The organism is Spiroplasma endosymbiont of Cantharis rufa (genome assembly GCF_964019665.1).
Lineage (GTDB): Bacteria > Bacillota_I > Bacilli_A > Mycoplasmatales > Mycoplasmataceae > Spiroplasma_A.
Window position 1 is genome coordinate 1,153,432 of the sequence record NZ_OZ026459.1, and the last position, 57,671, is coordinate 1,211,102.

The window sequence follows — 57,671 nt, forward strand, 5'->3', positions numbered from 1 at the left end:
TATAACCAATTGATTGGTCCATATATTTTGAAAATCCATCCGTTGTATTATTTGCATTAAATGGTGATAATAAAATTCTTTGCATTTGATCAGCATTTTGTATATTTGAACTCATTTTAGCATTACTTCAAATATTTACTGAATAACCATTCTCAAATTCTCTTCTAGTATCAAAACCTTCTTTTACACCCATTAGTTCATTTGCATATAATTGATCCATATATATTTTACTTCCATCATACAATTCCTCTACTCCTACTACTTTTGCTTTCCTTGGTGTAGAGTCTACAATTTTATTTACTAATAAACCTTTTTTTAATGCAATATTTAGTCAACTGTTTGTTCCACCTAATAATGTCTCTATTCCTATTTCAGTTGGAACACCATTTTCATATTTATAGATATCAAAAGGATTAACTACATAACTATCTGACTCTTCTCTATAAATTGAGTTTAGTTCTTTATTTGAATATTCTTGATACTCTTTATTAACCTCATCAAATAATTCTTGATTAAGTAATTTTTTTGGAAGTGACAATTGAACATCCGCCATATTATAATATGGCTCGTAAGTACTACCTTTCTTAAAATAAAAATCATGATTAATTGAATAAGTAAACTTATCCAAATCCATTTCAAATAAGTTTTTATCTTTAAATTTTCATAAATTATAATCCAATTGATTTATTGAATCATTTTCACCAACCATTGCCAATAAATTCTGTGAGATTTTTAGATTAAACTCACTTCCAATTTTTAACCCCTCTAGCTCACCTTTTTTATTGATTAATACTGGAATATAGTCTAGAGAACTCTTATATTTAATTTTATTTTCATTTTTTATTAATAAATTCTTTGAGTTTTCTTCTAATAAATCCAAACCATAAATGATGTACCTTGCCTGTTTATTATTATCAATAACTGATTCAACTCTTGTATACATTTGGTCTAAATCTTTATCAACTGAAACAGTTGAAAAATTAAATGAGAAATTTTTAAACTCTTTATCATCTTTATCTCAAAGTTCTTTTATAGTAGATGGAAGGATATTATTAGAAACACTTTTTATACAATCATTATAATTACTTCCCTCACTAATACTTGCCTGACCAAATAATTGTGGAATAACTTCACAAGAAATAGTTTTAAAATTATTATTTACAATTGTTCCACCTAATAATTTGGGTTCAACCTCTACTAATTTATCCATGATGCCTGTTGATAAAACCCCACCTTTAAAGGTAAGAAGATTATTAATTAATATCTCTTGAAAATATGTTCTAAATTTTTGAGCTGTACCAATCGATGTATTTCAATAATCTTTTTCAAACAATGTTTTATAATCATTATCCTCAGTTTTTACTAATGTATTAAATAAGGAAGCTTCTATATTACTTTGGCTCTTATTGCTTTCATCCATTTGATAAAATGAATATCTTGTTAATGGATTGTTTATAATAACATTTGAATAACTAAAGTCATTATTATATTTAATATTCTTATAGTATTCATAGGACATGTTTTTCATAGTATTTGGTGCAACAGATGCTAATGTTATTACAGAACTTGAAAACAGTAAGATTGAAAAGAACACAACTAAATCCCGTATTGCACTTGATAATATTACAAGTCTTAATTTTGAAGTAAAACTAATTCTTTTCATTTTTGAGAATGTTTTAGATAAAAAAATATTTGGCTTATGACTTTTACTTGGTGATAATAATATTAGTGGTGATTGCTTTACAGTAAAGTAGCTAGTCAAAAATACAATCAAACTAACAATCGCTAAAAAAACAAATAATTCTACTAATAAAAGTCTTCAGTTAATTGAGAAAATGGAAGGAATATTAAAGTATCTTTCAAAAATTCCCATTAAAGAACCTTGTAAAAATAAACTAATAAATCAACCTATTGGAACTAATACAAAAATTGGAAGTGCCATATATAAAATGTAGTTAAATATTATTTTACTATTTGAAACTCCAAGAGACTTTAAGTTTCCTATTTGACTTCTTTGAGAAACCAAAGTCTTTTTAAAAATAGTATAAACAACAAAAGCTAAGGCACTTGCAAAAATTAAACAAAATATTATTGCTAAAGAAAAAAAACCTTTTACAACTCCTGGAAATAAGCTACTTCTCATATTTAATAGCTTTGTATCTTTGTATGCTTCAATATTTGCTCTTGATAAATTCTCAGAATAATTTTCATTATTAATATTTTCCTCAATTTTACCGAGATTCAAAATATTATCTGCAAAATAAGTTCTAAATAAATTTATATCCTTTTCAATGGAGCTTTTATCAGATTTTTGATATGTTAAATAAGTTCTACTTACATCTTGATAACTTTTCTCTTCTCCCTCTTTATTAAATTGACTATTAAATAAGGAATTACTTATATAAAAAATAGCCTCGTTTTCTTGATTTGTTAATAAGTCTTCTTCGTATATCGTTGGATAAACATTAAGTGAATCAACACCTACTCCATCCATCACATAATTTCCTTTTGAATTAGCAGGATTAAAAATATCATAACTTTTTCCTAATTGCATTTTATTATATTTTGAATATCCACTAGATGTTACAAATGAATTTCCAGTAAAGCTATTTTTATTATATGTTCTTTTATATAGTTTAAATATATCTTCATTATAAAAGTGTACATCAAAAAGCTCACTTCCTAGCTTTTTATTATTATAAAAAGCTGAGATATATCTAAATTTTTTACCACTTGAATCTCACTTTACTACTTCATTAGTTAATCTGACTTTAAAGTTAGTTAAATTTCCTAATAAGCTAAAATAATTTGCAAATCAATTTCTTTGAGTTATTTTATTATCTAAAATTTCATACCCATTTTGATTTAGGTTTGTATTAAATATTAATGTAGAATCAAATTTTTTTATAAAAAAACTTGCTCTTTCTTTAAAAAGATTATTTTCCTCAACAGTAACTTTGCCTTTAAGTTTAGGTTCAATAATTGAGAACTTATATTTTCCATTATCATCTATTTCTCCTAATACAGTTTCACTAAAATGATTATCTATATCATTTTTTTTATTTTTACTTTTATTATAAATCTCAATAATATCTTTTTTAATTACTTCTGTTAACACAGAATTATTTAAATAGAACATAAAATCAAAAATATCTAGAGCAGCTTTTTGAGCATCCTGAGATAATTCTTTGTCCTCAAAATTATTATATTTTGAGTATAATTTTCCAATTAAAGATTTTTTAAAATCCTCAGAGTTTAAATTAAATCTATAAAGATCTCCAAACTCTCCACTTTTGACTATTTCAATTTTTTTAGATTTCTTATAATTTGTAATTGCTTGATCACTTGTTGGCAAAATACTACTATTTTCACTTTCAACTCCATAATTTGATTCCAAATCTCCAAAATGAAAATTTATATAATCCTCATTATTAATTTGTACTATGGAAGATTCATAACATTCTTTTTCACTAGTTTTGCAACCATCTATAAAAATATAATTTTTCAACACACCATCTCTTCCAAAACTAAGTGTTGGAAAAAAATTACCTTCTTCATCACCTATTATTTTTTTATTAAATGCAAATCATGGAGTAAAAGTTTGAGTATCATTAGATTTATAAGCACTTGAAGTGTATCTAAAGGAATAGTCATACTTTTCAAAATTTCTATTTATTTCATTATTAGTTCTAATTAAATTTGAAGAAACTATTCCAAAAGTTGAAGTAAATATAATAGCAATTGTGATAAGAACTAAATATATTCCAAATTGGACATAATCTTTTAATAGTTTTCTTAAGCCATTTTTAAATAAAAGCATTTTTATTAATAAATATTATAGAATTCTTGTCCATTTGCATTAAATGATCTTATTGAGGTAATTATTCAGTATGGTGAGTTTTCATTATTTGAAATATTTTCTCAAACAATTTTATATGAATTTTTAACAGGTTCATAATCTTGATAATTACCAAGTCCATCATAATTAACTAGGTTTTCCTCTTTTATTACACCTTGTTGCAAGCCTAAAATTTTACCTGAATTTTTTATTTTTTCAGGGTCCAAAATATCTCCTAATTCATTTATAATATCTGATTGATAATTTGCAATAGTTTGGTATGGATTAAATTTATTCCCTACTTCAACCTTTTTAGTTTGTTGTGAAGCATTAGAAGTAACATCTCCATTACCTGTATAATCAAGTGTAAATTCCATTTTACCTGCTTTTTGAGTATTACTTGTTGTATTAATTGTAAAATCATTAACTTTTCAGTATTTATCATCTACTAAATACTTTAATACTGGCTCATGAACTTTTCCCATTGCATTTGAAACATAATCTTTGAAACCAGCAAAAAAATCTGAAAAATCTTTTTGTCCTATTACTTCCTTATTTGTAAAAGCATTATACATTCTTGCTCCTAATTCTCCTTTTTTATATCCATCTTCTGATCATCCTATTAAATCTAAATATCTATTTTTTTGAACATTTGTAAGATCTCTAAAACTTTTTTCATTTTTAAATTCTTCTATAATAGTTTCAAATTTATAAATAGTTTCTCTGTCAATCATCATTGAATAGGCTCCCTTTGCAAAATTTAATAAATTAATACCACCATCATTATTTTCACCTATTATTGATTTATTTCAATTATCTGTTCCAATATATTGCATTATTGATTCGTATGCCTTATAAAAAGGAGAATTTTGTTTAATAAAGAATTTTTCATTGAAATCTACTTTATTTTCTGATTTTTCATACAATTTAATTAATTCTTCTATTATATAAATAATATCTTTTGCATTTGTCCCTTGTTCATCTTTATCTCTCTTTGCAACAGCATAAAAATTACTTAATTTAACTGTATCAAGAATACCAGATCCTGGAACTTTATCTAATTCGCTAATTTTATTTAGTAAATCTTCATCATCGTATATTAAAGAGTTGTCTATTTTTTTAATTCCATCTCAAACCCCTGTAATAAGTGACATTCCAACTTTTTGCATTATTGACTGAGTGGACATAAAAGAACCATCAGTAATTAAGGGAAATAAAATATTCATGAACTCTGATAAAATTAAGGCTCCATTTTTTGTATCTGATATATTTTCTAACATGGAAGCAAATAAGCTAATGAAACCATTTATATTTTGCTCTCCTGCAACTTTTGTAATTAATGCTCCAGTAGAATTAAAATAAATACCTTTTATACTTGACTTAAGTTCATTATCTGCCTTTTTAAAGTCTGTACCTTGTAACTTTCCTTTTGTAAGTGGAATTCCTGTTTTTATAATACTTCCTTCATTATAGTCTGTACTTTTCTTAGCACCATTATTCATTAAAATAGAATTATATCATGCATATCCACCTCCATTTGTTCCAGTTTTTTCCTTTGCACTTGTTTTAGGAGAAGTTGTGCCATTTGTGTCCGTAGGATTAGCTCCATCAAATCCTAAATTTAATAAGTAATTTGATAAGGCTCCCGTATCCTGAATACCTCATGCTAAATTTTTTCTTTGCTCATCTTTTGATAAATTAATATTTTTCCCCAATCCTGCTGCATAACCCATAGCATTATTATCGCTTTTGTTATATCCCTGATTACCAGATTTTGAGAATGTATCTTTAAAATAATTTATATCATTATCATCGCCATTTATCATAGTATTATAAAAGCTATTTTCATACATTCCCATAATATAACTTGCATACATTCCTGCATAGTTATCTCCATTGTAATAATTTAAAGAAGGCGCCAAGTAGTTTTTAAATCTACTTATATTTGTTGACATATTTATACTCTGATTATTATATTTATAAGAGGTAGGCATATTTAATGCTGTTGGGGTTGGTGTTAAAAATATTGATAATATTTCATTAATATTATAATTTAAGTTTTCGTGCCTTCCTCCAACTATAAGTCTTGAAATAAATTCTGCTCCCCTTAACATTTCTTCTTGCAAATTATTTTTTTCTGGATCAACAGGAATTTCTGGATCAACAGGAGGCTTAGGACCCCCACCATTTCCGCAGGCTATCGCTGATGTAGCAGTTGAACCAATTAAGGTTGCAGATGCTAATATATTTAGTAATTTTTTCATAATTAAAAATCTCCTTTTTCTTTTATTCAATAAGTACTCAGTTTTTAATTTTCATTAAGTATTATTTTCTTTTTATACTCATTTATTTAAAACTCCATAGTTTATCTTCCTTATTATTTACCCTTTAATTTTTAAATTATTGTGTTATTTAAAATAATTTTATTTCCTTTTATACTCTGTATTTTTCTATACTTAAATTTTTGCCCATTTTAATAAATCTAAGTTATTGTTTTAAAGAACGCCAAAAAATTTTAATTAAAAAAAGCGGAGGGGTTGTTGCCTTTTTAAAATTTTTCAATTCATCTGATTTAATATTACTAATTAAAATTATTATTTCTTTTCAACTATTTTTAATTTTTTTATCTTGTAATTTAATATTATTTAAATATTTGATAAACACCTTCAAAAATAAATTCAGTTTAGTTGATTTCTTATAAATAAGATGATTTAAATCTTCATTTGATTTTGAAACAGTTTTTATTACAAAATAAATGAAAAGAAAAAATATAATATAAAAAAATGAATATAATAAAAGAAAAATTATTAAAACAAATTGAGCAAAAAATAATATATTTATATAATCTAAATTAATTATTTTATCTAATTTGTAATTTGTCCATCAATATATTTCCATTGACATTAATGTTGTTCTTTCAATTGAAATATAAGTTTGAGTTATTGAAAAAACAAAAAATAGAAATGTAACTGAAATTGTTATATAAAATTTAAAATTATTATTTAGCAAACTTAACCTTATCAAGTTTTTTTTTGATATTTCATGATTATATTTTTCAATAAATTTTAATAAATCTGAAATAAATTTAGAGATAAAATACAAAGAAATCATGATTAAAGTTATATTAACTAATAGTGACAATATAATTATATTAGTTTTTTGATTTAAAATATTTTGAATAGGAAATGTTAAAAAAAGAAGAATAAAAATAATTATTAAGTTTATATTACTTCTAACTTTTTTCATTATATTTTCACCTTTTTTTAATTATAGTTGATAAAAAAAAAAAAAAAACACTAATTTTAAAAAATGTTTTTATAAAAAATGTTTTTCATATGTAAAATTAATGTTTATATACAAAGTAATTAAATTATCTTACCCTGAGCAAATGTATCATTTCCTCCACCTTTAACTTTAAATTTATTATTGTTATTAAATAGATCAATTGCTCGATTATCTTTTGCAATTTTATAGTTCACTGATACAATAAAAATCTTTTCATTTGTATTTCAAAGCATAATAATTAAGTTATCAAACTTATTTTGTAATTTGTCTGAAAGAAATTTCATTTCCTTCATCTCTAGATTATTAGTTTCTAATTCGATTAGATTTTTATGTTCTTTTTTAACTGGAATAACATCAGAATATTTTAATAATTTCTCTTCAATTAATAACTCTTCTATTTCTTTTTGATATATCTTAAATGAGTTTTTTAAATTATTTACTTTTTGTTTTATAATTACTAAATTTTCCTTACTTGCCTTTAGAGACATTATTTTATTAATTTCTTTTTCAATTAAATCATTTTTAACTTTTAATTTAAATTTATTAAATTTATCTATTAAAATTTGGATTTCTAATTTTTGTTTATTAAATAACTGTTCTAAATAACTGCTTACTTCCTTATGACTAGTTACTGCGTGATATCTAAATACTCCACTACCCTTTGACTCAACATTGGTAATTAGTAAGTCTTCAATATCTTTTGTGTTAGCAACATGGGTTCCCCCACAAAGCTCACAAGAGAATGACCCAAATTTAATTACTCTAACGTTTTTATCATACTTTTCTGTAAATAATGCTAATGCATTATGTTTTTCAATAGCCTCTTTTAATGAACAGTGAATAATTTCTCTAGGAATTTCTCTTTTGATTTCTCTTGCTATAATTGAGTGAATTTTTACTACCTCTTCTGGAGTTGCTAATCTATTATATGAAATATCAATTCTTAAACCATTTTCATCGTTATAACTACCATTTTGTAAAGCTTCTTTTCCAAGAATCTCTTGAAGAGCTGCTTGTAAAATATGTGTACCTGAATGATTTTTCATAGTATAGAAGCGTTTTTCACTATCAATTATTGCTCTAACAATATCACCATTTTTTAAAGTTCCATTAACTTGAACTTTATGAATGTGTTGTCCATTTGGACCCATTTTAACATCCATTACTAAATGGCGATTATCTTGTGAATCAATTAAATAACCATTATCAGCAGCTTGTCCCCCTTTTTCAGCATAAAAAGGTGTTTTAGTTAAAGTTATAAATACTACTTTATTTGTTACAGATTCTAATTTTTTTTCATCTTCAAAAATAAAGTTAACTTTTGAGTCACATTCTTCTAAATCATAGCCAACAAATTCGCTTTCAACTTTTAAACTTGTAAGAATCGCTGATTGTTTATTTCAAGCCTTGTCATCTTTTCTTGAGTTTCTTGCTAATTGTTTTGCCTCTTCCAAAAGTTTTTCATAACTTTTTAAATCAATTTTTACATTGGCTTCATTTGCTATTTCTGTAGTTAATTCAATTGGAAATCCAAAAGATTCAAAAAGCAATAATGCATTTTTACCACTTACTTCATTTTCTGCTTTGATAATAGATTCTAAGTGTTCATAACCCTTTGAAAGTGTTTTTAAGAATCGTAATTCTTCTTGTTTAATAACTTCCTTAACCATATCTTCTTTTTCAATTAAATATGGATAGAAGTCTTTCATTGCCTGTATTACTTTATCTACTAGTTTATATAAAAATGATTCTTTAATTCCTAATTTTCTTCCATAGACAGAACTTCTTCTAATAAGTCTTCTTATAATATATCCTCTATCTTTATTTCCAGGAAATACTCCGTCACTTATAGCAAAAACAGCTGCTCTAACATGATCAGCGATTACTTTAAAAGCTGTATTAATTTTAGTTTGTTCTTTATTTTCATTATAATAATTTTCAATTGAATATCTAAATTCTTTATTACACATTTTTTCAACTTCTTGTATTGTTGGGAAGAATATATCAGTTTCAAAGTTAGTTGGAACTTCTTGAAAAATTGAAACTAATCTTTCAAAACCAGCCCCCGTATCAATATTTTTTCTTGGTAAATCTGTATAATTATTATTCCCATCATTATTAAATTGTGAAAAAACAATATTTCAAATTTCAATATATCGATCATTTTCAATATCTTCTTTTAAAAGTTTTGATCCAACCTTTTTAGGATCTCATTTTTCACCACGATCAAAAAATATCTCTGTATTAGGTCCACATGGCCCTTGTCCTACATCTCAAAAGTTAGTATCTCTTGTTCCTTTAAAAATATGATCTTCTTTAATTCTAATAATTTTAGTTCAAACATCATAGGCTTCTTGATCTTCATTAAAGACAGTTATGTATAAAAGATTTGGATTAATATCAAATCACTTTGGAGAAGTTAAAAGTTCTCAAGCAAATTCTATTGCTTCTTTCTTAAAGTAATCCCCAATTGAAAAATTGCCTAACATTTCAAACATTGTTTGATGTCGTGCTGTAACTCCTACGTTCTCAATATCATTTGTTCTAATAGATTTTTGTGAATTTGTTAACCTAGGTGATGGAGGGTTCATTCTTCCATCAAAATATGGTTTTAAAGTAGCAACTCCGGAATTTATTCATAATAAGCTCGGATCTTCTACTGGCACTAAACTAACAGGTTCTAAAAAATAGTGATCTTTTGATTTAAAAAAATCTAGTCACATTTTTCTAATTTCATTTGCAGAAAGTTTCTTCATTTTTTTTCTCCTTAAAGATAACAAAATAATTTTAGCATATAAGTACTTATATTTATTTTATAAAGCACTCCTTGTGAACTGCCATTGTGATACCACTAAATTCAACTAAATTATAATTATCATTATTGTAAAATTTAATGTTTCAAGGTTTTTTTACATTTATTTGTGAATAATGTTCATTGTAGTCCATAATTTTTAAACAAACTAAACAAATTCTGTGGATATCAAAATTGTCTTTTTCATCTCCACATTGACAAAGTAAAGCATTACTTCAAGCATTTTTTGCAATATCATCTAAATTAATTTTTTTCATAACTATCCTTTCATTTCTATTTTGCTTGCAAAACAAAAGGTTCATACACTGAACCCCAATTTATTTATTATAGTTTGGAGCTTCCTTTGTAAGTTCCACATCATGAGGGTGACTTTCTTTTAAACTAGCATTTGTGATTTTCACAAATTTAGTCTCTAAACGTAATTTCTCAATACTTTCACTTCCAGTATAGCCCATTCCACTTTTTAAACCGCCCATTAATTGGAAAACTACTTCTCTCATTTTTCCTTTAAATGGAACTCTTGCTTCAATACCTTCTGGTACTAATTTTTTAGCACCTTTTTGGAAATAACGATCACTGCTTCCTCTTTTCATAGCAACAAGTGAACCCATTCCAACATAAGTTTTATACTTTTTGCCATTGGCAATTATTTCTTCTCCAGGTGATTCTTCAGTTCCTGCAAAAATACTTCCCATCATAACACTATGAGCACCTGCTGCAAGGGCTTTAACAATATCACCTGAATATTTTATTCCCCCATCAGCAATAATAGTTATTTCTTTATCTTTAGCTCAGTTAAAAACATCATTAATTGCAGTTATTTGAGGAACTCCAACTCCAGCAACAACTCTTGTTGTACAAATACTTCCAGGACCAACTCCAACTTTTACTCCGTTAGCACCAGCTTTATATAAAGCCTCTGCTCCTTGCGCAGTACAAATATTTCCTGCAATTATTTCTAAGTTCTTATGTTTACTTCTAATTGCTTTAATTACATCAATAATACCTTTACTGTGACCATGAGCTGAATCAATAACAATAACATCTGCTTGAGCTTTTACAAGTTCATCAACTCTTTGCATAAAGTCGTCACCTACTCCAACAGCAGCACCAACTCTTAATCTTCCTTTTTCATCTTTACACGCATTTGGATGATCAATTGCCTTATCAATATCTTTTGTTGTGATTAAACCAACTAAAGTATTATCAGCATCAACAATTGGTAATTTTTCAATTCTATTTTTTAATAGAATTGCCTTTGCTTGTTCTAGCGTTGTTGAAGGATTACCTGTAATTAAATTATCCTTAGTCATAATTACTTCTACTTTTGCTTGAAAATCTTCAAAATATTTTAGATCTCTATTTGTAAGAATTCCAATTAATTTACCACTATTATCTACAACAGGTAATCCTGATATTTTATAGGTCGCCATAATTTCATTTGCTTGTTCAACAATTGTTTCTTTTGTAATTGTAATAGGATCTGTTATAAATCCTGATTCATTTCTTTTAACTTTTTGAACTTCTAAAGATTGTTCTTCAATTGATAAGTTTTTATGAATAATTCCAATTCCACCACATCTTGCCATTTCAATAGCTAGTTTAGATTCAGTTACAGTATCCATAGCTGAACTTATTATTGGAATATTAAGTTCTATATTTTTTGTCAATTTCGTTTTTAAAGAAACATCATTGGGCAATATTTCAGAATATCTTGGTACTAATAAAACATCATCAAAAGTAATACCTTCACTAATTATTTTTCCATTTAAATCATTTTTATTCATACAAGTTCTCCTCTATTCTCATTCTATTGTTCCTGGTGGTTTTGAAGTTATATCATAAACTACTCTATTAACTCCATCTACCTTATTAATAATTTCATTAACAACTTTATCTAAAAACTCTCAAGGTAAGTGTGTACTTGAAGCTGTCATAAAATCAATTGTATTTACACTTCGCAAAGCAACCACATAATCATAAGTTCTATTATCTCCCATAACACCAACTGTTTTTACAGGCAATAGTGTAACAAAGGCTTGAGATACTTCATTATATAAATTTGTTTCAATTAAATTACTAATAAAAATATCATCAGCTTCTCTTAAAATTTCACATTTTTCTTTTGTAACTTCACCGATAACTCTCACTCCAAGACCAGGCCCTGGAAAAGGATGACGATCAATCATTAAAGGAGGAATTCCTAGTTCCCTTCCCACAGCTCTTACTTCATCTTTAAATAACTCTCTTAAAGGTTCTAATAAGTCAAACTTTAAATCCTTAGGCAAACCACCAACATTATGATGTGATTTAATTGTTTTTGAAACATGACCATTACTTGAAGACTCAATTACATCTGGATAAATTGTTCCCTGAGCCAAAAATTTTGCACCTTGCATTTTTCTTGCCTCTTCACTAAAAATTCCAATAAATTTTTTACCAATAATTTTTCTTTTGTCTTCTGGATCAATTTGGCCCTTTAATTCTTTATAAAATTCTTTACTTGCATCAACCAACTTGATATTCATATCAAATTCTTTATTGTATAAATCCATTACTTTTTTAGCTTCATCTTTTCTTAATAAACCAGTATCTACTAAAATACATTTTAGTTGCTTACCAATTGCTTTTGAAATTAAAGCTGCAGCTACTGATGAATCCACTCCTCCAGAAAGACCTAAAATAACTTGCTCATCTCCAACAATTTCTTTTATTTCTTTTATTTTATTTTCAATGAATTGCTTCATTTCTCAATCTTTCTTGCATTTTGAAATCTCAAAAATAAAATTTTTTAAAATTTGAGTTCCTTTTTCAGAGTGAGTAACTTCAGCATGAAATTGAATTCCATAGATCTTCATTTTTTCATTTTCGATACCTGCAACTGATGAATCTGAATGAGCAATTTGTTTAAAACCAGCAGGCATTTTTGTTAAATGATCTGCATGACTCATTCATACTTGTGAATTTTGATTAACCTTTTTAAATAATAGACTTTTTTCATCATCAATATATAATTTAGCTTTACCAAATTCTTGAGAATCAGCTAATTCAACTTTACCACCAAATATTTCAGTAATTAGTTGCATACCATAACAAACACCTAATATTGGAACTCCAAGATTAAATATTTCCTTATCAATTTTATAAGCTTCATTCAAATATACACTATTTGGTCCACCAGATAAAATTATAGCTTTTAAATCTTTATATTTTTTTAAGTCCTCTATTGTTTTATCAAAGGGTATAACTTCAGCATAGACATTTAAATTTCTTACTCTTCTTGCTAACAATTGAGTATATTGACTTCCAAAATCAAAAATAAGTATTTGCGTATTTAACATTTTTCTAACCTCTAACTATTTTAAATAGAACACATCAAGTTTTCTTTTTATTATACATCAAAAAAACACCATTATATTTCTAGCATTCCTAGTTTATAAGGTGTTTATATTAATTATTAATTTTTAAAAGTTAATTGGTTTTCCTGATTCCAATGCTTCAGCTGCTTCACCAATAGCTTCACTCAATGAAGGGTGAGGATGAATAGCTCTTGCAATCTCACTAATTGTAGCTTCAGATTCCATAACAGTTGTAATTTCTGAAATCATATCTGTTGCTGTATTTGAAATAATATGACACCCTAATACTTGTTTATATTTTGGTTCACAAATTAATTTAACAAATCCACCTGTATTTCCATCTGCAAGTGCTTTACCAATTGCTGCAAATGGAAATTTATATACTTTGTAATCTGTTCCAGATTTTTTCAATTCATCTTCTGTTTTTCCAACACAAGCTACTTCTGGATAAGTATAAATACAGCTTGGAACTCTATCAAAATTCATAGTTAAATCTTCAGCATGTTCATTACCTAATCTTTTTGCGATTCTATTAGCTGCAATAATACCTTGGTGAGAAGCAACATGAGCTAGCATCATTTTTCCTGTAACATCACCAATTGAATAAACTCCATCAATATTTGTTTCACAATATTCATTTACATTGATGTGACCTCGTTCATTCATTTCCAAACCAATTTTATCAAATCCTTCAGTTATAACTTTACGTCCAACTGATTGTAAACAGTAATCTGCTTTAATTTTATATTCTTTACCATCTTTTTCATAAATTACTTCTTTTTTACCAAAAGACTTTGTATTAACTCCATAAATTATTTCTAAATTTCCTCTAGATAATAATTCTTTTGTCATTTCTTTTGAAACATCACTATCTAACATTTCTAAGATTGTTGGTAAGAATTGTAATACTGTAACTTTTGTTCCTAATCTCTTATAAACACAAGCAAACTCAATTCCTATAACGCCTCCACCAATAATAACTAATTCCTTTGGAATTTTAGTAAGTGCCAATGCTCCTGTTGAATCGATTAATCAACCTGATTCAATAGCTTCTTTTGCTCCTGGTAAATTGAAATGATTTGGTACACTTCCAGTAGCCACAATCAAATTGTCACAAGTATATTTTTTACCATTTACACTTACAGTATTTTTATCAATTGCTTTTGCATGACCTTCAATTGCTGTAACCTTGTTTTTTTTCAAAAGACCTTTTACACCAGTTGTTAGTTTATTTACAACATCATCTTTTCTTGCTTGAATTGCTTTTCAATCAGCTTTTACTCCTGTTACATCAACTTTGATTCCATACTTATCTGCGCGTTTTGTAATTTGCTCATATAAATATGCTGACTTTAATAATGTCTTAGTTGGTATACAACCAATATTTAAACAAACTCCACCATAATTACCTTTTTCAATAATTAATGTTTTCAATCCAAGTTGAGCACATTTAATAGCTGAAACATAACCTCCAACTCCAGCACCAATAACTATTACTTCATAGTGATTTTCTGGATTTGTTGAATTAAATTTAGGTGCTGGTTTTAATTGTCCACCTTTACCTTGCGTAAGACCTGACATATTAACATTATTTACTGCATTTACAATAGTTTCTACTGCTGATCTTTTTGGAGGAACAGCTCTTGTTCTTCCTCTTGAAAGAAGATCATTTGAAACGGGTGTTGCACCAACAACTGATGCATTTTCCTCTACTGGTTCTGATTTAGATTTTGCTTCTTCTTTTGGAGCATCACCTTTACCATCATCAATTTCAACAACAACTTGACCAACTTTAATTTCTTGATTTGCTGAAATTAAAATTGTTGCTACTTTACCATCAACTGGTGCATAAATATCCGAAGTAACTTTATCAGTTTCAACATTAAAAAGAGCATCTCCCATTTTAACCTGATCTCCAACTTTTACAAGAACTTCAGTAACTGTACCTTCTGTTAAGCCCTCTCCAATATCTGCGAATTTTACTTTAAACATATTTCTAATTCTCCTAAACTAACAGAGTTGCAGGATTTTGTAAGTAGTATGCTACTCTTGTTAAAAATCTTCCTGCATCTGCTCCATCAATTACTTTATGATCTGCAGTTATTGAAAATGGCATATAGTCTCTAATTGCAATTTCTTCTTTAATTACCCCAGGCGCTCTTGTAATTGTTCCAATACCTAAAATAGCTGCTTCTGGAAAGTTGACAATTGGTGTTGCATAATCTAATCCTACAGCTCCAAAGTTAGTTACTGTAAATGTTGCTCCACTCATTTCTGTAGCTGAAAGTTTTTTATTTCTTGCCTTAGTTGCTAAATCATTTATTTTTACAGCAATTTGTAAAACACTTAATTTATCAGCTCCTCTAATAACTGGAACCATTAAACCATCAGGTGTATCACAAGCCATACCAATATTGATTTGTTGAGCAAATTTTGTTGCTTTATTTTCTTCATCAATTCTTACATTTAAATTTGGCATATCTTTTAATGCATTAGCACTTGCTTTAATAATAAATGCTAAATAAGTTAATTTAACTCTCAATGAATCTGCATGCCCTTTAAGTTGTTTTCTAATATTTACTAACTCAGTAACATCTAAATTTCTTAATCCTGTAAATCCAGCAACTTTTTCATGAGCTGTTGTCATTGCTTTAACAGTTGCTTTTCTAATTGGATTTCAAGGTTTTGATTCAAATGTTAGAGGCTCATTAATTTCAGGAACTGAGATTAATGGATTTGAGTAATCAATTGCTGCCCCTTTTGGCCCAGGTACTGCTGCTTTTATTGATGGCGCAACGCTTTGTGGATTTGCTGCATACCCTTCAACATCAGAAACTAATATTCTATTATTTGGACCAGTAGGACTAACTTTTGAAAGATCTACTCCCATAACTGCTGCAACTTTTCTTGCTAATGGAGATGCTTTAACATCAACATTGCTATTATCAATAATACTTATTTGAGAAGCAATATTTGCTTTAGGTGCAACCTCTCTTGCTTTTCTTGAAATAACTTCATTTGAAACTGGTGTTGCACCAACAACTGATGCATTTTCCTCCACTGGTTCTGATTTAGATGTTGCTTCTTCTTTTGAAGCATCACCTTTACCATCATCAATTTCAACAACAACTTGACCAACTTTAATTTCTTGATTTGCTGAAATTAAAATTGTTGCTACTTTACCATCAACTGGTGCATAAATATCCGAAGTAACTTTATCAGTTTCAACATTAAAAAGAGCATCTCCCATTTTAACTTGATCTCCAACTTTTACAAGAACTTCAGTAACTGTACCTTCTGTTAAACCTTCTCCAATATCTGCGAATTTTACTTTAAACATATTTCTAATTCTCCTCTTAGTATCTAAAATTTATAATTTAAGATTTCTTCCATTTTAACTAGTATTTTTTTTGGATGAGGTTGGTGGTAAGCTTCACCTGAGTCGAAAGGTATAACAATGTCATATCCTGTACATCTCATTGATGGAGCTTTTAAATATTCAAAACATTCTTCGTTTACTGAAGCAATAATTTCAGATGATACTGAAAATGATCTAATTGCTTCATGAACAACTAATAATCTTCCTGTTTTTTTAACAGATTCAAAAATCATTTCTTTATCTCATGGTTGAATTGAGCGTAAATCAATTAATTCAATTGTAACATCTGGATTTTTTTCTTCTAACTCATCAATTGCTTTTTGGCAATCAACTGTTTGAGCTCCATAAGTAACAACTGTTAAGTCATTTCCCTCTTGGATTTTAAAGGCTTTTCCTATTTCAACAGTATAAAATCCTTCAGGAACTTCTTGTTTAAATGCTCTATATAGTTTTGTTGGTTCAAAAACAATAACTGGATCTGGTGATTCAATTGCTGCCAAAATTAAACCCTTTGTATCGTAAGGTGTTGAAGGACAAACTACTTTAATACCTGGAGTATGAGCATACATTGCTTCCATAGCTTCAGAATGTAATTCCAGAGCTCTAATTCCACCACCCATTGGCATTCTTATAACAACTGGTGTTGGGTACTTCCCTCTTGTTCTGTTTCTCATTCTACCCATATGTCCTAAAATATTTTGTAATGATGGTCATCCTAAACCTTCAAATTGTAATTCTACAACTGGTTTCATTTTATTTACTGCCATACCAATAGCTACACCAGCAAATACAGCTTCTGAGATTGGAGCATCAAAACACCTTTTTTCACCAAACTTGGCTTGTAATCCTTCTGTTGCTCTGAACACTCCACCTTCATAACCAGCATCTTCTCCATAAACAACAACGTCATCTCATTTTTCCATAGCAACTTCTAATGCTTCTGAAACTGCTTTAACATTATTTAAAACTTTCATTAATGGTGTCCTCCTTTAGCTACTTCTGGATATTTAGTGAAAAATTCTTTTGCTTCCTTATATTGTTTTTCTAAATCTGGAGTTTTTTCAGCAAATTGGAAGTTAAAGATATCTTCTAATTCATATGATTTATTTGCTTCAGCTCAGTCAAATTCAGTTCTAATAAGTTCATCTTGAGTTTTATCTAATTCCTCTTGCATTTTATCATTTCATATTTTTTTGCTAACTAAATATTTTTTCATTCTTATTAATGGATCTGATTTAAGTGCTTCTTCAAATTCAGATTTTGGTCTATAAATATCTGGGTTGTCTGATGATGAATGGGCTCCTAATCTATATGTATCACATTCAATGAAAACTGGACCTTTACCACTTCTTGCATGTTCGATAGCTTCTTTTGCAACTGCATAAACCGCAAGTAAGTCATTTCCATCAACTTTAATTGAAGGCATTCCTGATGCAATACCTTTTACAGCAATATTTATTGATTTTGTAGATTTTTTATAAGGTGTTGAAATAGCTCATTTATTATTTTCACAAATGAAAACAACTGGTAGTTCATGAATTTTTGCAAAGTTCATTGCTTCATAAGTTTCACCTTCACTCATTCCACCATCACCTGTTGTAGTTACCGCAACTCCACCTGTTCCTCTATATTTTTCTGCAAAAGCTATTCCTGTTGCATGTGAATATTGAGAACCAATAATAATATTTGGTGGTAAAGAGTTAACACCCTCTGGTGATTGACCACCATATTCATTTCCCATTCAATAAAGCATTATATTTCTCATTGGCATACCAACGCTTAATCAAGCAGCATTATTTCTATAACCAGATGAAAATCAATCTTTTCCTTTTATTAAAGGCATTGTATATCCAATTTCAGATGCCTCTTGTCCTGTTGAAGAAAGAAACGATAATAATCTTCCTTGTCTTTGCGCTTTATTTTGAAAATCATCTTGTCTTCTTGAAAGATTCATTAATCAATACGCATCAATTAATTCTTTATCTGTCATTTCAGGCATCAATTTTTCATCAACAATTTTTCCATCTTTATCCATAACACGAACTATTTCGTCCTTTAATGGATCAAATTTTCCTATAAATTTCATTTTTACCTCCTATTGTATCAATAAGTCTAGTATATCTTTACTTGTGAAGTTTTCACCAAATATTTTTTTAATATCTGACTTATTTAAAACATCTTCTAAAATAAATGTCTCATATTTTAAATTTACCAATTTATTTTCAAGGTCTTCTGTTCCTTGGAAACCTAAAAAGTCTCCATAGAATTTGGCATCTTTGATAACTCCTTTTTCAATTTTTAAAAGAGCTTCAATCGATCCTTTGCCCTCTAACCTTTGTTTATTTCTATAATCAAAGTCCGCATTTTTTGCATAATTCCAATCTGAGTTCCTAAATTTCTTTTCGCTAAGATCTTTTATTTCTTTTATTTCATCTTCGCTTAAATTAATTGTTTTTATTTCGTCTGATTTTTTATATGTTTCAATTAATTTATTCATAAAAGCTTCAATATCAATTTTATTTTTTACTTCCGAATTTATGTTTGTAACCCTAGCTTCAATTGATTTAATATTTTTTGAAAGAATTTTTGCTCTGTCAACAGTTAAATAGTTAGTTAATTTATTCAAATTCGCATTGAATAATATTGTTCCATGTTGTAAAAATCTGTCTTCATATTTTCACATAGCATTTCCAGAAATCTTTTTACCATTTAATTCAATGTCATTTCTTCCAGAAAATTTTGCAGGAACATTTAACTCATTAAGAGTTTTAATAACAGGATCCAACATTGTTGAAAATAAAGAAACACCTTTATTTTCTAAATCTGTATAAATAATGCTGAAATTCATATTTCCTAAATCATGAAAAACTGTTCCACCACCACTATTTCTTCTGACAATGTTAACAGAATCTTTTTGAGCATTTTGAAGGTTTATTTCTCAAGCAGCATTTTGATTTCTTCCAACCACAATTGTGTTATCATTTTGTCATAAAAAAAGAATTGGTTCTGTATATTTTTTATTCTTTACAAAATATTCTTCTGTTGCTAAGTTAAAAGACGGGTCAACACAAGAAGTTTTATATATAAACATTTAGATACTTCCCTTCTATACAACTATATTCTAAGGTATTTATTTCAAAGTTGAGGAAATTTTTTAAATAAAGAAAATTATTTTCTAAATTTTTCCAATGGTATTCATTTTTTATCAAAAAAAATGAACTAAAAAAAGATATAATCATTTGTAAAGGAGTCAATTATGCAATTACAACATTTATCAAAAAAGAGATTAATTTTAATAGATTTAGACGGTACAACTTTAATGTCTAATGGAGAAGAGATTCATAAAACTACAAAAGAAGCTTTAATTAACGCTACTAAAAATGGTCATGAAGTTTGTATAATAACAGGAAGACCTCATAGAGCAAGTATTAGATTTTTTAATGAGCTTGGATTAACTACACTTTTAACAAATTTTGATGGAGCACATATACACGATCCTGTATCAATGAAATTTAAAAGAATAGTTTTTCCTATAAGTGAAGAGGTAGTTAAAGAAATAATGTTACATCCCGTTATTAAATCAAGTATTTCAAATATACTTATTGAATCATATAATAAAGCAATGGTTAAGGAAAAAAATGAGTTCATAGAAAACTTTTTTCATCTTGATGATGTAGCTGATGATGAATATAAAATTATTGACCCATATAAGCATTGAGAAGGTGCTGCCACTAACGTGGTTTTATTTATAGATACTGAAGATAATAAAGATAATGTTTTAAGAGTATTAGAAAAATTTAAGAACACAATTAAAATACAATCGGGAAATGTCTATGGGAATTTAAGTGAATCTTCAAAGTTAATGGTTACTTTAACTAATAAAATTGTGAATAAGGGTTTTGTTGCAGACATATTAGCACAATACTATAATAAAGATATTAGAGATGTTATTGCTTTTGGAGATCAAATGAATGATTATGAAATGGTTCAGAAAGTAGGTTATGGAGTAGCTATGAAAAATGGAAGTACAGCTCTAAAAAACATTGCAGCAGGAATAACAAATCTTAGTAATGATGAGGGTGGTCTTGGCGAATATCTTGAAAAACTTTTAAGAGGAATGGAAGTTTAAAAAAAACTGGTTATCCAGTTTTTTATTTTGTAATTTCATCTAATTGATTTATAAGATCATTAATTTCATCTACTAAAGGCTTATATGTTTCTGCAATTAAAAAGTCTACGCCAACCTCTTTTAAGATTTCTAACGGAGGTTTTGAACCTCCTAACTTTAAGAAATTAATTATTGTATTCTTATTACCTTTTTTAAAATCCTTATATAATTTAAAGCTAGCTACTAAATCAACTGCATATTTATAAACATAAAATGGAGATTGAAAAAAATGAGAAATATAAGGTCATGAGTAATCTTGTTCATCTTTATCATCAAACTCATCATATCCAAATTCTTTTTGTTTCTCTATATATAAATCATTTAAACTATCAGTAGTAATTGCCTCTCCATCTTCAATTAATTTATGGGCACTATACTCAAAATCGGCAAATTGAATTTGTCTATAAAATGTTGAAATTAGATCAAATATTCTTTGTTGTAATAAGTATTTTTTTTCTTCAACATTTTCTGTAGATAAAAATAAATAATCAAATAATAAATGTTCATTTAATGTTGATGCCACTTCAGCTAATAAAATTGGATAATTATTCAAGGGGTATTTTTGAGATTCATCTGCAAATAAAGTATGAACAGAATGACCAATCTCATGAGCTAAAGTAGTCACTGATCCTAATTGCTCATCTCAATTCATTAAAATTATTGGTTCAACACCATTGCCACCAGATGAGTATGCTCCATCAGATTTATTTTCATCTTCATAATAATCAATTAATGAGTCTTTAAAAGCCGTTTCCAATTTTACTTGGTATTCATTTCCTAAAACAGTTAGACACTTCTTAACAATATCTTTACCTTCTTCTACACTAAAATTTTTTTTATAATTCTTAGAGACTTTTAAAAATCTATCAGTTGAATAAAATTTTTCAAAGTTATATATTTTTTTTATCAGTCTATTATACTTTTTAAAATTTATTATTGTGTCCTTTCCAAATTTAATTAGATTTAAATAAATCTCCTCACTGACTTGGTCATCAAATAAATTCATTTCCAGAATTGATTTATAATTTCTAACATTTTTTTCTTCATTTTGAACTTGTATAATTGCTTCATATATTTTTGCATAGCTATGCTTTCTTGAACTATAATTTTTAAAATATAATTTGTTTGCTTCTCTTCGTTTTTCTTGATCTTTTATTGGATCAGAATTCTCCATAATTTCTTTATATAAAGATAAAGTTAATTCTACCTCCTGATTATTTCATTCAATTATAGAGTTTTGCTTATCTGCATAAGATAATGAATCATATAAATTTCCAACTGCATTTCTGCTTCTTGAAACTTTACTCATTAATTCTTCATCTGTTTTTGAAAGAATGAATTTAGAAGATTTAAAAAAAATATTAAAATAATATTTATATTCATTCATATTATTTTCTTCTAATCATTGAAAAATTTTTTTATCTCCTATTTCCTTTAATTCATTTGATACAAAAGCTTTTTTAATATTAAAATTTTGATAAAAATTATCTAGTAAAGAGCTTAACTCTTGATTTTCGCTATTTGTTTGATCAATATCAATTAAATGAGCATATTGATTTAATCTAGATAAAATAAAATCAATATTTTTTTCAAGTTCTAAATAATGTAAAAACTTTTTTTCATTGTCTAGTTTTCCATTTAACTTTGATATTTCTTCAACAAATAATTTAGCCTTACTTAGATCTAGTTTTCAGCTTTTAAAGTCTTTGTATAAGTGAGAAAAGTCTCATTTATATTTTTCATTTATTTCATTTCTTTTCATATTTTTATTATATAGAATAAAAGAAAATTTATATTTCATATTAGCAATAACTTTTTTAAATAAAAAAAGGATTCTAAGTAAATTAAAATCCCCATTTTATTTATTTTTTTAATAATTCAAACATAGTTTTTAACATTGGTGCTCTACCACGTTTATTTGCATCTGCTGTTGCAGCTATATCCAAATGAATATATTCTTTTCCTTCAGTGAAAGAATCTAAAAAGGCTGCAGCTGTTGATGAACCAGCTTCTCTACCAGGTTCAGAGTTTGCTAAATCCGCTATTTTTGAACATTGCATTGCTTTTAAATGATCTCCAATTATTGGTTGTCTTCAAATTGGTTCTTGACCTTTTTTTGAAGCATTTTCAAATTCTTTATGGAATTCATCATATTTTGAAAATGTTCCAGTAAATCATCTTCCAAGTGCTATTGCTATTGCTCCTGTTAAAGTTGCTACAGTAATTGCTCTATCAGCTTTTGCTTCTCTTACAGCATAAGTAATTCCATCAGCTAATACTAATCTACCTTCTGCATCTGTATTAGTTATTTCAACAGTTTTTCCATTCATAGATTTAATTACAGATTCTGTTAAAGTTGCTTTTCCACCAATTCTATTATCTGTTAGCATTGCAATAGATACAACATTACATTTTGCTTTTGCTTTTGCAAGTGCCATAATAGTTGAAGAAACTATAGCTGCACCTGACATATCAAATTTCATATTATCTAGAAAGTTTGAAGGCTTTAAGTTATATCCTCCTGTATCAAAAGTAATTCCCTTACCAACTAATGCTGTTCTCTTTTGAGAAGAATCTGATTTATATTCCATTACAACAACTCTTGGATCAATATTACTTCCTGCATTAACTGAAAGTAATAATCCCATACCCATTGATTCAATTTGTTTTTTATCATAAACTGTCACTTTTAAATCTTTTATTTCTTTAGCTTTTGTAACAATTCTATTTGCAATTTCAACAGATGTACCAATGTTTGGTGGTAAATCTTGTAAGTCTCTTGCAAAATTTAAGTACTCCATTTTAATTGCTGATTCCTCATAAATTGCATTAAATTTTTTATCAAATAAAAAATTAATTGATTTTGGTTCTGCTTGCTTTTCCTTCATTTCAAACTCTTTATGTGCAGCAAACATAATTGTTTCTATAACTTTTTGAAAAGCCTCTTCTTCATTTTTAAACTTTGATGCAAATGACTCTACATTAACATTTAAATCATATTTATTTGATTTAATTATTGTTTCCAGAGAATCACCTAGTTCTCTAAGACAAGGTTTATCATTTAAAAAATAATATAAAGTTTTATCTTCACTAATTAATGAAGTAACTCCATTTTCTTTAACAACTAACTCATTTAATTTATCCTTTGAGCCAACTGCTTTTAAAGTTAATGTAAATTCTTTTTTATTGTTTGTTATCATTTTATTTCTCCTTTTAATTTACAAGATTATAATATCATTTTTAACACTACTTTATTACAAAGGTTTCCTTACATTTTTTATTTGTACATTTACCATAAATTATTAACTTTAATTTCTCAGTGTCTTTTTCATAATTTAAAAAACTTTTAACCATACCATGACCGTTTGGGCATTTTAATTTTCTATTAACTAATTTAGTATTTAAAGAATAAAATTTTGATTTTGTTGAGTAAATATAATATGTTTCTTTCATTAATCTATCATTTTGATTATCTATTTCATCCAAAATTAAAAAGTTAATGTCTGCAATACCCTCAACTTTTGATCTCATTTTATAATAAAATCTTTCCTTGCTAGTTTTAAAACCATTAACATGTTGTTTAAATCTACTAATTAAATTTCTAGATTCTCCAATATAACAAAAATTTAATTTATTATTGACTATTGAATACATAAGATATGTTCCGGAAACCTTATAATTAATTTGAAATAATTCCAAACTATTAAAACTTGATCTAGTTATCAATAAATTATTAATAAAATGTAATAAATAATTTTCTGATAAAGACTTATATTTTAAATCACTAGAATTTTTAATATTAGTTATTGCTTTAAATTGTTCTTTTAAGTCCATAAAAAATCACCCTTACTTACTATTATAAATTAAAAAAAAATCCCTTATGGAATTTTTTATTATTTATTAAATTATTTAACGATTGAAACAACTGTTCCAGCACCAATAGTTCTTCCACCTTCACGGATTGAGAATTTTGTACCTTGCTCAACAGCAATTGGTTTAATTAATTCAATAACTAATTCAACATTATCCCCAGGCATAACCATGTCTGTTCCACTTGGTAAGTGAACTTCCCCAGTAACATCTGTAGTTCTAAAATAGAATTGAGGACGATATTTGTTAAAGAATGGTTTGTGTCTTCCACCTTCTTCTTGTGTTAAAGCATAAACTGATGCGTTTAATTTTGTATGTGGTTTAATTGTTCCTGGTTTTGCAAGAACTTGTCCACGTTCAATATTATCTCTATCAACACCTCTTAATAGTGCTCCAACATTATCTCCAGCTTCAGCAAAGTCTAGTAATTTTCTAAACATTTCTAATCCTGTAACAACAACTTTTTTACTATCTTCAACCAATCCAACAATTTCAATTTCGTCGTTTACTTTAACAACTCCTCTTTCAACTCTTCCAGTTGCAACTGTTCCACGACCTGTAATAGTAAATACATCTTCTACAGGCATTAAGAAAGTTTTTTCTTTATCACGAGCTGGTGTTGGGATATATGCATCAACAGCATCCATTAATTCTTCAACTTTAGTTACTCATTTAGCATCACCATTTAATGCTCCTAAAGCTGATCCACGAATAACAGGTGCTCCATCTCCATCAAAGTCATATGCAGATAATAAATCTCTAACTTCCATTTCAACTAAATCTATTAATTCTTCGTCATCTACCATATCACATTTATTTAAAAATACTGCGATAGCTGGTACTCCAACTTGTCTTGATAATAAGATATGCTCTCTTGTTTGAGGCATTGGTCCATCAGTTGCAGCAACAACAAGGATTCCACCATCCATTTGTGCAGCTCCTGTAATCATGTTTTTAACATAATCGGCGTGACCTGGACAGTCTACGTGAGCGTAGTGTCTTTTTTCTGTTTTATATTCAACGTGAGAAGTATTAATTGTAATACCTCTTTCTCTTTCTTCGGGTGCATTATCAATATTTGCATAATCTTTGAATTCTGCTCCACCTTTTGCTGCTAATACTTTTGTAATTGCAGCTGTTAAAGTAGTTTTACCGTGGTCAACGTGTCCGATTGTTCCAATGTTAACGTGAGGTAAACTACGGTCAAATGCTTCTTTTGCCATGTTTTTTCATTCCTTCCATTTGGTTCTAATTTATAATTATTTTGACCAAGTGTCCTAATAATTATAAATACATTTTGTTTAAAGTACAATACTTTTTTTATTTGATAATAAGGTACTATTTACCTTGTTTTTTAATAATATCTTCAGCAATGTTTTTTGGTGCTTCATTATAGTGACTAAAAATCATTGTATAATTTCCACGACCTTGTGTAAACGAACGAAGTTCAGTTGCATAACCAAACATTTCTGAAAGAGGAACTTTTGATTTAATTGTTTGTGCATTTCCCCTTTGTTCTGAACCTTCAATTAAACCACGTTTTGATGAAATGTTACCCATTACATCTCCGTAGTATTCATCTGGTACAGTTACTTCAACTGACATAATTGGTTCTAAAAGAACTGGGTTAACTTTTTTAGCAGCTTCTTTTAGTGCTAATGATGCAGCAATTTTATATGCCATCTCATTTGAATCGACATCATGATATGATCCATCCACTATTGTTGCTTTTACGTCTATCATTGGAAATCCAGCAATTATTCCATTTTGTAAAGCATTTTCTAGTCCTACTCTTGCAGCATTGATATATTCTTTTGAGATTTTACCTCCAACAATTTTATCAATTCATTCAAATCCTTTATCATGATTTGGTTCAAACTCAATCACAACGTGTCCATATTGTCCACGCCCTCCTGATTGTTTAACATATTTCCCTTCAACTTTTGCTGAACCCTTAATTGTTTCACGATATGAAACTTGAGGTGCTCCAACATTTGTTTCTACTTTAAATTCTCTTTTTAAACGGTCAACAATAATATCAAGGTGTAGTTCACCCATTCCAGCAATTATTGTTTGTCCAGTTTCTTCATCAGTAAAAGTTCTAAATGTTGGATCTTCTTCTGATAATTTGTTTAATGACAAACCTAGTTTTTCTTGATCTGCTTTAGTTTTTGGTTCTAATGCTAAATGAATAACTGGTTCTGGGAATACCATCGATTCTAAAATAATTTCATTTTTTTCATCTGTTAATGTATCCCCAGTTGTTGTATCTTTCAATCCAACAGCTGCAGCAATATCTCCAGCATAAACTTCATCTATTTCTTCACGATTATTTGCATGCATTTTTAATAAACGTCCTACACGCTCTTTTTTATCTTTGGTTGCATTTAATACATAACTACCTTTTGCTAAAACTCCTGAATAAACTCTAAAGAATGTTAGTTTTCCAACAAATGGATCAGTCATAATTTTAAAAGCTAATGCAGCAAATGGTTGGTCATCTGCGGCTTTTCTTTCAGCCTCTGTTCCATTTGGCAAAATTCCTTTAATTGAAGGAACATCCAATGGTGATGGTAAATAATCAACAACAGCATCTAATAATAATTTAACACCTTTGTTTTTAAATGCTGACCCAGCTAGTACCGGGAAAAACTCAGCTGATATTACACCTTTACGAATTGCTGATTTTAATTCTGGAATTGTAATTTCTTCTCCATCCAAAAATTTAACCATCAAATCTTCATCGTATTCAACAGCCATTTCAACTAGTTGTGCTCTTAATTGTACTGCACTATCTTTTAAATCTGCAGGAATTTCAATTTCCTTAGCAACTTCTTCAGCAGCTCCATCAAAACCTCAAGCTTTCATTTCAACTAAATCAATAATTCCGTTAAATTGATCTTCTGCTCCAATTGGCAATTGAATTGGAGCAGCTTTTGCTCCCAATCTATCTCCAATTGTTTTTACTGAGTATAAAAAATCAGCTCCAGTTTTATCCATTTTATTAACAAAAACTACTCTTGGTACTTTATATGTTGTAGCTTGTCTTCAAACAGTCTCTGTTTGTGGTTCCACACCACTTTGACCGTCTAAAACAGCTACAGCTCCATCAAGAACTCTTAATGATCTTTCAACTTCAACTGTGAAGTCAACGTGACCAGGAGTATCAATGATATTAAATCTATGATCTGCTCAAAATGCTGTTGTAGCTGCAGATGTAATTGTAATACCACGTTCTTGCTCTTGGGCCATTCAATCCATTTGTGATTCACCTTCATGAGTTTCACCAATTTTATGAATTCTACCTGTATGGAATAAAATACGTTCTGTAGTTGTAGTCTTACCAGCATCAATGTGAGCCATAATACCAAAGTTACGAGTCATATTTAAACTATATTCTCTTGGCATATTCTTTTCTCCTTATTTTCTATTATCAACGATAATGTGCAAATGCTTTATTAGCTTCAGCCATTTTGTGAATATCTTCACGTTTTTTAACTGATCCACCAACACCATTTGATGCATCAATAATTTCGTTTGCTAATCTGTCAATCATTTCTTTTTCATTTCTTAATCTTGAATAATTAATTAATCATCTTAAAGCTAAAGTAACTTTTCTTTCTGTTGAAACTTCAACAGGAACTTGATAGTTTGCTCCCCCAATACGACGAACTTTTAGTTCTAAATGAGGCTTAATATTTTCAATAGCTTTATCAAAAACTTCGATTGGAGTAGTTCCAGTCTTTTCTTTTATTTTTTCAAAAGCCTTGTATAAGATGTGTTGAGCTGTTCCTCTTTTACCATCTAACATAATTTTATTAACTGCTCTACTTACTAGTTTTGAGTTATAAATTGGATCTGGTAATACGTCTCTCTTTTCTGCTTGATGTTTACGCATATTATATTCTCCTTTCTCTTTTATTTATAAAATGTGAATTACACTCTTTTATTTTTTCTCTTTAGGTCTTTTTGTTCCATATAAAGAACGAGATTGCATTCTTCCGTTAACTCCAGTTGTATCTAAAGTACCACGAATTATATGATAACGAACCCCAGGTAAGTCTTTTACCCTTCCCCCACGAATAAGCACAACACTATGTTCTTGTAAGTTGTGTCCTTCTCCTGGAATATAAGCTGTTACCTCCATACCGTTAGTTAATCTAACCCTTGCATACTTACGTAAAGCCGAGTTAGGTTTTTTAGGAGTCATAGTTGCAACCCTTGTACAAACACCTCTTTTTTGTGGTGCTGAAACTCTAGTAACTTTTTTTAATAAAGTGTTAACTCCTCTGTTTAAAGCAGGAGCTTTAGTTTTTCATGTTTTTGCTTTTCTTGGTTTTCTAACTAATTGATTGATTGTTGCCATTTAAGGTTCCTCCTTTCCACAATACCGAGTGTATTGTAATCACACAAAATATATTATATATTAAAAAAGAGCTAATTATTAATATTTTTAGCTCTTTTTTTTGATTTTTTAATACTTAAAATAAGCATATATTTGGCATTATATTATCAAATACTTTTTGATTCATCATTCCTTCTTGTAAAGGATAAATTAAAATAAGTTCTAATAAATAAACCATTAAATAGTAGAAATTCATATATTCCATAAATATTTCAATTCTTTTTGTTGATAATTGATCCTCTTCAATTGTAGATAATCTTTTATATGTATTTTTATAATTTTGATTAAATTCTAAAATGTTCTCCATTAGTTTTGAAAAAGCTGATTGAGTATCTAATTCAGAAATTCTTTTTAAAAAATCATCCATGGGTTTAAAAGTATTATTAATATCTTCTTTTAAATTCAGTTCTTTATATTTTTCAAGTAGTTCATTTGTTTTAACTCCAAAAGTTTGAACGGCAGTTGCAACTATTATATCAATTCCTTTGGAATCTTTTACAACCTCTTTTTCTAATTTTTCTTTTTCCAAATTAACATCAAGAGAGATTAAAACAATAATAGCATTTTGAAAGATAGACATTAAGTGATTTAAAATAATCAATTTATCTGAATTGTTATCTAAAGGTTTTCACTCTCCAAAAGTTTTATCAAAATTTTGGCCAAACAATTCCACTTCTTCTCTTGTATAAATCTGACTATTCTTCTTTAAAAATTCTTCAATATTTTTAGGAATCTTAAACTCATTAGAGATATTTTGTTTTAAATTTTCATATACAGTATTAACTCTTTTTATAATAGTTCTTTCATAATTAATAGGTTTAATTGTTTTCATAAAATCCTTTTCTATATTTATATACAAGATAATCATACTACATTTGATATTATTAATAATAAGGAGAATACAATAATGGTATGAGGAGAATCAAATTCAAGAGACTTTTTAGATTGAGCAGATTTTTGTAGAAATAATGTCATTAGACAAAAGGGAATAAATTCAACAAGCGGCCCAAATTTTACAAGTGATAAAAGCTCTGCAAGTTATAATTCTGTTAAAAATACACTAATTAACCTTATTCAAAGTAATAAAAGTATTAGTGTACAAGAACTATATAATATTTTACCTAATGATCTTTTAACAAATCCAACAATTAAAAATGTACTCTTACAATTATATTTTGAAGATAATTTAAAAATACAAGGACAACAAAAAAATAATGATGATAGAGAGTCAAATTTTATTTTAGTTTTTGTTAAAAAGCCCCTTCCAAAGACTTTGATTAAAACAGAAAAACAACAATCAAATATTGAAGAACTGATTGATAATACTTGACAAGCTTCAGGAAGAAAATTGGACTTTGAGAAAATTCAACGTGAAGATAAAAGTAAATTAAATATAAACTTAAAAAGAACAACACCAACACCAGTTAGTAAGCCTGCTGAAAAACCAAATATTGATGTTAGGGATTTAATAAAAGAAAAGGAAATGCCAAAGGAAATAGTGAGAGCAGTTCCCAAAAAAGAAATACCAGAGCCAAAAAATTCAAATATAACATATATCCAAATACCTAAACCAGAGCCAAAAATAATAAAAGAGGATGTTATTCCAGCAATAAAAGTGAATCTTGAATATAGGCCAATGCCAAAGAAAAAAGAAATTATTATTGAAGACAAAGTTTTTCATGGTTTATTAACTTTTGATTTATATTACTTGGAGGCATTTTTAGATGATGCTGCAATAAAGGAAATTGAGAAGAGAAGCCAAATTAAAATAACGAAAGATATTTTAAAAGTTAGAGGAGACATTAAATATCTTGAAGAAAAAAAATCTCCTGCATTAAAGAATATTTTTGGTTTTATTGGATGTTTAACAATAGTTGGTATACCATTTGTAATAGTTGCAAACTCTAATAAAATTAGAAAAAAAGCATGAAAAATATATAAAGAAAATTTAAAAAATAGAGGATATGAAAATTTAAAAAATGAACTAAAATTGCAACATCCAAAAATTATTGAGTTTTAAAAAGAGTCCTTACTTAAATAAGGACTCTTTTTACATTTCTTGTTTTTTATAACTACTTTTTAATATTTTTGATTCACTTTTAATATTTTTTAATTCTCTTTTTTTAATTTTTATAGCTAAGTTTGCTTGTTTCATAGTTTCTTTACATTTTTCAATTTCAGTTTCTTTATTTTCTTTTTGAGCTTTAAACACTGCTAATTTTTCTTTTAATGCTTCTTTTGTCATTTTTATTTTCTCCTTATAGATATAATCTACTAATAGATATAATAATAGTTTAAAAAAGCCTTATTGTCAAATTATTTAATAATATACAAATAAGCAATAAAATATTATTAAGTAAAAAGTCTTAATAGCTTATACTAATAAATTCCCTCTATAAAAGATAAAGCAAACAGGGCGTTTTCAATATCTTCTTTCACTTTATTCGCAAAACTTTCTAAAATTTTTTCTCTTGAGAAACTTTTTATTCTATAAAATATACATACTTCATTTTTGACATTACTACTATTAACATATTCATGACCTATTATAAAATCATTAAATATTGCAATACCACTTAGATTTTTTGTATTTTTCATAGTTAGATTATCAATATATTTAGGTCTAAGCAATTTAGGCCCTCTTAAATCTGTATTTGATACATTTATACCAAATCTCTTATTAAATTCTATTGATTCTGTCTGATAACTATCTTTATTTGATTTTCCAGTAAATATAATTATTCCATTGTAACTCTCATCAAATTTTGTATTTTGAACTGTAAGACCCGTTGTAGCAATATAATGATAAATATAAGTAGTGCTTGTACCATCTTTTGTAGGTATTACAATTTTTTCTACAGTCCTAATAATTTGATTAACTTGATAATTTACTAATTTGTCTTCAAAAGAAAAAGCTATACTGTTTCTCTTTTCATTACCCTTAAAAAAACTATATCTCGATAATCAGCTTTTTGGACTTCCATTATAATCTTTTATTGGAGCCCTAATAAGTTTTCTTTCTAAATTTATAAATTTTGTTTTTTTAATAAGTGAACTCGAAGATGATTTTACTACTAAATCAAATGACTTATTATAAATGTCTTTTCACTCTATATTATTTACATAATTAAAAGCTTCAACTCTTGAGTAACTAGATTTAGTTAAATAAACTATTCCCAAAACAACAAAAGTTATATCTAATGCAGTTAAAAATAAAGTCAAAAATATCATTAAACTATATAAGACTATTGTTAAACAAATAGATATAATTGAAAGTGCTCAGGATAAAATACTTATAGTTAAAAATTTTTTTCTCTTTCCAATAGCTGAGTCTAATTTCGATTTATCTAAGCAGCTCTCAATAAAACTTGTAATATTTTCTATTAAGTAATTTTCATATTGCATTTTTTATTAAAACCCAATCTTAACGTCAGTTCTATCTTCTTCAGTTATCTCAAAAAAATATTTATTTTTAGCTTTTATTGATGAGCCTGCTACATTTATTGGTCATACTTTAATTGCTTGATTAAAACTGCTTACATTTCCATTATAAATTCTTCTTGAAGCTGCAATATCTTCTTCAATTTCATTTATTGAATTAGACATAGATTGGAATAATTCTGTTGATTTTAGATTTGGATAATTTTCAACTTGAATCATAATGTTTCTTGAGACTTGATCAAGAACTCTATTATTTTCCATCATTTCTTTTGCTCCCCCACCCATTCTCATATTAGTAACTTTTTCTAAAGTGCTTTTTTCAAAATCAATACTTCCTTTAACAGTATCCATTAATTTAATTAAAGTATCTCTTCTTCTTTTTAATTGAACATCTATACCTGATTCTGATTCTAGTACTTTTGTATCCATTTTCTTTAGTTTATTTACATTTCCAATATGAATAAACAATGGAATAATTAATATAAATATTAAATATCAAAAAAACTTCCCAAAAGCTGAAACCTTTGGTGAAGTATCTGCATCTCTATTTAAATCTTGTTTTTTATTTGGTGCTATCATAATTTTATTTACTCCTTCTTTTTTGAACATTCTTACATATTAAAATTTTAACACTTTTAATTGTTTTAATTTATAATTTTATATTTTTTATTGAAGATATTATTTTACTTAGCTCATTTTTTGAAATTGGCAAATATTCCATAAAAATTCTATCCTCTCTTGGATTAAGTATGAAACATCTCTCTACATTTTTTTTTGTAGCATTTTCAAACATTTTTTTATATAGAAATAGTTGTGCATTATATTTATCGACAAAATTAGTTCTACTAGTTTTTATATCCATTATGTAATAGGTTTCTTTAGATTTTAAAATTATATCAATAGTTCCGAGATAATTACAATCATAACCCAAATATAAATAAGTTTTTTCAGAATAAATTTGATCAATATTATATTTATATATAAATGAATTTAGCTCAGTAACTATTCTCTTTGCAATATTTATATGATTTGAATTTTTACAGTCTAATATATTCAAATTTAATTTAAAGTCTTTTCTCTCTTTAATAGAATGTGAAATCATATTGTGAACACATATTCCCTGTTTAATTGAATTATCAACTAAATCTTTTTTAATAAATTTATTATGAATGTACGGAAAGTTTTTTTCTAATATTAGACTGACAAAAGGCAAATTAATTTTATTATCTTTTCCTATAAAATTTTGTAAGTACAACGGTATTTCAATATCATTTTTAATTATATAATTAAAATTATCATCTCTAAAAATTAAATTTGTTAAATCATATATCATTTTGTTTCTCCTATATATACAATAACAAAAAAATAATGGCTAACCATTACTTTTATTATATTCATATCTTGTTGTTAAAGAATCAATAATGTTCCTTGGATTGTTATTGCTTAACTCACTAATAACTTTTGAAATAGATTCCAATTGATTTGAAACACTTCTGAAGTCATATGAAACCATATTTTCCTTAATAATTCTAATTTCTAATCTCTCTAATAAATTTTCAAGTTTAAATATTCTTTCTTCAATAGAACTTATTTTTTTCTTTTCAAACTCTAAAATTTTTGAACCATAACTTGTTACTAAATTTTGTTGTTCCAAAATTAACTGTTCTCTAATTTTATTAATTTCATACTTATCATCATAATTCCTAGATAAGTGTCTTTTATCATCTTCATTTATAGAGATATTAAATTTATTAGTTTCATTCTCTTCCAAATTTATTTCATGACTTCCTTTAACTTCTTCTGTTATTAATTGATTTTTACTAAATAAATTTTCTTGTATATAATTATTTGTAATTAACTCTTTAGTATCTTCAATTTCTGTAATTAAATCTTCATTAAAAGTATTTTGATTTGCATAAACGCTTTCTTTAAAATCTGATTGGTTAATATTTGTTTTTAATATATTTTCTTCTTCCAACAACTTATTAGATTCTTTTTCCTCAATATTTTCAGATATAAAAGTCTCTTCTATATCTTCTACTTGAATATCTTTTTGATTATCCACTTTCAAGCTCATTTTTGGAGGTAAGGTAATATAAGACTTAGGCGAATTTTCTTTAATATTAGAATCATTTTTTACTATTTGTTGGCTCAAATCTGATTGTTTGAAATTAAAGTCAGAGTATATTGAATCTATATTTGTATTTGAATATTCAAATAATTGATTTATATCCATATTAACAGCTCTAGCTAATTTATCACTAATTGGTGATTGTTCCAAAATATCAGATTTTAAAAGATCTTCTTCTAAATTTTCATGTTTCTTTAATTCTAAATCATTAAATTCAAAATTAGGAGAATCAATATCTTCTTTTGATTTTACTGGTAAATTAGTTTCTATAATCTCTTTGATAGACATATTAAGTGCTTTTGCTGATGTACCATCAAAATTTTGGTTAAATTCACTAAACTCTAGTTTAGGAAGAACTATCATATCTAAATCTTCTTCTTTTTTAGCTTCAATTTTATCACTAATAATTTCAGAACTACTTGAAGAATCTTTTGTAATGTCAGAAAATTCTTTAACATCTGAAATAATTATTTGATTATGATTTGAAGATTCAATATCTTCAACAATAATTCCCTCATTACTTTTTTGTTGATTTAAATTAAAATCTCGATATATTAAATCACTGGTTACATTAGATGGTAAATCTATTTCTTCAAGTTGTTCAACAGACATATTAATAACCTTAGATTTTTGTCCTTCTATGAAATCTTTATCAGATTCAATTTCATTCGAACTGTCTTCTATTTTTTCATTAATGTTATCTTTAAAAATAACTGAATCTTGTGGGTAATTATCATCTACTAGCTTATTTAGATCCAAGTGCATTACTTGATACTCATCAGGTATTTTTATTTTTTTACCTAACTTATTAAGCCTCATTACATTAAAATTAAATTTTCTAACAATTTCAGATTTTTTATCCTCTTCAAATGAATAAAAGTTTTCTTCAATATGAATTCTTTTAATTTCTAATTTTGTTTTATACTCTTTTCATTTTAAATAATATTTTTTATTTTTTGTTTCTTTAAAGAAGTTATCTAATTGAGTTTCGTTTAAGATAGGCAACGCAGAGTTATCATTTCTTTTGTTTTGTTCGTTTTCTTTTTGGGAAACCTTTTTTTGATTTCTCAATTCTACGTTGCCAATTAACTTTCCCTCTTTTGTTACCTCTTTTTCAAATTTTCTTTCTTCTCTATAAATTGAAATTAAATTTCTTTCTTCAGCATAGTTATTTAGGGCAACTGAATCAAATAGTACTACTTCTAATAATACAACTGCTGCAAAAATTAACATTGAAGCAATAAAGAATACTAATTGACCTGTTAATAAAATAACAACTGCAATAGCTAATAAAATTATTTTAACAAATGGTTTTGAAAGTTTTTGATGTTTTCTCAATCTAACAAGTTCTGTAATTGATAAAACAATTAATACTATTGCTATTGCTATTGAAACTACAATTCAAATTAAGATTGGTTTTTCATTAAATTCAGGTTTTCCAATATTTGAAATATCAGCTTTCCCATTCGAACCAAATATTGAACCAAATAATGACTCTGTTAAAATATTTAAAATTTTTGTGATAATTGCTGGTGGATTTGCTGATGTCAATAATAACATAATTGCAGAAGTGGCAAATACTATTAATGATACAGATGCTACTAAGGTTAATGACCATGCAAATATAATAAATATAGCAAACATATTTTTTTCCTCCTATTTTTTTAATTGATTCCAGCTACCAGGAACTGAAATTTGTTTTGCATTTTTATCTTGATTTACTTTATTGTTAAATGTATTTTCAATACTAATTGGATTTCTTCTTAATAAATTTAAATTCTTATCTATTTCTTTATAGGACTCTTGTATTTCAACACCCTCTTTTCTGTAAGAAGGAGCTTGAAATCTTCTTCTTCCTTCAGAAGGAATAATTGAATTATCAATTACAACTTCCTTTTTTGAAAGAATTGAGGGATTAAATTCAGTATTGACTTTTCTTTTTAGAATTTCATGTTCTTCCAATTTTTTTTGATCTAACATTTCATTTCTTTGTTTTTCAATAAACTCATCAATATTAATTCTTAAAATTGACTCTATTCCCGGATCATAATCTTCCTCATCTTGTTGAATAGTTTCATTTTCAATTAAAGAATTTGATTTATTATGATCCTGATTTTGGATATTAACTTTTTTAAAATTAGAATATTCATTCTTATATTTGTTTAATTTAAAATTACTAAAATCTTTGTCTAAATTATTTTCAATTAGATTAAATTCCTCATTATAATTTATCCCATCAAATATAACATAATCAAAGTTTTCAGCTATTTCATCAATTCTATTAATATCAATAACTTTTGAATCAAGATTCATTCTACAAGATAAACCGGGTATTTTAATCAATGACTTTGCTATAAATTCATTAATTAATAAAATCTTATTCAAATCAATTCCCTCTGTATTAGTTATTACTATATTCATTTTTTCATTAAAGTTATATGAATCCAATAAATTAATGAACTCATTAATAAACATTTTTTCTGGATCATTTGTAATATTCAAATCGTCTAAAATATCATCAATTTCAGATGTAGTCTTACCTCAATCTGTTGCTGCTAATAATACAGAAGTTCTTTCCCATAGAATCTTCTTATCTTCTAAACTAATCTTTTCAGGTAAATTATTTATAAATTTTTTTAAAAAGAATAAGCAAGGTGAAGAATATATAATAATTTTCTGCAAATCTATATAAATCAAATTCTCATTATTCATATCATTTAATAATTCAGGGTGATTTATCATTAATGTATTTTTTGAAAATAATTCTTTTTTATTTTTTAAAGAAATATATTTATCTTTTGATATTATTTTATTATTTAAATTTTTTGACTCCATAATTAAATTATTACTTTTCGTGTTTGATTTTACTAATCCCTTATTTTCATTTTCAGAAACCTCATTTACTTTTAAAACCTTATTTTTGCTTTGATCATTAATTTTTGCAAAATTTTCATTAAAATAATTTTGCTCTGACTGATTATACACTTGAGTTTCTAAATAAGGATTTTCTCTTTTTAAACCGATTTCAGAAGATATCGAATTTGTAAAATATCTTTCTTCAAAATCTTCAAAACTATTTTCAGAGTACTTATCAGATTCGGATTTATTATATAAATAATTATTTTTTGAAGAATTTATATTATTTTTATAAGAGGGTTCAGGATAATCATTATAGTCTATAAAACCCATTTGAGCTCCTAATCTTGTTAATCGTTCTTGTTCTTTTCTTTCTTCAAGGGCTCTTTTTTCATCTTCCTCACGCTGTTTTTTTATCCTTTCAAATGGATTTAAATACATATTATAACCTCCTAATGCCAAAATTATTATACCATATTTTTTAAAGTTTTTTACTTCTTTTATTGCAATGTAATAGATAGTTTGATATGATATATTAGTTTTTTTATTAGTAATTTTGAAAAATTAAAAAGAAGAAGTTATTAAAAGCTGTTAAATATAATTTAAAAACCCCATCTTTTTGTTTATTTATTTTATTAAGTTATTATAACACAAAATACTGCATTTTTACCTTTAGAACAAATTGATTCAGTAAAGATAAAATCTAAATATTATTTTGAATTTTTTTATATTTTATAAAAAGAATTGTATAAATAGTTGATAAAAAACTAAGACTTATTATTGTTTGTGATATATACTTTAAACCACTCATTCAAGGTTCTGAAATTAAATTATTACTATCAAATGGAAATCCATATGTATTTTTCAAATAATTAAAAGATAGTGCATTTGGATTAACTTTAAAAGTCCCATTATTTCATAAGTTAGTTATTCTTTGCGATTCATGACTTGAATATGTAATTGCAACTAAAACAGATAATATTTCAATTAATAAAATAATAAATTGAAAAGTAAATGTTGATTTTGAAGTATTTCAATCTTTAATATAGGCAGTAATAAAAATAAAAATACTTGCCATTAAAAAACCAGAAATTATAATAGGTAAAAATTTAATTGCAAAATAGGAATTAGTGATATTTACTTCTTCTATAGAAATACCATTATATGTAACTGACTTATATAAATCTTTAATAATAAAAGTTCAATTAAGCATTGAATTCATTTTTGTTCCAAAAATAGTCATATTAATTATATATGCTAGTGGTGGCAGAAAAACTAAAGCTGTTGCTATAATTAATCAGAATGAAATATTTTTACTGTTATTTAAAGAAAATTTCTTTACTAACTCTTTAAATTTAGATCCACTATTTTCTCTAAAATTACTACGTTTTATTGCTACTTTATTATAGTTTTGATTTTTAAATCAAATAGTTAAAAAAAGTATTACTACTATGATTTTAATAACAGCTAATCATCATGTAGTGCTATCAGATGCTCACTTATACTTATTACCAGTACTCTTTATGGACATATTATAAAAAACATTTTGCATTTCTTTTATTGCTTCTGATTCAAAAATTAAATTATCCTTCTGAGATAAAAAATCAAAAAGATTATAAAATTTTGAATAAGAATACTCAGAAATTGCTTCTAGAACAATTGAGAGAACTGCAAACATTGCTATTATCATGATATACAAAGCCTTATAATAATTTGAAAGATGTTGCCTTAAAAATAAATTTAAAAATCCAATTAATATAAAACCAATAATTAAAAAAGATATTGATACTCACATCAAAGTTTCAATTTCAAATTGACTAACTACTAGATTTTTACCAAAGTTATTTTTAACAACATCTAATTTATTTAAATAATATTTAAGAGAATCATTAATATTTATAATAACAAGAAAAGTTATTGATTGAATAGATAAAATTAAAAAAAGCAATAAAAATTTAAATACTAAATTATTGTTAACTTTAAATTTATCTATTTTGAATTTATCACTATTATTTTCCATAAATCTCCTTAGAAGTAATTATAAATATTCTTCAATTATTTGAATAATCTTTTTTAAAATCTATATTATATTTTACTATCTTTCCAGAGAAAATATTTTCTAATTCTTCCTTTTGTTCAAAGCCAAACTCACAAAAAATAACCAATTTACTATTTAATTGAAATAGAAAATCCAATTTATTTACTAATATTTTATAAAATTCTAGACCATTATCTTTTGCAAAAAGAGCTAAATGTGGTTCAAATTTTTTAACACTATTTTGAATATGCAAATCTGAGAATTTAATATAAGGAGGGTTAATTGTAATAAAATCAGGAGTTATTTTAGTCACTTCAAAAATATTTAGAAAATCAGATATAAAAGTCTTAGCCTTTTTATTATGTTTCTCTAAATTTAATTTCGTAACTTTAATAGCTTGTGGCGAAATGTCAGTCATATATAAATTAGCTTCGGGTTCTAAGTTTTTTAAAGTTATACCTATGCAGCCACTTCCACAACATATATCAAATAAATTTTTATTTTTAAGATCATATTTTATAACTTCTTCAACTATACACTCTGTTTCTTGTCTTGGTATCAAAACATCTTCATTTACAAAAAAATCATACTTATAAAAGTATTTAATGTTTAATATATAAGCAAGAGGTTTTTTAGTTTCTAAAAATATTTCAGTTATTTTTAAAAATAAATCTAATTCATTTTTTGATAAAGACATATCGGTTAAAAAGTTAAAATCAGATTTATTTGTTACATGAATTATTATTTCTTTAAAGTCATTTGATGTAAATACTAATGGCACATACTTTTGTTTTAGTCTATAAATATTCATATTTAACCTTGTATATGTTGAGTAATCATATTTTTTTGTTCATCATTAATTAATTCAACAATAATTTCATCCAAATTACCTTCCATTACCTGGTCCAACTTATTTAAAGTTAAATTTACTCTATGGTCTGTAACTCTATTTTGAGCATAATTATAAGTTCTAATTTTTTCACTTCTTGCTCCTGTACCAACAGCATTTTTTCTCATACTTGCAGCTTCACTCTGTTGTTTTTCAAGCTCTGCTTCATAAATTCTTGCTCTTAATAAAGTCATTGCTTTATCTTTATTATCATGTTGACTTCTTCCATCTTGTGATGCTGCAACTATCCCAGTTGGAATATGTGTAATTCTTACTGCTGAGTCAGTTGTATTAATATGTTGTCCACCTGCACCAGATGCTCTATAAGTATCAATTCTTAAATCAGCTGTTTTAATATTAACTTCAACATCACTAACCTCTGGAAGAACTGCAACTGTTGCGGTTGAAGTTTGAATTCTACCTTTTGATTCAGTTTTAGGAACTCTTTGAACTCTGTGACTTCCAGACTCAAATTTCATTTTTGAATAAACCTTATCTCCCTTTAACATAAAAGATATTTGACTAAATCCACCAGCAGTTGATTCATTAACATCTATTACATCAATTTTTCAGTTATTTTTTTCAGCATATTTTGTATATAATCTAAATAAATCTCCTGCAAAAATATTTGCTTCATCTCCACCAGCAGCACCTCTAATTTCAAAAATAACATTTTTATCATCATTAGGATCTTTGGGCAGTAATAGAAGTTCCAAATCTTTTTCAATAATTTCAATAGCTATTTGTTCTTCTTCTAACTGAAGTTTAGCAAGACTTCTCATTTCTTCTTCTTTTTCAGTTTCCAAAATTAATTTTGCTTCCTCAATATCATTATTCACTTTTTTATACTCTTGATATTTTTGAACAATTTCTTCCAAATTTGATCTCTCTTTATTCAACTCTGTTAAAAGTTTAATATCTTTTAAAGTTTCTTCTTTTTGAATTCTTTCATCAATTGAATTAACTCTATTTTCCATTACATCTAAAGCTTCTAAGGTTTTCTTATTCATCATATTCTCCTATTCTGGCTTAATGTAACAATGTCTACATCTAGCCTCATATTTTTCATTTGCCGAAATTACAATTATTGGTTCATTTGCCTTTGCTGGATTACCATCAATTATTCTTTGAGTTCTACTAGCATTGCCACCACATGAATGACATATGGCACTTAACTTATCAACATATTCAGCTTCAATAAGTAATCTGTCTACATTTTTAAATGGATTATTTTTAAAATCTTTATCTAAACCATTAACAATTGCAATGACACCCTCATCAGCAATTTTAGATATAATATCAACAACATTAGCATCTAAAAATTGAACTTCATCAATACCTATTATATCAATTTTTTGCTTTGCATTTTGCTCTTTAAAAATTTTATAAATTTCTTCACTATCTTTAACAGTAACTGATTCAATTCTCATTCCAGAGTGTGAAAATACATTTTCTTTTGAATATCTTGTATCTATTAAAGGTTTAAAAACTAAAACATTTTGCTGAGCATGTTTGTATCTATTTAATCTTTTAATAAATTCTTCAGTTTTACCAGCAAACATACAACCAGTTATTAATTCAATTCAACCTCTTTTACTATTCAAATTCATTCTGTAATTCATAATATTTATTTCCCCTTTAATTTAATTAAATTAGATAAATCATCAATTAATTTATCTAATTCCTTCCAACTACTAATCTTAGCTCCTGATGCTAACTTATGGCCACCACCATTATATTTTTTTGCCACTGAGTTTATATCAAATTCTCTACTTCTAATAGAAATTTTTATTTTATCACTTCCAGGAGTTTGATAAGCCATAAGTCAAATTTTGACCTCTTCAATCCCCCCTAAAGCACTTAAAGCACTTTTTATTTCTTCATCTCCAAGATTTATTTTTTTAAAGACTTTTTCCTCAACTTTAATAATTCCAATAGAGTTATTTTCTAAAAATTTAGCCATTCCAAAAGCTTGATTGTGTCACTTTGCTAACTCAAATTTTTTTAAAAATAAGTCAGAATAAATATCATTAATTCTTATTCCAGTTTCAGAAAGTATCTTTGCAGCTTGAAAAGTTTCTCCATTTGTTTTCTCAAAAAGAAACCTTCCAGAGTCAGTTACTAAACCATAATATAAAAAACTAGCTGCCTTTTTTGAAATATTTAATTTATTTTTATAAGCTCAAAGTGTTATGACTTGTGTACAAGCAATTGCACTTGGATCAACAATTTTATTTTGTCCAAATTCATCATCTTCTAAGTGGTGATCTATTTTAAAAACTTCCTTTACAATATTTTTAAATAAAAAATCTACTCTTTCAAAATTTGCAACATCCACTGTTATTAAAATAGAATCAGTTATTAATTTCTCAGTTAAAATATCTTCAGATTCTTCTCTTAGACCTAAATTAAGTCTTTCCCCTACAACATAAACATTTTTATTTTTAAAATTATCTAAAATAATTTCTTTAAGCCCATACGCGCTACCCTGAGTATCTCAATCAGGAGATACATGCTTAGCAATTATTATATTCTTATAGTCCTTTATTTTTTTAATTAGAGTATCTTTCATTTTTCTCCTTATAGCACTTTTAATATTGACTCTTCCGTTAGATATAATTTAACTTTTTCATTATTATTATATTTTTTTATTGAGTAAAAATATAATTTTAAATCATTTTCTTTAGTTATAACTTCATACATATTTGTATCTAAAAATTCTTTATTATAGTTAATTATTCCAGTTATTTCTAAAATAATATTTCCATTTTCTTTTTTATTGGTTGATACTTTCATTGGATTTATTATTATCTGACCTGCCTCTTTAAATTTAGAACTTTCAATTTTTAAAGACTCATTCATAGTTTCTAATTTTTTACCATCATACTTATAATTGAATCTATTATTTTTTGCGAAAAATTCTCCTCCATAAGTTGTTCAATGTTTTTGTAGAACTTTTTCAAAATTTGTTTCAGTTATTTCATTCTCATTAATTAAATAAATATTCTTATTTAATTCCGGTATTTCATAAATACTTTCTTCAATAAAAACTATTGAGAATTTAGGATTAATATTTAATAAATTATTTATTACTTTTAATAACTCCTCCCTCTCAGCTTGATTTACTTTTGAAAAGATATTATAAAAAATAATATTATACTGCTTTAAATAAATAGCAGTTAAAAGTTGAAATCATATTTCTTCCATTCTATTAAATTTTAATGAAAGAATACTAAATTCAAATCCAAGTTCTTTAGCAGTTTCATCAATAAATAAAAGTGACTGTTTATATATACTTACTATTTTACTTTTCAACATCTGTTTTTTTTCTCTAAACTCTTCAATATTTCCTTTTTCACATTCATCATTTAATACTTTTTTATGATACCTATGCATTACCTCAACTATTTTACCTCTTAAAGTATTAGCCTCATCTGATAGACCCTCAAAAAACATTTTCTCTTGTTTAATTTTAAATTCAAATCTTTGGTCTTCAGATGCCTTTCTTCAAGAAAATAGTTCCTCCAAGTTTTTTGTTTTTTTAGTTTGTGTCTCAGATTTATCCAATTCAAAAATAATTTGCTTCTTTAAGTTTTTGATAATAAAATTAGTTTTTGATAATTTTCTCTTGATATTATTTACTTTTAAATCAATGATCTTTAATTGCTTTCTTGTAACAAAATTTGTTTGATTAAAGTTCAGGTCTTTTGCTAATTTTCTTTTTTGTCTATCTTTTGCCTTTTTTGTATTATATTCACAAGTACATAATGAAGATAATTCCATAAAAGAATAAACCTTATCTCACAAAGTTTGTAAAAAAGTTTGCATCAGCTCGAAATTTTGACCTTTCTCAATTAAATAATAATAGTCCTTAACAATAATTTTTATATGATCCTCTAGGTTTCCAAAACTTTTTTCTAAATTTTTATTATTAAAATCAATAATTTGTTCCAAAAATTCAGATAATCATTGTTCTTCTATATCTAATGAATTATTAATAAATTTTGATATCATACTTTCAACCTTATCTCTCATTTCTAAATCTGTTTTATTATTTTTTGATGTAGAAAAAGATAAATATGAATACTTTTTATCAATGTAATTTATTTTAGCCTTACTAAGAAAATTTCTATTTAATAATAAAGATGTATAAAGTCAAAACTTTTCAGGTCATTTTTTTAATAACTTATTAACTCCTATAACTGAAACTTTCCTTTTAGTTCATTGCTTATTAACCATATCATACTGATTAATTTTAAAAATTCCGGACCTAGCAAGATGCTTACCTTGTAATACATTTCTAAAATTTTTTCTTAAATATCTATCTTGAGAAATTACTGCTACAACTTGAGAATCTTCACATTTAAAATTAATTGTTTTAGGCAATAATTTTCTGTTAAAAAATTTAACATTTGAAATTGTAAAACTCATATAAAGACCTCCATAACTTTATAATTGTATAACATTTTCAATAAAAATAATAAAACTAGACTAATTGATAGTCTAGTTTTTTGTATTAAATTATTTTTTAGCTTCTTTTGCTTTTTTTTCATTTTCTGCTTTTTGAGCTGCTGAAGCCTTTTCTGCTTCAGCTAATTTAGCATCTTTTTTAACAAATTTTTCTTTGAATTTTTCAACACGTCCCTCTGCGTTTGCAAAGTTTTGTTTTCCAGTATAAAAAGGATGGCAATTTGAACAAGTATCTATTCTTACCTCTTCTCCTTTTGTTGATCCTGACATGAATTCATTGCTACAAGTTGTACAAACAATTTTAGCTTCAAAATATTGTGGATGTATGTTTGCTTTTGGCATGTTTTCACCGTCCTTTATTTAAAGTCTTTCTAATACAAATTAAATAATACCATATTTTTAATAAAACTTTTATTTTTTAAGTATTTCTTATATAAATAATAGAATTTTTGATAAAAATACTTCTAATAAAGTTGTGTATAAAAATCAACAACTTAATTTATCTCCTTTATGTTAAAGAGTTTATATAACTTAATTTTTAAGTCTCTTATAATTCTTTATTTACTACAATATTTTCTTTATTATTCATTTTTTTATAATCAAATACCTTATCTAAAATAATTAAAATTTGATTGACTAAGGGGCCTACTAAAAAAGTAAAGCATATTGTTCCTAATCCAAAGTTTGTTAATAAAAAATCAGTTTTACTTGCTTCTTCTCCTTTAACAAATGGGAAAAAAGCAAATGCTATTATTAATATTGAAATATCTATTATTAATCTACTTTTAGAGTAACTCATTTTTGTTAATCTTAAAAATTGTTCACAGATATTATTAAATGGTCCTAATAATCAGCCGGATTTGACTCAAAAAGCTATACCTAATACAAAACATAAAAAACCTGCTATAAAAATTAAATTTCTAGCTCCTGGTATTAACTCTCTAATACCCATTTGACTTAAAGGAGTTATAAACAAACCTACAATTTGAGGTACTATAAAAGTTATAATTATATCTGCCAAAATAAATCATGAAAATTTAAATCAGGCACTTTTACTTTTTGTTTTCTTATACTCATCAATAGTTGGTTTAATTGAAAAACAAATTGCAAACAATATTAAAACAATATAAAGAGTTGTTAAACTTATAGCGTAATTATCATAAACTCCTTGTCCAACTTTTCCCTCTTTTACAAAAGGTATTGAGATGGAAAGTACATTATAAATAAGTCAGTCAATTTGACTTCCTCCAACAGATGGTTGCTGATATAAAGCTAACCCAAATGCAGTTAATAGGATACCTAATATAAGCAATATAAATTTAACTATAATTGCTTTTCAATTTTTTGAAAAACTCTTCATATTTTCATTAAATAAATTTTTCATATTTTAAATTTCCTCTTTAATAAAAAAATAGGCTAAAAAAAACCTACTTTTCATATTTTGTTTTTAAAGCTTCTTCTCCACCTTGTTCATATCTTTTAACTCAATTTCTTAAAGAAACTACACTAACATTTCTTGTTGGCGCAAACTGAGTAGCTGTGACACCACTATTTTTAAAATCTCTAATAATCTTAATTTTCTCTTCAACTGTTAAATGCATAATGTAATCCTCCATTATTTCATTATTGATATTATTTAGCTTTTCCTTGACAACCAAACACTTTTGTTAAATCTAAGAATGTTTGTTTTATTGCTTTAAATCCTGGAGCTAATAATTTACGTGGATCAAATCCCTTAGCTTCATCATCTAAATCTTTTTTAGCTTCAATATATTCTCTTGTTGCATCTCTGAAAGCTAATTGTAATTCTGTATTAACATTGATTTTTGAGATTCCTAATTTAATTGCTTTTTCTACTTGGTCTTGAGGAATTCCTGAACCTCCATGTAATACCATAGGTAAATTACATGCTGACTGTAATTCTTCTAATGTATCAAATGATAGTGATTTTCATCATTCTGGATATTTTCCATGAATGTTTCCAATACCAGCTGCTAGCATAGATATTCCTGTAGTAGACATTTCAGCAGCTTGTTTAGGATCTCCTAATTCACCCTCACCAACTACACCGTCTTCTTCTCCCCCAATTGAACCAATTTCTGCTTCAACTGAAATTTCGTGTTTGTTTGCAAAATTCATTAATTCCCTAACTTTTGAGATATTTTCTTCATATGGTAAATGAGAACCATCAAACATTACTGATGAATATCCAGCTTCTATACATTTTTTAGCAGTTTCAATTGATTGACCATGATCTAAATGTAAAGCAACAGGAACAGTAATATTTAATGAATCTAATAATCCATTAACCATTCCCACTACAACATTTGGTCCACCCATATATTTCATTGCTCCCTCTGATGTAGCAATGATTACTGGTGTTTTAGACTCTTGAGCCGCTTCTAAAATGGCTTTAGTTCACTCTAAATTATTGATGTTAAAATGCCCAATTGCATATTTCTTTGCATGTGCATCTTTAATCATTTTTGTAGAATTAACTAATTTTGAATGATAAATTCTTGACATATTTTTTCCTCCTAAAGTTTTATTATACCTTATGATTATACTCCTTATTTTAGATAGACGAGACTTTTTTAAGTATATTAGAGTGGCCGTTTTCACTTTTGAACTAGTGGATTTAATAATTTTTTGCTCTATCCCAATTTTTTTAAAATATAAATATAAAACTAGGGCAAGTAATGTATTAGTAAAATACTGTATTGTATCTGTTAATAATTCAACAATAGCTAAGGAAGAATCAAATAAAAAATAGGCATATAATACATATGTAAAAATTCATAAATAACTAATAAAAATATTCAAATAAGATCAAATAAATTTTTTTAGAACTATAAAACTTACTCCAATTAAAAATTTTACAATAATTGTTATGGGAATATAAATAATCCCACCCGTAAATAAATCAGTTAAAACTCCTGCCATTATTGCAGATAAAATTGATATAAATGGATTAAGAAAATCTAAAAGAGCAATATACAAAAAATCTGATACTTGAAAAATACTTTTACCAGTTCCAATTGAGATTAGATTAGTTACTAATCCAATAATGAACATAACAGATGTTAATAAACCACAAATTGTTATTTGTCTTGAATTAATTTTTTTCATAATCTCACCTTAAATTAATTTTAGATAAAAAAAACAAAAAATATACTAATACTTTTTGTTCACTGCATTTACAAATCCCATAAATAAAGGATTTGGTTTATTTGGTCTTGAAGTAAATTCTGGATGATATTGAGCTGCAATAAAGAAATCATTTTTAGGATATTCTATTATTTCTACTAAATCTTTTTCTAAATATAGACCTGAAAAAACCATTCCGTTTTTTTCAAAGTCACTTCTAAATAAGTTATTAAATTCATATCTGTGTCTATGTCTTTCAATAACTTCATTTGATTTATAAAGTTCATAAGCTAATGTATTTTCTTTTAGAGAAGTTATATATCTTCCTAATCTTAAAGTTCCACCAATATTTTCTCTATTTTTGCCTTCTAAAATATCTATTATTGGATATTTTGTATTTGGTTTTAATTCTGTTGAATTAGCATCTTTTAAGTTTAAAACATTTCTTGCAAATTCAATACACGCTACTTGCATACCAAGGCAAATACCTAAATAAGGAATGTTATTCTCCCTTGCAAATTTGGCTGCCAAAATTTTTCCTTCAACACCATCTTCGCCAAAGCCACCTGGTACTAAAATACCTTTTGCATCTTTTAATTCCATTGCTATATTTTCTTGCTTTAATGTTCTGGCATTTACTCAATTGAATTTAACTTTTTTACTAATTTCATAACCAGAGAATTTTAAAGATTCCATAACTGATAAATATGCATCACTTAATTCAACATATTTTCCTACGATATGAATTGTTAAAATTTCTTTTGATTTTTCAATATTATTAACAAATTTTTTTCAATCTTTTAAATTTGTTGCTTTTAATTTTAAACCTAACTGTTTTGCTGTAATTTTATGTAGATTACCTTCTTCAACAACTAAAGGCACTTTATAAATTGAATCACTATCTGGACAAGCAATAACATTTTCTACTGGAATACTACATAATAAAGAGATTTTATCTTTAAGTTTTTTATCAAATTCTAATTCACTTCTTGCAACAATTACATCAGGTTGAATTCCTAAATTTAGTAATTCCTTAACTGAATGTTGAATTGGTTTGGTTTTAAATTCTCCAGATACTTTTAAATAAGGTAATAATGCCACATGAATAAACATTACATTTTCCTTACCTTTTTCCATTCTAATTTGTCTTAAGGCTTCTAAAAATGGTTGAGATTCAATATCTCCTACTGTACCACCAATTTCAGTAATAACTACATCTGCTTTGTTTTCAATCTCTGCAGCATAAATTCTTTGTTTAATCTCGTTAGTAATATGAGGGATAACTTGAACAGTTTTACCTTCATACTTACCATTTCTTTCTTTTTCTAAGGCCTCATAATATATTTTTCCAGCTGATGTTGAAGATATTTTAGAAAGGTTTACATCAATAAATCTTTCATAATGACCTAAATCTAGATCAGTTTCTCCGCCATCATCTGTAACATAAACTTCCCCATGTTCAATTGGATTAATAGTTCCTGGATCTATATTTAAATATGGATCAAATTTTTGCATAAATATTTTCAGTCCACTATTTTTTAAAAGTACTCCAAGCGAGCTCCCAGTAATTCCTTTTCCCAAACCAGAAACAACTCCACCAGTAATAAATATGTGTTTTACCATAATCTAATTCCCCCAAAAATAAAAAGTAGTTAATTAAACTACTTCTGATTAAATTCTACTAATAATCATCGTCATCATCGTCATCGTCGAAATCATCATCGTCGAGATCTTCATCTAAACTTATATCTATAGAATCATCATTTCCTTTATGATTTAATAATTTTTTAATTTTACCAACATTTTCTCCAGTATCATCATCAAAAGTATCAATACCAAGAATTGAATCAGTATCAAAATCTTCAAACTCTTCTGTTGTTTCAAATTTATCAACATATTCATATTGTTTTTTAACATCATCAAATTTTAGATATTCTCTTAAACCTCATTTACCATCTGAAGTCAGTGCAAATCTATTGTCAAGAACCAAATCACTATATAGTTCAGCTATAATTTCATTTTTGCTATCATTATCTCCATGTATTTCTTTTGAAATTGTATTTCAAATATCTTCAAATGAAGCGTCATCTTTACATTGACTTAGGTAATCATAGGCCAAATTAATTGGTGATAGTTTACTCATAAGATTTTCCCCCATAATTTCTATTCTACATTATACATTGGAAAAATATATATTTTTTTTATTTTATTATTTCAATCAACATTTATTATTTCTGACAAGTCCTTTATATTGGTTAATTTACCATTATTTAATATGTATATATTTTCATCTTTTTTTTCAGAACTGTGCTTATAAATCGAGATATCTCTTATTGTAGCAATATCAAAATAATATTTACTATTACCTTGAAAGTCAGTTTTCATTTTTTCAATTGTTTCTGAAGAAAGATCTGAAGATACTTTTAATAATTTTCGATTTATTAATCTATTTGATAAATCCTTTAAGATAATATCATCTTCATCTCTTAATACTCTAAATATTTCAAACATTGTATAATCATCTAAATTAGTGTACTTTTCTAATGGCATAATTTTGTTTTCAAATACTTCTTTAAAAATCTCAATTGTTTTTGATGCTCTAAATTGATATTTATCAATATATAAGTCTTTTAATCTTTTAAATCACATTTTAAATGTATTATCAAAAGCAATAGAAATTTTGTGTTCATACACTTGTTTAAACATATGATATCTTCCTAATAAAAAATTCTCAATTGCATTTATGGCTTTATTTGTAAATACAATTTGACCTTCATAAATTCTAGCATTTCTTATTATTCAATCAATATCAGGTTTAGAATAGTTAACTCCAGCACCTTTTGAATCTCTTAATAAGTAATCTAACCTATCTGCATCCAACTGACTTGAAACTAGAAAATTAACTATTTTATTTTTATGTTTACCTTCAATTACTGAAACAACCTCTTTAGGATTGATTCCATTATTAATTAGTACTTTATTAATTTGAGTATTTCCTCTTATAATTTCTACAGTATATTGCTCATGAGATACAGGAGATATCAACTCAAAAGTATGTGAAAATGGACCATGCCCCACATCATGAAGTAAACCTGCTATTTTTAAAATCTTTTTATCTTTTGCTGAAATATTTTTATTAATAATTTCATTTTCTAAAAATTTACAAATAACATGATAAACACCTATACAATGAGAAAACCTTGTATGATTGGCACTTGGAAAAACAAATTGACCTCCACCTAGTTGAATAATTCTTCTTAATCTTTGAAATTCATCTGTATCAATTAATTCTGAAAACACTTTATCCTCAAAATAAATTTCTCCATGAACATTATCTCTTATAAACTTTTCCATAACCAACCTCTTATTTAATACTATTTATATTAAGTATAACTTGTTCTTTTCCTATCAGTGAAATTGTTTTTGCCAACTCTGGACCATGTTCACTTAAAGTTGTAAATATTCTTACAGGCATAAATAAATCTCTACCTTTTAATTCAAATTTTTTGCCAATACTATTTATCAAAGCCTTAATATTTTCTTCATTGAATTCAACTATTTTTTTTAATTCTTCTTCTAAAAAAACTATTAAATCTTTTTTAATATTAAACTCTGCCAAAATATTTTTTGTTTTACTATCTATTTTCTTATTAAAGAAAATATCTAAGTGATCATTAATTTGAGATGCGAACTCTAATTCTTTTTTAAATAAAAGTAAAACAGATCTGACTCAATTATCCCTTTTATTTTTAATTTCAAACTTACTTTGATCAATAAAATTAATCACAAATTTTATGTAATCATCATCACTAATTTTTTTTATTCATTGACTATTAATTCACTTCATTTTTATCATGTCAAAAGTACTAGGAGATTTAGAAAATCTTTTTTCATCAAAAACTTTTATTAGTTCTTCTTTAGTCAAAATCTCTTGCTCACTCTTTGGACTTCAACCAAGTAATGAAATATAATTAAAAATTGCTTCAGGTAAATAACCTTGTTCTTTATATTGTGAAATAAAAAACATTGCATTTCCACTTCTTTTAGAAAGTTTTTTCTTTTTTTCATCAACTATTAATGTTAAGTGACAAAACAATGGTTCATGTCAACCAAAAGATTCATATATCATACACTGTCTTGGAGTATTTGAGATATGTTCTTCACCTCTAACAACATGAGTTATTTTCATATCATAATCATCAATTACAACAGCAAAATTATATGTTGCAATTCCATTTGATTTTAGAATTACAAAATCACCAATTTCTTTTGAATTAAACTCAACATTACCACGAACTAGATCATTAATTCTATATAATTTATTATCTGGAACTTTAAATCTAATATTAAATGGTTTTGTTTCATCATTATTTTTATTAGATAAACATTTTCTATTATATTGAGGAGCAATAATACCTTTTGATAATTGCATTTCTCTATCCTTTTCAAGTTCTTCTGAAGTACAATAACATTTATATGCTTTCCCTTGTTTTAATAAAATATTTGCATAATTTTGATATACTTCAAACTTTTCAGACTGCATATATTTTCCGAAATCTTTTTTTGGATTTCTAAATGATTCATCTGGTAGAATGCCCAATCATTTCATATTATCAAATTGAGAGTCTATTGCTCCATCAACATTTCTCTCGATATCTGTATCTTCAATTCTTAAAATAAAATCTCCATTATAGTGTTTTGCAAAAAGATAGTTCATTAAAGCTGTTCTTGTATTTCCTATATGTAAGTAACCAGTTGGTGATGGTGCATATCTTAATCTAAATTTTTCCATTTTCATTTTCCTCACTTTTATAAATTAATATATTACAATAACTTGTGATTATATTTCTAAAGTTTCCTTCTGTGGTAGTAGCCTTTATTGATATTTGATCCAATCCAATCTTTAAAATCTCTGAAAGATTTTTTTTAATAGCAGCTTTAAAATTTATAAGATTTGGTGCATCAAGCTCTATTAAAATATCTATGTTAGATATTTTATAATCTTTTTTCTTTAAAAGATTTAAAGAATCTTTAACCATAATAATTGATTCAAAATTTTTTTTCATATTTTTTGAATTATAATTTTGACCTAAATCTTCTTCTCCAAGTGAGCCAAAGATAGCCTCGGCTAAACTATGAAATAAAACATCTCCATCACTATATGCATCAACCTTAGTTTTTGAAGGTATATTAATTCCACCAATTAAAATATAATCCCCAATTATTAAATTATGCATATCTTTAGAAAATCCAACTTTAAATTTCATACTTACTCCTCTTAACAAAATGATTATAAAATAAAAAATGATTTATAACTAATTAAAGTTATAAATCCTTAATGCTATTTATTAAATTTAAAAAAACAAACATCTCCATCTTGAACGATATAATTTTTTCCTTCAAGTTTTATTTTTCCGCTATTCTTTAAACTTTGTTCATCTCTTAGTTCAAAAATATCTTCACACTTATAAACATCAGCTTTAATAAAACCTTTTTCAAAGTCTGTATGAATAATTCCAGCACATTGTGGAGCATTAAAACCATCTTTGAACTGTCATCCTCTTGCTTCTTGAGGACCACAAGTAAAATATGTCTTTAACCCCAGTGTTGAATATGCAGCTTTAATTAATTGTTCAAGTCCTGACGCTTCAATTCCAGCTTCTTGTAAAAAAACCTCTTTGTCATTTTTTTCAAGCTCACTTAAATCTTCTTCAATTTTTGCAGAAATTTTAACAACTTGTGAATTACATGATTGAGCATATTCTCTAACAAGCCTTACATAATTATTATCTTCTCTAACTTCGTCTTCACCAACATTAGCCACATAAATAAATTTTTTTGTTGTTAAAAGTTGAAATGATTTTAAAGCAATTTTTTCTTCTTCACTAAAATCAAGTTTATTTAATAACTTACCATCAGAAAGTTGAGTTGCCAGTTTTTTAAGTAAAGTATATTCAAAGATGATTTCTTTATCCTTAGTCGACTTGAATTTTGGTTCAACTTTTGCAAGTCTTTTTTTAACAGTTGCCTCATCAGATAAAATTAATTCTAACTCTATTATTTCAATATCTCTTATCGGATCAACGCTTCCCTCAACATGAGTTATTTCCTTTGAATCAAAGCACCTAATAACTTCACAGATAGCATCTGTTTCTCTAATATTTGCTAAAAAGGCATTACCTAATCCTTCACCTTTACTTGCTCCTGCAATTAAGCCAGCAATATCAACAAATTCAATTGTTGTATAAATAGTTTTTTTTGATTTGAATATATCAGCTAATTTATCTAATCTTCAATCTGGTACTTCTACAACTCCAACATTTGGTTCAATTGTTGCAAATGGATAATTTGCCGCTTCAACTTTTGAATTTGTAATTGCATTAAATAAAGTGGATTTCCCAACATTTGGTAAACCAACTATTCCTACTTGTAATCCCATATTATTTTCCACTTTCTACTTTTTTAATTTTTTTTAAAAGATCATTTTTTTGAAATTCCAATATTATTTTTTTATCTATATTGGATTGCAATTTATAAATAGTACCAATCCTTAAAACAATTCAAAATATAGTTTTACTTGGATGAGATTTTTTTAAAAATACTTTATCTCCTAAATTAATTTTCATTAGTTAATCCTAAAATTTCTAAAACTCTATTTAAATCAGATTCGCCTGAATATCTAATAGTTAACTTACCATTTTCAATACTTACTTTTGTTCCAAGTTTTCTCATCATCTTATTTTCCATATGAACTATTGAGTTATTTTTAGAATCTTGTTTTTTTGTATTTTTTGGTAAATTGCTTTTTTTAATTAGATTTTCTACTTCTCTTGAAGTTAAATCCTTTTCCAAAATTTGTTTAAATATAGAATCTAATAATTTTTCATTATTAACAATTGCTAGTAAAGGTTTTGCCTGACCCATTGATACTTTTTTTTGTAACATAGCATCTTGTACTTTTTCAGGTAGATTTAAAAGTCTCATAATATTTGCTATATGTGATCTTGATTTGCCAACTCTTGTTGCAATATCTTCTTGTTTTAGTTTTAAATTATCTGAAAGCTTTTTATATGCAACAGCTTCTTCAATATCCAATAAATCAACTCTTTGAATATTTTCAATTATTGCAAACTCTTCCATTTGACTTTCACTTAGTTCTAAAACTATTGCAGGAATTTTCTTAAGTCCTGCCAACTTAGCAGCTCTAGTTCTTCTTTCACCTGCAATAATTTGATTCTTACTATTAATTATAATTGGTTGAATTATACCATGTGTTTTAATTGAACTTGCAAGTTCGTTTAATTCCTCTTTTTCAAAATTTTTTCTTGGTTGATATGGATTTGCCACAAGAACCTTTATATCTATCATTGTCTTATTATCTTCAACTTTGTTTTTATCGTTTTCAATAACACCAATAATATCTGAAACTGATTCTCCAAAAATATCATCTAATCCTTTAAAATTATACTTTCCTTTAGCTTTGGCCATTTTCTTTTAGCACCTCTTTTACAAACTCAATATAAGCAATTGAGCCAGCTCCATTTTTATCATATTCATATATTGATTTACCTTCCATTGAAGATTCAGATATTCTAACATTTCTAGGAATAACTGATTTGTAAACCTTTGGTCCAAAGGTTTTCATTATTTCTTCTAAAACGTCATGTGCAAGTTTTGTTCTTGAATCAAACATTGTGACTAATACGCCTTCAATAGTAAGATTTGGATTTAATGTCTCTTTTACTTTTTTAATAGTTCTTAATAATTGCGCCACTCCATGCATTGCATAATGCTCTGCTTGTATCGGAATTAATACTGTATCAGAAATTGCGAGTCCATTTCTATTAATTAATCCCAAACTTGGTGGGCAATCAATAATAACAAAATCATAATTATGACTAATTTTATTAATTTCTTCTCTTAAAACATTTTGATTATTATTTTTTTGCTCTAAAAGAATAAGGTCAACTGCTGCCACGTCAATTGAACTTGGTGCCAAGTCTATATTTTTTTTAATATTTTTGATAACTACTTCACCAAGAGTTTTTTCTCCCACAAAGACATGATACATACTTAAGGTATTACTATCTATTTCAAAGCCCACTCCTGTTGTTGCATTGAACTGTGGGTCCATATCTATAAGTAGTACCCTTTTATTTGCCAGAGCAAGACCACATGCTAAGTTTACTGAGGTAGTAGTTTTACCAACACCACCCTTTTGATTCGAAACTGAAATTACTTTTGCCATAAAATACCTCTCATAATCATTATTATATATTAAATATTTATTATTTTCCCAAAGGTCTTTTTCTAATTTGACTATATTGTCTTGGATATTCTAAGGGTGTTTTATTATATTTTGAATAAAATAAATTATTTCTTTCTCCTAAAACTTCATCGTTTAATTCTTGTTTTAAAAATAAATTTAATCCTAATTTTTTTTCTTGATTATTCAAATCCATTAATTCTACATTTACATTTTTAGACTTTAAACATACAAAAGTTCCATTCATTTTTAAACCCTGAGCACCCACTTCTAACAAGATATTAAGGGGTGCCATTGCTCTTGAAATAATTACATCAAATTTTTCTTTGTTATCTATTGTATATTCTTCTGCTCTAGCATTTATAGTTCAAATATTTTTTAAATCCAATTCAAAAATTACTTTATTTAAAAAATTTATTTTTTTAGAGTTTGATTCTAAAAGAAAAACTTTTGCATTTGGATAAAATATTTTTATAACAATTCCTGGAAAACCAGCACCTGTTCCTATATCAAGTATTTCTAAATTATCTGGATTAAAAACTTTTGTAAATATTAAACTATCAAAAAAATGTTTGTCTAATATTTCTTGATCTTCAACTATTGCAGTAAGATTATGAATTGCATTCTCTTTTTGTAAAATAGATTTATATTTTAGTAATAAATTTTTTTTTAAATCGTTTAATTCAATATTTAATTCTTTAAATCTATTTCAGTCCATTTAATCACTCCTCTAAAAAAATAAAAAAGATTAATTCTTTTCTATTTTACATTAGTTTTACTTTTAAATTTTTCAATTTCTAACTCTTTATTATAATTAAATCAATTTTTTGGTTTAATTCTTAAAACAAAGTCATTTACATCAATATTATTTTTTGAAATTAAAATTTCATTAATTATTCAAGCAATAGCAAGTATCGTAGCAAAAAAAATTAATAAAATAGGATCAATCATGGTCTTTAAATCCTTTGACATAAACTTGCCAACTAAAAAATCATAATATGCATATGCCATTATAATAGACAATATTGTTGATGTTATTATTCCTATTACAAAACCACCTTTAATTTTTAAAGTCTCAACTTTTTTGGTTTTTCTATTATGTAATACAAAAACCATTAATATTAAATAAACTACAAAACCAAACATTACTGTACTATTTGAGGAATAGTCTGCAACTAAAAAGTAATTAATTTCTGAACTATTTCAGTCAATTAAAATTGATATTGTAATAAATAATACATAAATTGACATTGTTATTGCCATTCCAATAAAACCAGATTTTACATAACTAATATTATCCGTATCATTTTTTGAGTA

Annotated in this window: 49 protein-coding genes and 1 pseudogene (2 of these 50 only partly in view); 2 read left to right on the plus strand and 48 right to left on the minus strand. The window is 26.3% G+C overall.

All coding sequences use genetic code 4. The features are described 5' to 3' along the window. From AACL15_RS05085 to AACL15_RS05140, 12 genes are all read right to left on the minus strand, one after another. Positions 1-3,820 carry the 5' portion of an ABC transporter permease gene (locus tag AACL15_RS05085; protein ID WP_339034020.1) on the minus strand. It extends 452 nt beyond the left edge of the window, so the window shows 3,820 of its 4,272 coding nt (coding positions 1-3,820); it begins with the start codon at positions 3,818-3,820; the stop codon falls past the left edge of the window. 5 nt (positions 3,821-3,825) lie between these two features. Then, a complete protein-coding gene (locus AACL15_RS05090) occupies positions 3,826-6,102 on the minus strand; it encodes a lipoprotein (RefSeq protein ID WP_339034022.1) in 2,277 nt (758 codons plus the stop codon). 223 nt (positions 6,103-6,325) lie between these two features. Continuing rightward, positions 6,326-7,084, minus strand: a complete 759-nt coding sequence (locus tag AACL15_RS05095) for a hypothetical protein (protein ID WP_339034024.1) — start codon at positions 7,082-7,084, stop codon at positions 6,326-6,328. A 119-nt stretch (positions 7,085-7,203) separates the two neighbouring features. Next, positions 7,204-9,879 (minus strand): alanine--tRNA ligase, encoded by a 2,676-nt coding sequence (gene alaS / locus AACL15_RS05100; RefSeq protein ID WP_339034026.1) that lies wholly within the window; start codon positions 9,877-9,879, stop codon positions 7,204-7,206. Positions 9,880-9,931: 52 nt separating this feature from the next. Then, positions 9,932-10,192 carry a hypothetical protein gene (locus AACL15_RS05105; RefSeq protein ID WP_339030088.1) on the minus strand — a complete coding sequence of 87 codons (261 nt, stop codon included), beginning with the start codon at positions 10,190-10,192 and terminating at the stop codon, positions 9,932-9,934. Between the two features lie 60 nt (positions 10,193-10,252). After that, on the minus strand, positions 10,253-11,722 hold the full coding sequence (gene guaB / locus AACL15_RS05110; protein ID WP_339034028.1) for an IMP dehydrogenase: 1,470 nt from the start codon (positions 11,720-11,722) through the stop codon (positions 10,253-10,255). 12 nt (positions 11,723-11,734) lie between these two features. Beyond that, positions 11,735-13,276, minus strand: a complete 1,542-nt coding sequence (guaA, locus tag AACL15_RS05115; RefSeq protein ID WP_339034030.1) for a glutamine-hydrolyzing GMP synthase — start codon at positions 13,274-13,276, stop codon at positions 11,735-11,737. Between the two features lie 123 nt (positions 13,277-13,399). Further along, positions 13,400-15,286 (minus strand): dihydrolipoyl dehydrogenase, encoded by a 1,887-nt coding sequence (gene lpdA / locus AACL15_RS05120; RefSeq protein WP_339034032.1) that lies wholly within the window; start codon positions 15,284-15,286, stop codon positions 13,400-13,402. Positions 15,287-15,299: 13 nt separating this feature from the next. Continuing rightward, positions 15,300-16,634 (minus strand): dihydrolipoamide acetyltransferase family protein, encoded by a 1,335-nt coding sequence (locus AACL15_RS05125; RefSeq protein WP_339034034.1) that lies wholly within the window; start codon positions 16,632-16,634, stop codon positions 15,300-15,302. A gap of 23 nt (positions 16,635-16,657) precedes the next feature. Continuing rightward, positions 16,658-17,647, minus strand: a complete 990-nt coding sequence (locus tag AACL15_RS05130; protein ID WP_339030078.1) for an alpha-ketoacid dehydrogenase subunit beta — start codon at positions 17,645-17,647, stop codon at positions 16,658-16,660. After that, positions 17,647-18,759, minus strand: coding sequence for a pyruvate dehydrogenase (acetyl-transferring) E1 component subunit alpha (gene pdhA / locus AACL15_RS05135; RefSeq protein ID WP_339034037.1), 1,113 nt, complete (start codon positions 18,757-18,759; stop codon positions 17,647-17,649). Before pdhA ends, AACL15_RS05130 begins: the two co-directional genes overlap by 1 nt. Before the next feature lie 9 nt (positions 18,760-18,768). Continuing rightward, positions 18,769-19,764, minus strand: a complete 996-nt coding sequence (locus tag AACL15_RS05140; protein WP_339034038.1) for a lipoate--protein ligase — start codon at positions 19,762-19,764, stop codon at positions 18,769-18,771. Positions 19,765-19,929: 165 nt separating this feature from the next. Between AACL15_RS05140 and AACL15_RS05145 the strand changes: the two genes are divergently transcribed. Then, complete coding sequence (locus AACL15_RS05145) at positions 19,930-20,802, plus strand: HAD-IIB family hydrolase (protein WP_339034039.1); 873 nt, start codon at positions 19,930-19,932, stop codon at positions 20,800-20,802. Positions 20,803-20,824: 22 nt separating this feature from the next. On the opposite strand, the gene pepF is transcribed toward AACL15_RS05145, so the two are convergent. The 8 genes from pepF to AACL15_RS05185 all read right to left on the minus strand — a co-directional run bounded on the left by pepF (position 20,825) and on the right by AACL15_RS05185 (position 29,948). Then, entirely contained in the window at positions 20,825-22,642 is a 1,818-nt protein-coding gene (gene pepF, locus AACL15_RS05150; RefSeq protein ID WP_339034041.1) for an oligoendopeptidase F, read from the minus strand. Between the two features lie 61 nt (positions 22,643-22,703). Then, entirely contained in the window at positions 22,704-24,041 is a 1,338-nt protein-coding gene (locus tag AACL15_RS05155) for a M17 family metallopeptidase (protein ID WP_339034043.1), read from the minus strand. A 46-nt stretch (positions 24,042-24,087) separates the two neighbouring features. Then, positions 24,088-24,675 (minus strand): GIY-YIG nuclease family protein, encoded by a 588-nt coding sequence (locus AACL15_RS05160; RefSeq protein ID WP_339034045.1) that lies wholly within the window; start codon positions 24,673-24,675, stop codon positions 24,088-24,090. A 71-nt stretch (positions 24,676-24,746) separates the two neighbouring features. Then, a complete protein-coding gene (gene tuf / locus AACL15_RS05165) occupies positions 24,747-25,934 on the minus strand; it encodes an elongation factor Tu (protein ID WP_339034047.1) in 1,188 nt (395 codons plus the stop codon). A gap of 115 nt (positions 25,935-26,049) precedes the next feature. Further along, positions 26,050-28,119 carry an elongation factor G gene (gene fusA / locus AACL15_RS05170; RefSeq protein WP_339034049.1) on the minus strand — a complete coding sequence of 690 codons (2,070 nt, stop codon included), beginning with the start codon at positions 28,117-28,119 and terminating at the stop codon, positions 26,050-26,052. Between the two features lie 22 nt (positions 28,120-28,141). Then, a complete protein-coding gene (rpsG, locus tag AACL15_RS05175; protein WP_339034051.1) occupies positions 28,142-28,609 on the minus strand; it encodes a 30S ribosomal protein S7 in 468 nt (155 codons plus the stop codon). A 48-nt stretch (positions 28,610-28,657) separates the two neighbouring features. After that, on the minus strand, positions 28,658-29,077 hold the full coding sequence (gene rpsL, locus AACL15_RS05180; protein WP_020836733.1) for a 30S ribosomal protein S12: 420 nt from the start codon (positions 29,075-29,077) through the stop codon (positions 28,658-28,660). Positions 29,078-29,192: 115 nt separating this feature from the next. Further along, positions 29,193-29,948, minus strand: a complete 756-nt coding sequence (locus AACL15_RS05185) for a hypothetical protein (protein WP_339034053.1) — start codon at positions 29,946-29,948, stop codon at positions 29,193-29,195. Between the two features lie 75 nt (positions 29,949-30,023). Between AACL15_RS05185 and AACL15_RS05190 the strand changes: the two genes are divergently transcribed. Then, complete coding sequence (locus AACL15_RS05190; RefSeq protein WP_339034055.1) at positions 30,024-31,136, plus strand: hypothetical protein; 1,113 nt, start codon at positions 30,024-30,026, stop codon at positions 31,134-31,136. Positions 31,137-31,166: 30 nt separating this feature from the next. On the opposite strand, the gene AACL15_RS05195 is transcribed toward AACL15_RS05190, so the two are convergent. The 28 genes and pseudogenes from AACL15_RS05195 to AACL15_RS05325 all read right to left on the minus strand — a co-directional run. Next, positions 31,167-31,361, minus strand: coding sequence for a hypothetical protein (locus tag AACL15_RS05195; RefSeq protein WP_339034057.1), 195 nt, complete (start codon positions 31,359-31,361; stop codon positions 31,167-31,169). A gap of 134 nt (positions 31,362-31,495) precedes the next feature. Next, positions 31,496-32,521, minus strand: coding sequence for a hypothetical protein (locus tag AACL15_RS05200; RefSeq protein ID WP_339034059.1), 1,026 nt, complete (start codon positions 32,519-32,521; stop codon positions 31,496-31,498). 6 nt (positions 32,522-32,527) lie between these two features. After that, positions 32,528-33,136 (minus strand): LemA family protein, encoded by a 609-nt coding sequence (locus AACL15_RS05205; protein ID WP_339034061.1) that lies wholly within the window; start codon positions 33,134-33,136, stop codon positions 32,528-32,530. 70 nt (positions 33,137-33,206) lie between these two features. Further along, on the minus strand, positions 33,207-33,890 hold the full coding sequence (locus tag AACL15_RS05210; RefSeq protein WP_339034063.1) for a hypothetical protein: 684 nt from the start codon (positions 33,888-33,890) through the stop codon (positions 33,207-33,209). Between the two features lie 39 nt (positions 33,891-33,929). Further along, positions 33,930-36,332, minus strand: a complete 2,403-nt coding sequence (locus tag AACL15_RS05215) for a hypothetical protein (RefSeq protein WP_339034064.1) — start codon at positions 36,330-36,332, stop codon at positions 33,930-33,932. Between the two features lie 12 nt (positions 36,333-36,344). After that, entirely contained in the window at positions 36,345-37,985 is a 1,641-nt protein-coding gene (locus AACL15_RS05220; protein ID WP_339034065.1) for a hypothetical protein, read from the minus strand. Positions 37,986-38,247: 262 nt separating this feature from the next. Continuing rightward, the gene (locus tag AACL15_RS05225; RefSeq protein WP_339034067.1) at positions 38,248-39,564 is read right to left on the minus strand and encodes a hypothetical protein; all 1,317 of its coding nucleotides are present in this window, start codon (positions 39,562-39,564) and stop codon (positions 38,248-38,250) included. Next, complete coding sequence (gene prmC / locus AACL15_RS05230; RefSeq protein ID WP_339034069.1) at positions 39,554-40,393, minus strand: peptide chain release factor N(5)-glutamine methyltransferase; 840 nt, start codon at positions 40,391-40,393, stop codon at positions 39,554-39,556. The genes AACL15_RS05225 and prmC overlap by 11 nt, the downstream gene beginning before the upstream one ends. Before the next feature lie 2 nt (positions 40,394-40,395). Continuing rightward, positions 40,396-41,481 carry a peptide chain release factor 1 gene (prfA, locus tag AACL15_RS05235; protein WP_339034071.1) on the minus strand — a complete coding sequence of 362 codons (1,086 nt, stop codon included), beginning with the start codon at positions 41,479-41,481 and terminating at the stop codon, positions 40,396-40,398. Positions 41,482-41,490: 9 nt separating this feature from the next. Further along, positions 41,491-42,093, minus strand: a complete 603-nt coding sequence (locus AACL15_RS05240) for a thymidine kinase (protein WP_339034073.1) — start codon at positions 42,091-42,093, stop codon at positions 41,491-41,493. Positions 42,094-42,098: 5 nt separating this feature from the next. Then, positions 42,099-43,043 carry a bifunctional oligoribonuclease/PAP phosphatase NrnA gene (locus AACL15_RS05245; protein ID WP_339034075.1) on the minus strand — a complete coding sequence of 315 codons (945 nt, stop codon included), beginning with the start codon at positions 43,041-43,043 and terminating at the stop codon, positions 42,099-42,101. 8 nt (positions 43,044-43,051) lie between these two features. Then, positions 43,052-44,902, minus strand: coding sequence for a hypothetical protein (locus AACL15_RS05250; protein ID WP_339034077.1), 1,851 nt, complete (start codon positions 44,900-44,902; stop codon positions 43,052-43,054). Between the two features lie 90 nt (positions 44,903-44,992). Continuing rightward, complete coding sequence (gene rpmE, locus AACL15_RS05255) at positions 44,993-45,283, minus strand: 50S ribosomal protein L31 (RefSeq protein ID WP_422397901.1); 291 nt, start codon at positions 45,281-45,283, stop codon at positions 44,993-44,995. A 205-nt stretch (positions 45,284-45,488) separates the two neighbouring features. Next, positions 45,489-46,325: an SPE_1075/MLC_0560 family membrane protein gene (locus AACL15_RS05260; RefSeq protein ID WP_339034079.1), complete on the minus strand. Its 837-nt coding sequence runs from the start codon at positions 46,323-46,325 to the stop codon at positions 45,489-45,491. Between the two features lie 43 nt (positions 46,326-46,368). Beyond that, positions 46,369-46,542, minus strand: a complete 174-nt coding sequence (locus AACL15_RS05265; RefSeq protein ID WP_339030034.1) for a helix-turn-helix domain-containing protein — start codon at positions 46,540-46,542, stop codon at positions 46,369-46,371. 31 nt (positions 46,543-46,573) lie between these two features. Further along, positions 46,574-47,467 carry a class II fructose-1,6-bisphosphate aldolase gene (fba, locus tag AACL15_RS05505; RefSeq protein ID WP_422397917.1) on the minus strand — a complete coding sequence of 298 codons (894 nt, stop codon included), beginning with the start codon at positions 47,465-47,467 and terminating at the stop codon, positions 46,574-46,576. Between the two features lie 156 nt (positions 47,468-47,623). Further along, a pseudogene (locus tag AACL15_RS05510) lies at positions 47,624-48,070 on the minus strand (hypothetical protein); the annotation flags it as partial. Positions 48,071-48,115: 45 nt separating this feature from the next. Further along, complete coding sequence (locus AACL15_RS05275) at positions 48,116-49,711, minus strand: CTP synthase (RefSeq protein WP_339034083.1); 1,596 nt, start codon at positions 49,709-49,711, stop codon at positions 48,116-48,118. Between the two features lie 58 nt (positions 49,712-49,769). Next, positions 49,770-50,231, minus strand: a complete 462-nt coding sequence (gene rpoE / locus AACL15_RS05280) for a DNA-directed RNA polymerase subunit delta (protein ID WP_339030028.1) — start codon at positions 50,229-50,231, stop codon at positions 49,770-49,772. 20 nt (positions 50,232-50,251) lie between these two features. After that, positions 50,252-51,442, minus strand: coding sequence for an HD domain-containing protein (locus AACL15_RS05285; RefSeq protein ID WP_339030026.1), 1,191 nt, complete (start codon positions 51,440-51,442; stop codon positions 50,252-50,254). Between the two features lie 10 nt (positions 51,443-51,452). Next, on the minus strand, positions 51,453-52,880 hold the full coding sequence (gene gltX / locus AACL15_RS05290; protein WP_339034085.1) for a glutamate--tRNA ligase: 1,428 nt from the start codon (positions 52,878-52,880) through the stop codon (positions 51,453-51,455). Next, a complete protein-coding gene (gene ispF, locus AACL15_RS05295; protein WP_339034087.1) occupies positions 52,867-53,355 on the minus strand; it encodes a 2-C-methyl-D-erythritol 2,4-cyclodiphosphate synthase in 489 nt (162 codons plus the stop codon). Before ispF ends, gltX begins: the two co-directional genes overlap by 14 nt. A gap of 74 nt (positions 53,356-53,429) precedes the next feature. Beyond that, positions 53,430-54,527, minus strand: a complete 1,098-nt coding sequence (gene ychF / locus AACL15_RS05300) for a redox-regulated ATPase YchF (protein ID WP_339034089.1) — start codon at positions 54,525-54,527, stop codon at positions 53,430-53,432. A 1-nt stretch (position 54,528) separates the two neighbouring features. Then, the gene (locus AACL15_RS05305; protein ID WP_339034091.1) at positions 54,529-54,714 is read right to left on the minus strand and encodes a DUF951 family protein; all 186 of its coding nucleotides are present in this window, start codon (positions 54,712-54,714) and stop codon (positions 54,529-54,531) included. Further along, a complete protein-coding gene (locus AACL15_RS05310) occupies positions 54,704-55,576 on the minus strand; it encodes a ParB/RepB/Spo0J family partition protein (protein WP_339034093.1) in 873 nt (290 codons plus the stop codon). Before AACL15_RS05310 ends, AACL15_RS05305 begins: the two co-directional genes overlap by 11 nt. Next, the gene (locus tag AACL15_RS05315; protein WP_339034095.1) at positions 55,563-56,336 is read right to left on the minus strand and encodes an AAA family ATPase; all 774 of its coding nucleotides are present in this window, start codon (positions 56,334-56,336) and stop codon (positions 55,563-55,565) included. The genes AACL15_RS05310 and AACL15_RS05315 overlap by 14 nt, the downstream gene beginning before the upstream one ends. A 40-nt stretch (positions 56,337-56,376) precedes the next feature. Further along, complete coding sequence (rsmG, locus tag AACL15_RS05320) at positions 56,377-57,072, minus strand: 16S rRNA (guanine(527)-N(7))-methyltransferase RsmG (protein ID WP_339034097.1); 696 nt, start codon at positions 57,070-57,072, stop codon at positions 56,377-56,379. A 41-nt stretch (positions 57,073-57,113) separates the two neighbouring features. Next, a protein-coding gene (locus tag AACL15_RS05325) for an APC family permease (protein WP_339034099.1) crosses the window boundary here: on the minus strand, positions 57,114-57,671 show its 3' end. 1,020 nt of this gene lie beyond the right edge of the window; 558 of the gene's 1,578 nt are visible here — the last part of the coding sequence; its start codon lies off the right edge, out of view; it ends in the stop codon at positions 57,114-57,116.